The 57671-nt window shown below is 51.6% G+C and carries 50 protein-coding genes (1 of these 50 running past the window's edge); 42 read left to right on the top strand and 8 right to left on the bottom strand.

Annotated elements, in window-relative coordinates:
* The 4 genes from coaE to pilB all read right to left on the bottom strand — a co-directional run.
* Nucleotides 1-470, bottom strand: the 5' portion of a protein-coding gene (gene coaE, locus MARLIPOL_RS01370) for a dephospho-CoA kinase (RefSeq protein WP_012136258.1). Its footprint begins 130 nt before the window's first position; the window shows 470 of its 600 coding nt (coding positions 1-470); it begins with the start codon at nucleotides 468-470; its stop codon lies beyond the left edge, outside the window.
* Nucleotides 470-1345: a prepilin peptidase gene (locus MARLIPOL_RS01365; protein WP_012136257.1), complete on the bottom strand. Its 876-nt coding sequence runs from the start codon at nucleotides 1343-1345 to the stop codon at nucleotides 470-472. The genes coaE and MARLIPOL_RS01365 overlap by 1 nt, the downstream gene beginning before the upstream one ends.
* A gap of 98 nt (nucleotides 1346-1443) precedes the next feature.
* Nucleotides 1444-2664: a type II secretion system F family protein gene (locus tag MARLIPOL_RS01360; protein WP_012136256.1), complete on the bottom strand. Its 1221-nt coding sequence runs from the start codon at nucleotides 2662-2664 to the stop codon at nucleotides 1444-1446.
* A gap of 2 nt (nucleotides 2665-2666) precedes the next feature.
* Nucleotides 2667-4382, bottom strand: a complete 1716-nt coding sequence (gene pilB / locus MARLIPOL_RS01355; RefSeq protein ID WP_012136255.1) for a type IV-A pilus assembly ATPase PilB — start codon at nucleotides 4380-4382, stop codon at nucleotides 2667-2669.
* Between the two features lie 395 nt (nucleotides 4383-4777).
* On the opposite strand from pilB, the gene MARLIPOL_RS01350 reads away from it, so the two are divergent.
* The 14 genes from MARLIPOL_RS01350 to MARLIPOL_RS01285 all read left to right on the top strand — a co-directional run bounded on the left by MARLIPOL_RS01350 (nucleotide 4778) and on the right by MARLIPOL_RS01285 (nucleotide 21660).
* Entirely contained in the window at nucleotides 4778-5236 is a 459-nt protein-coding gene (locus MARLIPOL_RS01350) for a pilin (RefSeq protein WP_012136254.1), read from the top strand.
* A gap of 54 nt (nucleotides 5237-5290) precedes the next feature.
* On the top strand, nucleotides 5291-7207 hold the full coding sequence (locus MARLIPOL_RS01345; RefSeq protein ID WP_012136253.1) for a hypothetical protein: 1917 nt from the start codon (nucleotides 5291-5293) through the stop codon (nucleotides 7205-7207).
* Nucleotides 7204-8109, top strand: coding sequence for a glycosyltransferase family 2 protein (locus MARLIPOL_RS01340; RefSeq protein WP_012136252.1), 906 nt, complete (start codon nucleotides 7204-7206; stop codon nucleotides 8107-8109). Before MARLIPOL_RS01345 ends, MARLIPOL_RS01340 begins: the two co-directional genes overlap by 4 nt.
* On the top strand, nucleotides 8106-9140 hold the full coding sequence (locus MARLIPOL_RS01335; RefSeq protein ID WP_012136251.1) for a DUF354 domain-containing protein: 1035 nt from the start codon (nucleotides 8106-8108) through the stop codon (nucleotides 9138-9140). Before MARLIPOL_RS01340 ends, MARLIPOL_RS01335 begins: the two co-directional genes overlap by 4 nt.
* A gap of 43 nt (nucleotides 9141-9183) precedes the next feature.
* Entirely contained in the window at nucleotides 9184-10095 is a 912-nt protein-coding gene (locus tag MARLIPOL_RS01330; RefSeq protein WP_186008455.1) for a glycosyltransferase, read from the top strand.
* A 45-nt stretch (nucleotides 10096-10140) separates the two neighbouring features.
* Nucleotides 10141-12105 (top strand): acyltransferase family protein, encoded by a 1965-nt coding sequence (locus MARLIPOL_RS01325; RefSeq protein ID WP_186008454.1) that lies wholly within the window; start codon nucleotides 10141-10143, stop codon nucleotides 12103-12105.
* A gap of 169 nt (nucleotides 12106-12274) precedes the next feature.
* Nucleotides 12275-13375 (top strand): DegT/DnrJ/EryC1/StrS family aminotransferase, encoded by a 1101-nt coding sequence (locus MARLIPOL_RS01320; RefSeq protein WP_012136248.1) that lies wholly within the window; start codon nucleotides 12275-12277, stop codon nucleotides 13373-13375.
* Nucleotides 13372-14061: a WbqC family protein gene (locus MARLIPOL_RS01315; RefSeq protein ID WP_012136247.1), complete on the top strand. Its 690-nt coding sequence runs from the start codon at nucleotides 13372-13374 to the stop codon at nucleotides 14059-14061. Before MARLIPOL_RS01320 ends, MARLIPOL_RS01315 begins: the two co-directional genes overlap by 4 nt.
* Nucleotides 14062-14111: 50 nt before the next feature.
* A complete protein-coding gene (locus MARLIPOL_RS01310; protein WP_012136246.1) occupies nucleotides 14112-15143 on the top strand; it encodes a sulfotransferase in 1032 nt (343 codons plus the stop codon).
* Between the two features lie 15 nt (nucleotides 15144-15158).
* A complete protein-coding gene (locus tag MARLIPOL_RS01305; RefSeq protein WP_145768725.1) occupies nucleotides 15159-16076 on the top strand; it encodes a sulfotransferase domain-containing protein in 918 nt (305 codons plus the stop codon).
* Nucleotides 16077-16101: 25 nt separating this feature from the next.
* Nucleotides 16102-17574, top strand: coding sequence for a lipopolysaccharide biosynthesis protein (locus tag MARLIPOL_RS01300; protein WP_012136244.1), 1473 nt, complete (start codon nucleotides 16102-16104; stop codon nucleotides 17572-17574).
* 21 nt (nucleotides 17575-17595) lie between these two features.
* The gene (locus tag MARLIPOL_RS01295; protein ID WP_082446009.1) at nucleotides 17596-18570 is read left to right on the top strand and encodes a glycosyltransferase; all 975 of its coding nucleotides are present in this window, start codon (nucleotides 17596-17598) and stop codon (nucleotides 18568-18570) included.
* Nucleotides 18567-19538 carry a glycosyltransferase gene (locus MARLIPOL_RS01290; protein WP_012136242.1) on the top strand — a complete coding sequence of 324 codons (972 nt, stop codon included), beginning with the start codon at nucleotides 18567-18569 and terminating at the stop codon, nucleotides 19536-19538. Before MARLIPOL_RS01295 ends, MARLIPOL_RS01290 begins: the two co-directional genes overlap by 4 nt.
* 154 nt (nucleotides 19539-19692) lie before the next feature.
* Complete coding sequence (locus tag MARLIPOL_RS01285) at nucleotides 19693-21660, top strand: AarF/UbiB family protein (protein ID WP_012136241.1); 1968 nt, start codon at nucleotides 19693-19695, stop codon at nucleotides 21658-21660.
* A gap of 9 nt (nucleotides 21661-21669) precedes the next feature.
* On the opposite strand, the gene MARLIPOL_RS01280 is transcribed toward MARLIPOL_RS01285, so the two are convergent.
* On the bottom strand, nucleotides 21670-23031 hold the full coding sequence (locus tag MARLIPOL_RS01280) for an MBL fold metallo-hydrolase RNA specificity domain-containing protein (RefSeq protein WP_012136240.1): 1362 nt from the start codon (nucleotides 23029-23031) through the stop codon (nucleotides 21670-21672).
* Nucleotides 23032-23172: 141 nt separating this feature from the next.
* Here MARLIPOL_RS01280 and MARLIPOL_RS01275 point away from each other — a divergent pair, with 141 nt between their 5' ends.
* From MARLIPOL_RS01275 to MARLIPOL_RS01185, 19 genes are all read left to right on the top strand, one after another.
* Nucleotides 23173-23412, top strand: coding sequence for a type II toxin-antitoxin system ParD family antitoxin (locus MARLIPOL_RS01275; RefSeq protein ID WP_036190259.1), 240 nt, complete (start codon nucleotides 23173-23175; stop codon nucleotides 23410-23412).
* Nucleotides 23413-23420: 8 nt separating this feature from the next.
* The gene (locus MARLIPOL_RS01270) at nucleotides 23421-23708 is read left to right on the top strand and encodes a type II toxin-antitoxin system RelE/ParE family toxin (protein WP_012136238.1); all 288 of its coding nucleotides are present in this window, start codon (nucleotides 23421-23423) and stop codon (nucleotides 23706-23708) included.
* A gap of 189 nt (nucleotides 23709-23897) precedes the next feature.
* Nucleotides 23898-24656, top strand: a complete 759-nt coding sequence (gene cysQ, locus MARLIPOL_RS01265; RefSeq protein ID WP_012136237.1) for a 3'(2'),5'-bisphosphate nucleotidase CysQ — start codon at nucleotides 23898-23900, stop codon at nucleotides 24654-24656.
* Nucleotides 24657-24735: 79 nt separating this feature from the next.
* Nucleotides 24736-25698 carry a DHH family phosphoesterase gene (locus MARLIPOL_RS01260; RefSeq protein ID WP_012136236.1) on the top strand — a complete coding sequence of 321 codons (963 nt, stop codon included), beginning with the start codon at nucleotides 24736-24738 and terminating at the stop codon, nucleotides 25696-25698.
* Nucleotides 25699-25707: 9 nt separating this feature from the next.
* Entirely contained in the window at nucleotides 25708-26622 is a 915-nt protein-coding gene (gene cysD, locus MARLIPOL_RS01255; RefSeq protein WP_012136235.1) for a sulfate adenylyltransferase subunit CysD, read from the top strand.
* On the top strand, nucleotides 26622-28034 hold the full coding sequence (gene cysN / locus MARLIPOL_RS01250) for a sulfate adenylyltransferase subunit CysN (RefSeq protein ID WP_012136234.1): 1413 nt from the start codon (nucleotides 26622-26624) through the stop codon (nucleotides 28032-28034). Before cysD ends, cysN begins: the two co-directional genes overlap by 1 nt.
* A gap of 1 nt (nucleotide 28035) precedes the next feature.
* Nucleotides 28036-29085 carry a dTDP-glucose 4,6-dehydratase gene (gene rfbB / locus MARLIPOL_RS01245; protein WP_012136233.1) on the top strand — a complete coding sequence of 350 codons (1050 nt, stop codon included), beginning with the start codon at nucleotides 28036-28038 and terminating at the stop codon, nucleotides 29083-29085.
* Nucleotides 29086-29958 carry a glucose-1-phosphate thymidylyltransferase RfbA gene (gene rfbA / locus MARLIPOL_RS01240; RefSeq protein ID WP_012136232.1) on the top strand — a complete coding sequence of 291 codons (873 nt, stop codon included), beginning with the start codon at nucleotides 29086-29088 and terminating at the stop codon, nucleotides 29956-29958.
* A 31-nt stretch (nucleotides 29959-29989) separates the two neighbouring features.
* Nucleotides 29990-30964 carry a UDP-glucose 4-epimerase family protein gene (locus MARLIPOL_RS01235; protein ID WP_012136230.1) on the top strand — a complete coding sequence of 325 codons (975 nt, stop codon included), beginning with the start codon at nucleotides 29990-29992 and terminating at the stop codon, nucleotides 30962-30964.
* A complete protein-coding gene (locus MARLIPOL_RS01230) occupies nucleotides 30957-32000 on the top strand; it encodes an MraY family glycosyltransferase (protein WP_012136229.1) in 1044 nt (347 codons plus the stop codon). Before MARLIPOL_RS01235 ends, MARLIPOL_RS01230 begins: the two co-directional genes overlap by 8 nt.
* A 123-nt stretch (nucleotides 32001-32123) precedes the next feature.
* Nucleotides 32124-34106, top strand: a complete 1983-nt coding sequence (locus MARLIPOL_RS01225; protein WP_012136228.1) for a polysaccharide biosynthesis protein — start codon at nucleotides 32124-32126, stop codon at nucleotides 34104-34106.
* A gap of 7 nt (nucleotides 34107-34113) precedes the next feature.
* Nucleotides 34114-34968 carry a glycosyltransferase family protein gene (locus MARLIPOL_RS01220; protein WP_012136227.1) on the top strand — a complete coding sequence of 285 codons (855 nt, stop codon included), beginning with the start codon at nucleotides 34114-34116 and terminating at the stop codon, nucleotides 34966-34968.
* Between the two features lie 144 nt (nucleotides 34969-35112).
* Nucleotides 35113-36006, top strand: coding sequence for a dTDP-4-dehydrorhamnose reductase (rfbD, locus tag MARLIPOL_RS01215; protein WP_012136226.1), 894 nt, complete (start codon nucleotides 35113-35115; stop codon nucleotides 36004-36006).
* 10 nt (nucleotides 36007-36016) lie between these two features.
* Nucleotides 36017-36577 (top strand): dTDP-4-dehydrorhamnose 3,5-epimerase, encoded by a 561-nt coding sequence (rfbC, locus tag MARLIPOL_RS01210; protein ID WP_036190254.1) that lies wholly within the window; start codon nucleotides 36017-36019, stop codon nucleotides 36575-36577.
* A 76-nt stretch (nucleotides 36578-36653) separates the two neighbouring features.
* Nucleotides 36654-37550, top strand: a complete 897-nt coding sequence (locus MARLIPOL_RS01205; protein WP_012136224.1) for a glycosyltransferase family 2 protein — start codon at nucleotides 36654-36656, stop codon at nucleotides 37548-37550.
* A gap of 56 nt (nucleotides 37551-37606) precedes the next feature.
* Entirely contained in the window at nucleotides 37607-40486 is a 2880-nt protein-coding gene (locus tag MARLIPOL_RS01200; protein ID WP_012136223.1) for a glycosyltransferase, read from the top strand.
* Between the two features lie 17 nt (nucleotides 40487-40503).
* Nucleotides 40504-41457 carry a hypothetical protein gene (locus tag MARLIPOL_RS01195; protein ID WP_012136222.1) on the top strand — a complete coding sequence of 318 codons (954 nt, stop codon included), beginning with the start codon at nucleotides 40504-40506 and terminating at the stop codon, nucleotides 41455-41457.
* Nucleotides 41458-41548: 91 nt separating this feature from the next.
* Complete coding sequence (locus MARLIPOL_RS01190) at nucleotides 41549-43255, top strand: hypothetical protein (protein WP_012136221.1); 1707 nt, start codon at nucleotides 41549-41551, stop codon at nucleotides 43253-43255.
* Nucleotides 43256-43289: 34 nt separating this feature from the next.
* On the top strand, nucleotides 43290-44609 hold the full coding sequence (locus MARLIPOL_RS01185; protein WP_222102445.1) for a hypothetical protein: 1320 nt from the start codon (nucleotides 43290-43292) through the stop codon (nucleotides 44607-44609).
* Here MARLIPOL_RS01185 and MARLIPOL_RS01180 read toward each other — a convergent pair.
* Nucleotides 44606-45346: a sulfotransferase domain-containing protein gene (locus tag MARLIPOL_RS01180; RefSeq protein WP_012136219.1), complete on the bottom strand. Its 741-nt coding sequence runs from the start codon at nucleotides 45344-45346 to the stop codon at nucleotides 44606-44608. The genes MARLIPOL_RS01185 and MARLIPOL_RS01180 overlap by 4 nt on opposite strands.
* Nucleotides 45347-45435: 89 nt before the next feature.
* On the opposite strand from MARLIPOL_RS01180, the gene cysC reads away from it, so the two are divergent.
* From cysC to sbcB, 9 genes are all read left to right on the top strand, one after another.
* Nucleotides 45436-46044, top strand: coding sequence for an adenylyl-sulfate kinase (gene cysC / locus MARLIPOL_RS01175; RefSeq protein WP_012136218.1), 609 nt, complete (start codon nucleotides 45436-45438; stop codon nucleotides 46042-46044).
* Between the two features lie 9 nt (nucleotides 46045-46053).
* Nucleotides 46054-47823: an SLC13 family permease gene (locus tag MARLIPOL_RS01170; protein WP_012136217.1), complete on the top strand. Its 1770-nt coding sequence runs from the start codon at nucleotides 46054-46056 to the stop codon at nucleotides 47821-47823.
* A 136-nt stretch (nucleotides 47824-47959) separates the two neighbouring features.
* Entirely contained in the window at nucleotides 47960-48268 is a 309-nt protein-coding gene (locus MARLIPOL_RS01165; RefSeq protein WP_012136216.1) for a nucleotidyltransferase family protein, read from the top strand.
* The gene (locus MARLIPOL_RS01160; RefSeq protein WP_012136215.1) at nucleotides 48258-48521 is read left to right on the top strand and encodes a HepT-like ribonuclease domain-containing protein; all 264 of its coding nucleotides are present in this window, start codon (nucleotides 48258-48260) and stop codon (nucleotides 48519-48521) included. Before MARLIPOL_RS01165 ends, MARLIPOL_RS01160 begins: the two co-directional genes overlap by 11 nt.
* A gap of 90 nt (nucleotides 48522-48611) precedes the next feature.
* On the top strand, nucleotides 48612-50000 hold the full coding sequence (locus MARLIPOL_RS01155) for an MBL fold metallo-hydrolase RNA specificity domain-containing protein (protein WP_012136214.1): 1389 nt from the start codon (nucleotides 48612-48614) through the stop codon (nucleotides 49998-50000).
* 40 nt (nucleotides 50001-50040) lie between these two features.
* Complete coding sequence (gene tviB, locus MARLIPOL_RS01150; RefSeq protein WP_012136213.1) at nucleotides 50041-51303, top strand: Vi polysaccharide biosynthesis UDP-N-acetylglucosamine C-6 dehydrogenase TviB; 1263 nt, start codon at nucleotides 50041-50043, stop codon at nucleotides 51301-51303.
* Nucleotides 51304-51464: 161 nt separating this feature from the next.
* Complete coding sequence (locus MARLIPOL_RS01145; protein ID WP_012136212.1) at nucleotides 51465-51833, top strand: histone-like nucleoid-structuring protein, MvaT/MvaU family; 369 nt, start codon at nucleotides 51465-51467, stop codon at nucleotides 51831-51833.
* Nucleotides 51834-52180: 347 nt separating this feature from the next.
* Nucleotides 52181-53050 carry a DUF6160 family protein gene (locus MARLIPOL_RS01140; RefSeq protein ID WP_012136211.1) on the top strand — a complete coding sequence of 290 codons (870 nt, stop codon included), beginning with the start codon at nucleotides 52181-52183 and terminating at the stop codon, nucleotides 53048-53050.
* A gap of 57 nt (nucleotides 53051-53107) precedes the next feature.
* Nucleotides 53108-54556 (top strand): exodeoxyribonuclease I, encoded by a 1449-nt coding sequence (gene sbcB, locus MARLIPOL_RS01135; protein WP_012136210.1) that lies wholly within the window; start codon nucleotides 53108-53110, stop codon nucleotides 54554-54556.
* Nucleotides 54557-54618: 62 nt separating this feature from the next.
* On the opposite strand, the gene MARLIPOL_RS01130 is transcribed toward sbcB, so the two are convergent.
* Nucleotides 54619-56619 (bottom strand): tetratricopeptide repeat protein, encoded by a 2001-nt coding sequence (locus MARLIPOL_RS01130; protein WP_012136209.1) that lies wholly within the window; start codon nucleotides 56617-56619, stop codon nucleotides 54619-54621.
* Nucleotides 56620-56660: 41 nt separating this feature from the next.
* On the bottom strand, nucleotides 56661-57671 hold a 1011-nt coding region (locus MARLIPOL_RS01125; protein WP_456085423.1), incomplete at its 5' end, for a flagellin.

Genomic DNA, 57671 nt, shown 5'->3' with positions numbered 1-57671 from the left:
ATGATACGCTCCACCTGTGCTTTATCGTTATCATCGCGGGCCATGGTGCGTGACAGCTGAACCTCCACCGGCACATCCACCACCACGACTTTTTCCACCAACTGGTGCTGGTCGGTTTCCAGCAACAGCGGTGACACCAGCAGCACATAGGGCAGGGAATAGTCGGCTGGATGAAGCTGACGAATCAACTCCTCCCGGATCACCGGATGCAGCAGTCCCTCGAGCCAGGCCCGCTCCTCCGGCTGCTCAAATACAATGGTTCGCAACCGGGCTCGGTCAAGAGAGCCGTCCGCCTGCAGGATGTCTGCCCCGAAATGCTCCGCAATCCGGGTCAGAGCTGGCGTGCCCGGTTCAACCACCTGCCGGGCCACATCGTCCGCATCCACCCAGTGCACACCCAGCGCCCCAAACATCCGCGCCACGGTAGACTTGCCGGAGCCAATCCCCCCGGTTAACCCGATAACCGCCATTACGCCCCCAGGAATCCAAACCACCAAGCCTGAATCTCGGCACCGAACCACAAGCATAACAACCCGGCTGCCGCCAGATAGGGCCCAAACGGAATCGGCACCTCACGCCCGTGCTTGCGGAACACCATCAGGGATATCCCCACAATGGCCCCAACCACCGACGACAACAGAATCACCGCCGGCAACAACTGCCAGCCCAGCCAGGCCCCCAGGGCCGCCAACAGCTTGAAATCCCCATGCCCCATACCTTCCTTGCCGGTAACCAGTTTGAACAGCCAGTACACCGACCACAGGGACAGATAGCCTGCCACTGCGCCCCAGAAAGCACTGTGAAAGTCCGTCAGCACACCAAAGTAATTCAGCACCAGTCCCAACCACATCAGCGGCAGGGTCATGCTGTCTGGCAACAACTGGGTATCAAAATCGATCATTGTCATCGCCACCAGCGACCACACCAGGAGCAGAGCCAGAAGCGATGACACCGACGGACCAAGAATGGCGATGGTCACAACCGAGAAAATTGCCGTCAATGCCTCAATGATCGGGTAACGGGGCGAGATCCGCGTCTTGCAGGACGAACATTTACCGCCCAGCACCAGATAGCTGATCACCGGAATGTTCTCCCAGGCCCGGATCCTGTGATCGCAGGAAGGGCAGGTAGAGGCTGGGGATGACAGGGTAATCGCCGCTTCAGGCTTGCGTTGTCCCTCCGGTAACTCCAGAAACTCCTCGCACTGACAGCGCCAGTCCTGGTGCATCATCTTCGGTAAGCGAAGAATCACCACGTTCAGAAAGCTGCCAATACACAGGGAGAAAAGAACGACCGACAAGTACAAAAGCCACGGCGTGGCCAGCAGGGAATCAAGAATTTGCATGGAATATCCGAACAGCTGGATCAGTAAAAACCGGAAACCGGGCGAGCATGGTAAGTGTAGGTCGGGTTAGCAAAGCGTAACCCGACACAACGGGGACTTTAACCAACAACCTGACCCATCTGGAAAATCGGCAAGTACATGCCGACGATAAGACCGCCAACCAGAACGCCCAGCACCGACATGATCATTGGCTCCATTAGTGCTGTCAGGTTATCAACCATGTCGTCAACAACATTCTCGTAATGGTCTGCGACTTTCTCCAGCATTTCATCAAGATTGCCGGATTCCTCACCGATGGCGGTCAGCTGTACAGCCATAACCGGGAAAACGTCAGTTTGCCTCATGGCCGCCTGAAGTTGTGTGCCGCTGGAAACCTCATCCTTGATTTTGCTGACGGCATCCCGATACACGGCGTTACCGGTGGCCCCGGATACCGATTCCAGCGCATCAACGAGCGGTACACCCGCAGCGAAGGTGGTTGATAGAACCCGGCCGAACTTGGCCACTGCAGATTTATCGAGAATCTCCCCAACCACGGGCAGCTTCAGCAAATATTTATCAACCAAGTCTGAAAATTTCTGCGATCGTCGCTTCGCCTCTTTGAACAGGAAGATCGAGCCAATAATTCCCAGAAGTACAATAAACCACCATTGCTGCATCCACTCAGAGAGATTGACGATGAACTGCGTAAACACCGGGAGGTCCGCACCAAAACCCTGAAAGAGGCTTTCAAATTGAGGTACCACTTTAACTAGCAGAATCGCAGTGACAACGATGGCGACAACAATTACCGCAATCGGGTACGTCATCGCCTTTTTGACTTTCTTCTTTAATGTTTCGGTTTTTTCAAGGTAGGTAGCGATGCGGTCAAGCATCTGTTCAAGAGCACCGGCTTTCTCGCCCGAGTCCACAAGGTTGCAGTAAAGGTCGTCAAAATGCTTTGGGTGCCTGCGGAGGGCGCCAGCAAAGCTTGTGCCCGAGGCAACTTCGTTTCTGATAGCTCCAATGAGTTCCTTTAGCCCCTGGTTTTCCAGTCCATCCGTTACAATATCAAAGCTTTGAACGAGCGGAACACCGGCTTTCATCATGGTTGCCATCTGGCGGGTAAACATGGCGATATCGAACGGCGTAATTTTCTTACTGCCACCAAAAAGAGGCTTGGGCTTCTTCTTGACCTTGTCCGGGTTTATACCTTGTTTCCGCAACTGGGCTTTCACCAGCGCCAGATTGGTGCCGGAGACCTCGCCCTTGGTTTTATTGCCTTTACGGTCTTTGCCTTCCCAGACAAATGCCTGAAGCTTTTGTGCTTTTTCTGCCATGGTTAATCCTTCGTCACGCGGTTGGCTTCCTCAAGGCTGGTCACACCCTGAATCACTTTCTTCAGGGCGGACTGGCGAAGATTGGGGAAGCCTTCGGCCTGAGCCTGCTTTGCAATTTTAATGGAGCTGGCTTCTTCCATAATCATGTTTGCCAGCTCATCGGTAATCTTGACCACCTCGTAAATACCGACGCGGCCTTTATATCCTCCATTGCATTTATCACAGCCCTTGGGGCGGTACAACGTGAAGCCTGTATCAATTTGTTCCTGTGTGAACCCTTCGGCTATAAGCACATCGTGGGGAACGTTAGCGGGTTGTCTACAACTACTGCACAATCTTCGGCCCAATCGCTGGGCAATGATCAGGCTTACCGAGGTGGCGATGTTGAACGCGGGTACCCCCATGTTCATCATCCGCGTCAGCGTTTCCGCCGCACTGTTGGTGTGCAGGGTCGATAGCACAAGGTGACCGGTTTGGGCGGCCTTGATAGCAATGTTTGCGGTTTCCAGATCCCGGATCTCGCCCACCATGATCACGTCGGGGTCCTGCCGCAGAAACGCCCGAAGGGCTTCAGCAAAGCCCAGGCCGACTTTGGTGTTCACGTTAACCTGGTTGATGCCTTCCAGGTTGATCTCTGCCGGGTCCTCCGCAGTTGAAATGTTCAGTTCCGGCGTATTCAGAATGTTCAGTCCAGTGTAGAGAGAAACAGTTTTACCTGAGCCGGTGGGACCGGTCACCAGAATCATGCCCTGCGGTTGCTGGAGGGCATCCATATACAGCTTTTTCTGCTCTTCTTCATACCCCAATACGTCAATGCCCAGTTTGGCCTGGCTGGGGTCCAGGATTCGCAGAACGATTTTCTCGCCCCAGAGGGTCGGCAGTGTGTTCACCCGGAAGTCGATGGCTTTGGTCTTGGACAGCTTCATCTTGATCCGGCCATCCTGGGGAACCCGACGCTCTGAAATATCCAGTTGTGCCATGATTTTTACCCGGGCCGAGATCTTGGGGGCAAGTTTGATCGAAGGGCGGGACATTTCTTTCAGAATGCCATCTGTCCGATAGCGGACGCGGTAGACTTTTTCATATGGCTCAAAATGGACGTCCGATGCCCCCCCGCGAATCGCATCAAGGAGCATCTTATTTACATACTTTACGATTGGCGCGTCATCAACTTCGCTGGCACTGACTGCGCTATCGTTGTCTTGCTCTCCACCCTCAGTCTCGACATCTTCAAGATCGGCATCCTCAAGATCCCCCATAGTGGAGTCCTGGGATTCAAGGTACTTTTCGATGGCCTCATGTAGCTTGGCGTCATCTACCAGTACGGCGTCTGTGCTGAGCCCGGTGTTGAATTTGATCTCATCCAGAGCCTGGATGTTGGTGGGGTCAGAAACCGCAATAAAAAGGCGATTGCCGCGCTTGTATAGAGGCAGCGCGTTGTGTTTCCGGATCAGCTTCTCATCAACGACCTTCTCCGGGAGCATTTCAGGAAGGAAGGCGCTGAGGTCCAGAACGGACACGCCAAACTCCATGGCGGCAGAAAAGGCCAGCCCGCTGCTATCTGCCAGTTTGTTCTGAACAAGATAGGTGATCAGAGGAATGCGGTTCTGGGAAGCCTGAATAAAGGCATCCTTCGCGGTTGCCTCATCAAGCAACCCATCCTCCACAAAACGACGTGCAAGGCCGGTAAGCGTTACGTTGGATTTGTTAGTAGCCATAAAGGGTATAAAGAGTGCTGCCTAAGTTGCTGAAACTCTGCCAAGAGCGAATGTACAAGAGTTTAGATGGCTGGACATGCTTTGGAAAGTCACGAACTGTAAAGCATGATCCAACTCAAGGATAGGCCGGGTGTGTGTTTGGGTAGTGGCGCCCGGTGGGTGACGAAATTTGTCACACACTGACGCTGGTTGACATTGTTTTACATTTTAGTTGTGTGTGACGCGGTTCACGTAGAGTGTGCATGTTACTGATATAATGCCATTTAATTGATGGTCTATAAGGTTGGCACGTCCCCTGCTTGGATTCATTTAGGCTCAAACCGGTTGCGGGGCAAAGCTCCACCGGCCCCGGAGCCATCTCGAAATCAAAAACCGACTAACACAGAGGTTTAATAATGAAAAACATTCAGATGAACCAAGCGCAAAAGGGTTTCACACTGATCGAACTGATGATCGTTGTGGCGATCATCGGTATTCTGGCAGCTGTCGCTATTCCTGCCTATCAAGACTACATTGCACGCTCTCAGGTGACTGAGGCTGTTAACCTGACTGGCGGTCTGAAGTCTCCTTCTGCTGAATATTTCCAGAACAAGGCGACTGTTCCGACTTTGGCTGATCTCGGAGCTACTACTGCTGGTAAGTATGTTGCGAGCATGGCTATCACTGACGATGGCACTAATGCGTGGACGATTTCAGCTACCATGAAGGCAGCTGATGTTAATAACAACATCGCTGGCGAGACATTCGCAATTGCCACTGCTGACGGTGGCTCCACTTGGGAGTGCGGTAATCTTGGTGCTGCGGCAGCAACCAATACCATTGCCGATAACTACCTGCCGACTGCTTGTAAGTAATTTCTGAATGGAGTCAGGGCCCATCGCGGTTAAAATCGCGATGGGCTTTTTTATATGGAAAGTTTAAAAGCTCGGATCATCGTTTATGCTACCTCGATAATTCTGGCCGGGGCGTTGCTATTTCTGAACTTGCCGGGAGCAAGTGGGGCCTGGATTCTGGACGACACAGGCAACCTCTCCGGATTGGCAAGCCTATCGGAAGGCTCTTTGGAGAGATACTACGCATTCCTCGCAGGGGGCGTTGGTAGCTTGGGTCGCCCGGCGTCTTTAGTAACCTTTGCCTTCCAGCATAACAGTTGGCCAGAGCCATACTATTTCAAAGTTGTGAATTACCTGATTCACGCTGCCAACTTCCTGCTTGTTTTTGTTCTGTTATGCAATCTCATGCGCGCGATCGCGTCCCCAAAGGCTGGCACGAATCTAGGATTGGTTCTGTTTTTTGCTTTAGTGATTGCATTTGCCTGGGCTGCATCGCCAATCCATCAAACAACGGTGCAATATGTGATCCAGCGGATGGCAATGCTGGCCGCATTTTGGATGTTGGTAGGTATCAATCTATGGGTCTATCTACTCTATTTTTCCAGGTTCAGGAGCGCTGATTGTCGGTTTTTGCTTGCAATCGTGGCAGTGTTGCTGTGCACGGTGATGGCAGTGTTGTCGAAAGAGAATGGAATTCTGCTCCCTCTGCTATGCATGGTCGTGTTTTGGGCGAAGCCTCCCGAGCTGCAAGTCAGTAAGCCGTTACGATTTGTTGGAATCAACGCCGTTTTGAGCCCGATCTACCTATTATTGACTGTTTTCATTTTCGATTTTCAGAAATACTTCATTGATGCATATACGTATCGGGATTTTTCGTTTTTCGAGCGGGTGTATAGCCAGTTTCGAATAATTCCGATGTACGCAGCAAAAACTTTGTACCCGGTGGGGCAGGATTTTGTGGTGCTCTGGGATAATTTCCCTGTCTCACGAGGTCTGTTGGCTCCGATCAGCACAGTCTTTGGGCTTGCGCTGCTAATTGCGATGTTAGTGCTTTCGTTTGTGGTCAGAAAGAAATATCCGCTGATAACAATCGGAATATTGGTATTCTTGATAGGTCACTCGCTTGAGTCTTCAGTTCTTGCTCTTGAGTTGTACTTTGAGCATCGTAACTATCTCCCGTCTGTCGGGTTGTTCATTGTTTTGGCTGGCGTTGTTGTCGGGCTCCCCCGGAAGGTTCTGTCAGTGGCCACGGTTGGGGTAATACTTTTCTCGTTGATGTTTTCACTCATTTCCTATCAGGAAGCCAGAATCTGGGGTAATCCTCTAAAGCAGGCTGTTCGTTGGTATGAATCAAACCCCGCTTCAACAAGAACACAAAGCCATATGGCGTCCATGTTGGTTTCCTACGGGCTTTATGGCAAGGCTAATGATTTTTACGCGCAGACGATTGATGAGTTCCCCGATAGTGTAACGAAACCTTTGATGTGGCTGGAAATAAGCTGCCTTGGACGTGACGTGGAAAGCTCAGTCCCCGAAATCCTGCTTTATCAGAGCGCTCAAGCAGCAGCGTATGACAAAAATGCCATTAACACCCTGTCGTCAATAATGGAAAAGTTGGAGAGTGGGAGCTGCGTTGAAGGCACTGCAAAGAAGGTGTTACGTGCGTCACTCATTCTTCTGGGAAACAAAAACTTCGCGAAGGCTTCGGTCGATCTCAACGTTGCTGTTGCCAAGATATATTACTATGCTGGCGAGTTCGATAGGGCCAGTCTATATCTGGCTGATGCGCTCACAGGAACGAAAAGACTGGATGTTCTCTTTGCAGCAGTTCAGGTGGCCCTCGCTCAGGATGACCGGTCATATGCGGTAGAGCTATATAACATTATGGAGTCTCGGTGTCGCAATTCTCTGGATACCCAGTGTTTTGAATTGAATGAAGAAATAGAACAGTTGAGGCAACAATTAAACCTGGCGCGAGCGACCGACGGATGACAGATTCCCTCAGTATTATAATTCCAGCAAAGAATGAACAATTATCACTGCCTGATGTACTAGACGGAATTAGTTCTTCTTGTTCTCCACTTGAGATAATCGTTGTTGATGACGGGTCAACTGATGAGACAGCCAAAGTAGCTGCCCGTGATGGAGTCAAGGTGATCAGTCACCCCTACTCCAAGGGGAATGGCGCGGCGATTAAGGCAGGGGTAAGAGCGGCGAAAGGTGACATACTACTGTTCATGGATGCTGACGGCCAGCATGATCCGCAGGATATTCCCCGTTTGTTGGCGAAATTAAATGAAGGGTTTGACCTGGTTGTCGGTTCTCGCCAGAAGGGTTCCCAAGCCAATGTCGGGAGAGGTGTCGCGAATAAAGTGTATAACTGGCTGGCCAGCTATATGACTGGGCATAAAGTCGCGGACTTGACCTCGGGATTCAGGGTGGCGAGAGCAAAGAAGTTCCGCGAATTCCTGTCGCTTCTGCCTAATGGGTTTTCCTACCCGACAACGAGTACTATGGCTTTTTTCAGGGCAGGCTACTCCGTGGCTTATGAGGCGATCCACGCTGGCCGGCGTGACGGTAAGAGCCATATTCGTCCTTTGAAAGATGGTATTCGTTTTCTGTTAATCATTTTCAAAATTGGAACCTTGTATTCCCCACTAAAACTTTTCTTCCCGCTAAGTCTTCTCCCTCTGCTCATGGGCATTGGTTATTATATTTTTACATATATAAGTGTGGGCAGATTTACAAATATGAGTGCACTGCTCTTTACTACAGCAATATTGATCTTTTTGATGGGCCTCGTATCAGAACAAATCACTCAGCTGATGTATCAAGAGTCCGATTCAGGGGATGATAGAGTTGAGGAAGCTCAGGGAGACCAGTCGAGCAAATGAGTAGAATACTGATCGATATATGTCACCCTGCTCATGTTCATTTTTTCAAGAATACCATCTCTGTTTTGAAAGAGCGGGGGCATGAGATTCTCGTTACCAGTCGGGAGAAAGAAGTTACGGTAAAACTACTGGAAGATATGGATGTCCCGCATTATGTACTATCCACCGCAAGCAAAGGGGGGGTAGTTGGGATGCTTAAAGAGCTGATAACCCGAAATTTCGCGCTATATAAAGTTAATCGTAGGTTTAAGCCCGACGTTATGTCTGCTATAGGTGGAATTTTTGTGGCCCAAGTGGGGCGTATTACTAATACTTCTTCTGTGGTTTTTTATGATACCGAAAATGCTACCCTACAAAATGCTTTAACTTACCCCTTCGCTTCAATCGTCAGCGTGCCTAGATCTTATGAAGGTTGGCTGCCAAAAAGGAGTGAAAGATATAACGGTTATCATGAGTTGTCGTACCTGCACCCCGACTACTTCAAGCCAAAGTATGCCGAGGCAGTGGTAAACGGTTTATCTCAGTCAGAAGAAACTTTTCTCGTTCGTGTTGTTTCCTGGAACGCGAACCATGATCTGAATGAAAAAGGTTGGTCTATAGAGTTGTTGCGAAGTGTAGTGAGTTTTCTTGGTATGAAGGGAAAAGTTATCGTATCGTCTGAAGCTCCTTTGCCTGATGATTTACTCCCATACAGTTACAAGGGCAGTCCGTCCTCACTGCATCACGTTATGGCCTTCTGTCGACTATACGTTGGAGAAAGCGCAACAATGGCTTCGGAGTCGGTGGTATTGGGTGTACCAGCGATTTATGCGGCACATACTGGGCGGGGCTACTGTAATGAACAGGAGTCCCTTTATGGACTGCTCCAGAATGTCAAAGACTTATCAGAAAAGGCATTGATAGATAGTATTATGGCCTGGTTGTTGGTTTCGCCTGAAGAAATTTTGTCGCGTCACAAGGCTCTAATGGACGATACGATTAATGTTGTTGAGTATTCGGCCAATTTAATCGAAAGAATGGCGGTAAAGTGAAGTTCTATTTAATGAGCTGCATAATAATTTTAGGTGTGAAACGTTGACAGCATTTCCTTTCCTAAGTGTTATTGTTCCTTACTACAATGCCGGAAGACAAATTCGGCATTTGTTGCAGGCATTGTCACGACAGTCCTATCCACATGACAGATTCGAAGTGATCCTGGTGAATAATGGCTCAAATGACGATTCTATGGATGTAATAAAGTCATTTTTAACCTCCGGAAACGATGTGATCTACCATCTTTCAGAGGAAAATGAAAAGATTGGCTCTTATGCTGCAAGAAATAAAGGAATCTCTCAGGCTCGAGGCCAGATATTTGCATTCACTGATGCGGACTGCATCCCGGAAGCATGTTGGATAGAAAATGGTGTTAATTCGATTTATCGCGACAGGGCATCGATAATTGGTGGAGAGGTCGAGCTACGGCCATTTGATCAGAAAAGGCCAACCCCTGCGGAATTATTCGACTTGACCTATGGGTTTCAACAAAGAACTAATATTGAGCGGAAAGGATTCACGGTTACGGCTAACTTATTTGCCAAGAGGGAAGTGTTTGAGGCTGTTGGCACATTTGACGAAAATCTTAAGTCCAAGGGAGATTATGAGTGGTGCACGAGGGCTGCTTCCCATGGGTTCTCGATTGTTTATCAGCCTTCTTGTAGGGTAACTCATCCCGCGCGTAGGAATTTGTCAGAATTGGTTGCCAAAACCCGCCGTATTGCAGGGGGGCAGCACGATATTAGCGCGCCAGAGTTTCAGCCGGTTGAAGGCGCGCATGTGGAACCTCTACTGGTGAGACTTATTCAGCAGGTTGGGTTTGTTCTACGAAATAGAGAGATTTCTGGCATAAAAAGAAAAGCCTGTGTCATAGGTATCGGTTTACTTCTGATAATCGTGAAGTACGTTGAGAAAGCCCGGCTGAAATTAGGTAGAGAGAGTCGGCGATCTTGAATCTGATAGAGACAGGGGATTCCTTGTGGCAAAGGGCGCGAAGTCTTGAAGCATAGTTGTTCAACGAAAATTCCTGAAATCGAAGGCCTCCGTGCAATCGCTGTGTTAGCGGTTGTTCTTTACCACGCAGGACTGAGCAGTCTCTCCGGTGGTTATACTGGTGTGGACGTATTCTTTGTAATTTCCGGATACGTGATAACAAGAAAGTTGTTGTCAGAACTAGAAGAAACAGGTTCACTTGACGTTTTTTCGTTTTACGCAGGTAGAGTGAAGCGCTTATTTCCTGCTCTTCTGTTTATGGTTGTTGTGGTATGTTCCTTGGCATTCGTGTTTCTTTCTCCCATGGAGCAGCAATTACAACAAAATTCCGCTATTGCCTCTTTAGCCTGGGTTCATAACCTTTATCTCAGTTTTGTCGATAGAGGATATTTTGATCCGGGTCATGAATATAATCTTTTTTTGCACACTTGGTCGCTAGGGGTAGAGGAGCAATTCTACTTTTTCTGGCCATTTTTTCTGCTCTTTGCTACTGGTGTATTTCTTAATAAAAGCCAGTGTAAAAGTAACGTAAGACTATTTTATATCCTTTTGCTAACCACTACTTTAGGATTTTTCTTTTCATTATTTCTCACTCTAGTTAAGCCGGTCTGGGGATTTTTTCTGCCAATCTCACGGGTTTGGCAGTTTGCTTTGGGGGCATTAATCGTCCTGGCTGGTCGCGTGCCTTCTCAGAAGGCGCCTCAACGAAACTTTATGCTCTTTATTCAGTTTCTGGGGACCATCTTTCTCTGTATTTCTTTTTTTGCTCTGCGGGAGGGGTTGTCGTATCCCGGGTTTTTCGCGTTACTACCATCCGTCGGATGTGCGCTGGTCCTATTCTCGCTTAACGCTGATATTGACACACCACTAAACCTTATTCTGAGAAGTAGGGGGGGCGTGGTTGTGGGTGGTTTATCCTATTCATGGTATTTGTGGCACTGGCCAGTGTTGCTTTTGGGTTGGTTGTTGGTCGATGACTCTCCGGGTGTTACTGTTGTTCTTGTTGCATTAAGCTTTTTGATGGCTTGGTTAAGTTTTAGGTATATAGAATTACCCGTCCGAATTTCAAACTTAAGGGGTGAGAGTCCTGGTCGAGTGCTCCTGCTTTCCATGTCTATATTCGCATTCGTGATAGTCCTGGGAGGAGTATGGAAAGAGCGGACGATCGATTTAATGGCATCGTCTGATCAGGAGCCTGTAAATTGGGAATCAATCAACCTTCCTGTAATATATGAAATGGGGTGTGACCAGTGGTTTCACTCTTCTGAAGTTGAATATTGTGTCTTTGGTCCGGATGATGCTGAGAAAACTGCAGTTCTGCTTGGGGATAGCATTGCTGCACAGTGGTTTCCGGCGATATATCAACTGTTTTCCATAAATGGATGGCGTTTAATTATTGCAACAAAATCATCGTGTCCAATGATAGATTTGCCATTCTTTTATGATCGTATAAATCGAGTTTTTACAGAATGTGAAGAATGGAAAGAGAAAATTATTAATACCTTGGGTAGGTATGAGCCAACGGTCATTTTTACCGGCTCAAGCTCCGGATATCCGTATACCAAGGAGCAATGGGAGGAGTCTGGAGTTTCGTTGATTCGCTCTCTGGCTGGTATTGCTGAGAAGCATGTTATGGTAATCACCCCTACGCCAAAGCTGGGATTCTCTGGGCCTCAATGTCTATCAAGAAACCGATGGGCTCCAGGCTTTGCAAGCCGAAAGTGCAGTATTCAGCTAAACGATTCGTTGCCACCGCTAAGTCAGGCACTCGATTTCTACCAGAAAAAAGTCGAAAAAGTAACGGTTCTCAATTTTAATGAGCTGATTTGCCCAGACCGTGTTTGCAGTGCTAAACGAGGAGAGAAGGTGGTTTTCCGGGATTCCAGCCACCTTACCGCTTCCTTTGCTGAATCGATTGCTCCCCAAGTAAAGCGGTTAATAATTGATGCTGGGATGGTAGATCTCTTTTAAGCATTTGCTATTTTTTATGTGGCATGTGACAAATGTAATCGGCAGAGTATTGGGTAGACACGCAAAGAAAAGTGCGGCTATCGACGTCCTCCTTAGTTAGTTGTCAGAAAAGACTCTGTCGAATAGAGCCTTACAGGGGGCCGGGCGTAAACTTAAAGAGTACTATTAAATGATACCTGTAACCAAACCTTACCTTCCCAGTCGAGAAAAACTCGATAAATACATTGATGGTATCTACGAACGCCACTGGTTTACTAACAACGGGCAGCTGGTACGTGAGCTTACCCGCCGTCTGGAAGAATATCTGGGCGTAGAAAACTTGTTGCTGGTGGCGAATGGTACTTTGGCTCTGCAAATTGCCTATCGTGCGTTGGGAGTTAGTGATACCCAGCCAGACGAGAACCCGGAGGCCATCACCACGCCGTTCACCTTTATTGCTACAGCGAGCTCCTTGAAGTGGGATGGGGTCGAGCCGGTATTCGCTGATATAGACCCGGATACCTGGTGCCTGGACCCGGCAAAGATCGAAGCGGCTATAACCCCAAACACCCGTGCTGTTGTGCCAGTACACGTATTCGGTAATGCTTGCAACGTCGAAGAAATTGGGTCTATTGCACGGAAGAATAACCTGAAAGTCATTTACGATGCGTCCCACGCCTTTGGCGTGCAGTACAAAGGCGAAAGCATACTCAAATATGGCGACGCAGCCACTCTTAGCTTTCACGCAACCAAACTGTTCCACACCGGTGAAGGCGGCGCTATAGTTTTTAAGCATAAGGAAGACTTGGCGCGGGCCAGAAAGATGATCAATTTTGGTATCACTGGGCCAGAATGTATTGAGGAGCTAGGTATTAATGCCAAGATGAGCGAGTTGCAAGCTGCGATGGGGCTGTGTGTACTGGATGAGATTGAAATGAACCTTAACGCGCGGGCAGTAGTTTGGCAACGTTATGAGCAGGCACTTGGGCACACAGTTAAGCGCCAGATTCAATCCCCCGGTCTCGGTTATAACTTCGCCTATGTTCCGGTCGTATTTGACAGCGAAGAACAGACCATTCGAATAGCAGCCTCACTCAAGGATCAGGGCATACTGACCAGAAGATATTTCTACCCGTCTCTGGAGTCTGTTGTTTGTCTGGGAGACTCTCACAGTCATGAAGTGTCGAGTGACATTGCCAGCCGGATTCTGTGCCTGCCAATATACAGTGATCTCAGTGAAAGAGCCCAAGAACTTGTTATTAATGTGATTAAGGCGGAGCTTGCAGCATGAATCTGGCCGTCATGCAGCCGTACCTTTTTCCATACATCGGCTATTTTCAGCTCATATACGCATCTGATCTATTCCTCGTGTACGACGATGTTTCTTACATAAAACAGGGTTACATTAACAGGAACAGTATTCTGTCACCCAATGGCGTCTGTCGGTTTACGGTGCCTGTTCCGGGAGCTTCATCGAATAAGTTGATCTCGGATCTTGAGTTCTCGAAAGACGTTACCAGAGTTCTTAGGACAATTGTCCAGAGCTACTCAAAGGCGCCATTTTTCGAAAAAATATTCCCTCTGATTGAGCGGATCCTGACCAAAGAGGATCGTTCGATTGCTTCCATTTGCATCGAAAGCTACGGAGCCATTTTTTCATACTTAGGTGTAACAAGACACTTTATGAAAACAAGTGACTTGGAGTATGAAAGGAGTGCAAGTGCCAGAGAGCGATTGCTTGCATTGTGTCATCAATTCGAAGCCGATTGCTACATCAATGCCCCGGGAGGGCGGGCGCTTTACTCAGATATCGAGTTTGCAGAGAAAGGCGTTGTACTCAAGTTTATTGAGTCGCAACCTGTTCAGTACAATCAGGGCGCATCCGAGTTCGTTCCCAATCTCTCGATTATCGATGCTCTGATGAATTGCTCGCCAGACCAAGTGGTCTCGTTATTTAGGCAATATGAGCTGAATTAAGAAGTACCGCTAGGTGTGTTTTCATTTATTTTCTTATAATGGACATTTTTATGGCTGACGAAGAAATACGAGTCGAACAGTTCAGTCGGGTGTCTGATCTGGAAGTATTACTGAAAGAACTAAACACCAACCTGGCGTGTGCAAACGAGAAATATCTCGGAGATGCTTCGGAAAAATACTCAAAAATATTCGTAATGGGACCGCTTCGCTCTGGTACCACGCTTTTTACTCAGTGGTTGGCAAACAGCGGCCTGTCAGCATACCCAACCAACCTCTTGTCCCGCTTCTTCGGCGCACCACTGGTTGGTGCGAAAATCCAACAGCTACTGACTGACCCGCGCTACAATTTCCGCAACGAGATTCTGGACTTTAACTCCGCTATCAACTTCAGATCGGATAACGGCAAAACCAGCGGTGCGTTGGCCCCCAATGAATTCTGGTACTTCTGGCGCCGCTTCCTCCCTTTCGATGAGCTGGACTACATGCGGCCAGAGGAACTCCGGGAAAAAGCCAACCTCGCCGGCTTCCGGGATGAGCTCAATGCCTTGGCGAACATTTTCGAACAACCGTTCGCCATGAAGGCTATGATCATGAACCAGAATATCACCGAGTTGGCCGATCAGTTCGATAAGGCGCTGTTCATCTGGGTTCGCCGTGACCCTATTTTTAACATCCAGTCCGCGCTGGAAGCCCGAAAGCGCCAGTACGGCGATGCCAGCACTTGGTATTCGTTCAAGATAAAAGAATACCCGCACCTTAAAGACCTGGACCCGCTGGAATCCGTAGCTGGACAGATCGCTGCCATCAACTGTTCGGTAGAGCAGGGTATTGCTGCGTTGCCGAGCCATAGGAAGCTGGAGGTTCAGTACGAAGACTTCTGCCGGCGACCTGGATATTACTACAACGAAATCACCCGCCGGCTGATTGAGCAGGGTGGGGTAAGTGCGGACAAGGTTCCGGTATACTCCGGGGAGACGAGTTTCTCTAATGCCAATCGTTGGAGGTTGGAGGGATATTCGAAGAGAGATGCGGAACGGGTTTATGAAATTTTCGAAAAGCAGGATATTGCGAAGATGTTTTAATCTAGGTCCAAAGCATTGTCTGAACGTATTTGGTCTCTAATTAAACGTAATGCAGAGCATAAAATGCTAGTTCAACGAGTTATTTCAAAGGCCAAAAGAAAGGTGGATGCCGCATTATTTAGCGGACATAAACCCGACTTTCTGATTGTCGGTGCCCAGAAAAGTGGTACTACTTCCTTATTTAGCTATCTTGAAGAGCGCAATGGATTCATAGGTTCAAAACCTAAGGAAGTACACTTTTTTGACCGAGAGGATAATTTTGCAAAAGGGGATGATTGGTATCATTCACACTTCATTAAACGGCCGGGTCAAAAAGGTTTGATTTTTGAGGCCTCTCCGGAGTACCTGAGTCGAGCTAAAGTTGCCCCACGACTAAAAGCATACAACCCCAAGCTGAAAATTATAATCATACTCCGCGAGCCAATCTCCAGAGCCTATTCAGCCTGGAACATGTACCGCCAGTGGAGTGTTGAAGGCGTTTTACCTTGGGCCATTGCAAACGACCAGCATGGAAGGGACGAAAGCCCTATATTCCGAACGTTTTTCAAGAACGGTTGCCCCTCCTTTACGGAGTACGTACAGATTGAAATGGGCTTAATAGAAAAGAGTGATGGTGAGGAAGAACCGAGTCTTCTTCGCAGGGGGCTGTATAAACAACAAATTGCACGCTATGTTGGTCTGTTTGGCTGGGATAACGTGCAAGTTCTTGGCTTTAACGAGCTCAAGAACGATAGCGAGTCTGTGATCCGAAAATGCCATGAATTTTTAGGCGTTCCCTACCAAGAGCCTAAAACAGTGCGCGGAAAGGGAATTATGAACAAACGGGCTTACCCGTCAAAGATCAACTCCGGTGATCTGGAGACCTTGCAGAAGTTCTTCGAACAACCCAACAAGGAGTTGTTCGAATACCTCGGTTTTCAGCCAGATTGGTAAACACTGCCCGATGGGACAATAAAACTTGGTAAGCCTCAATCGAAAAATTGGTATTGGCACTCTTTGGAATTTTCTGGAGCTGTTTATCTCGAAAAGTGCCGCGACCATCTTCACCATTTTTCTTGCGACCTTACTCGCCCCGAAAGATTTTGGTTTGATTGCCATCGTTGCGGTGGTGTTCGAGTTATCGCATGTCTTGGTGAATGCAGGGCTTACTCAGGCGTTAATTCGCTCAAAGGAAATAACTGACAGAGAGTTGAGCACTGCATTCTGGGGGAATCTTGGAATAGCCGTCTCCGTCTACTTAGTCGTTTTCCTTCTCGCTGGTCCAATTGCCATATTCTTTGGTGAGCCTGTTCTGGAGCTCTTGGTTTTGGTTCTGGGCATAGGGATTCTTGTTAATGCGTTCCGCATTGTACAAACGGCCATTCTTAGCCGAAGGATGGACTTCAGATCGCAGATGGTAGCGACGACAGCTGGCACAATCCTCTCTGGGATAGTTGCCATTGCTTTGGCGTACCGCGGGTATGGCGTCTGGAGCCTCGTCGCCCAGATGTTAACGTCACAAATCGTTGCGACGGTGATTCTCTGGTTCTCTACCCGGTGGTTACCAAAACGCATTTTCGATGGAACAGCGTTCAGGCGGCTTTTCGGTTTTGGTAAGTATCTGGTGATTGCCAATGTCCTGAATGTGGCGTTCCAAAACTCCTATGCTTTGGTTATTGCCAAACTATTCAGCCCCGAACTCACCGGGCTTTATTACTTTGCAACGAAACTTACCAACTTGGCATCACAGCAACTCACCAGCGCACTACAAAAATCTTCCTTTCCCGCGTTGGCGACCTTGCAGGAGGACAACGAACAACTCCGGCACAAATACAGGCAAATTATCCAGCTGAGTATGTTCGTGGTGGCACCTGCAATGCTCATGCTGATGGCTCTTGCCGACCCCGTATTTAAGTTGCTTTTCGACGAGCGCTGGAATGACGCTGTACTCTATACTCAGCTAATGTGTGTGGTTGGCCTTTTATTTCCAGTCCACTCATTAAATATCAACATACTCATGGTTAAAGGCAGGTCTGACCTGAACCTGAAACTGAACCTTATAAAGAAAGGTATCCAGATCACCCTTCTTGTTGCTTCGGTGCCTTTTGGTGTTTTGGGAATCATAATTGGACAGGTTATCGGTTCTGCCCTCGCTCTTATGCCTAACAGTTACTACACCGCCAAGCTCATCAATTACAGCTTCAAAGAACAAATGACTGACGTGATAAAACCTGTGGCATCGGCAGCGATTGCTGGATTGGCTGCATGGTTGGCCGTCCAATGTGGGTTCCCGCAGTTGATCTTGTCATTTTTCTTCGCCGGGCTTGTCGGGCTAGTCGTTTATCTCGTAGCTAGTACTCTGCTGCAGGCGGAAGGTGCTCGGATGATTTGGTTCAAGGCCAAGGGGGTTGTAGCTAAGAAATTCAAAAGGAAGGTGTATGATGGCCAATGAACTTGGGACTAGTGTTAAGTTATGAGTGATAGTGAATCAATAAAATTTAGCCTGCAACCTGGCGACCGCGTTCCCACACCCCCGAAACCACGCTCTGAGGACGATATCATGAGAGAGTGGGAAGGCGACCTGGAAATGCCATTAGTTTCGATCGTGTGCCATACCTATAACCATAAAGAATTTGTAGAGAACGCCCTTAATGGCTTTTTGATGCAGGAAACGACCTTTCCTTTTGAAATCATAATACACGATGATGCGTCTATTGATGGTACACAAGAGATTATAAAGCAATATCAGGAGCGATATCCGAGCATCATCAAACCAATTTTCCAGGAAGCGAACATCTTCAGAATTGGCCATCGGCCGACTATGTATAGTTTCCCCGCCGCGAATGGAAAGTATATTGCTTTTTGTGAAGGGGATGATTACTGGATTGACCGCTACAAAGTTCAAAAACAGACTGCATTCCTTGAGGATAATTTAGATACCGTTATTTGCTATACTGATTCAACCCCCTTTGCAGATGGGGCTGTTGTCGACATGGATTTTGGCGGTGCACGGCGTGATCTGTCTGCTACCGAGCTCCAAAAGGGGCCTGCAATTTATACACTTACAGTATGCTTCCGGAATGTACTCGATAACCCGCCAGAGCTTGCTTTGGTGAGGTATGGTGATAAATTTATGTGGTCGAGGCTCGGCAAGTATGGCAAAGGTAAATTTTTGGCGGAGATTCAGCCGTCACTCTACCGTGTGCATTCCGGAGGCGTTCATTCTAGCTCTTCCGCTGTGGAAAAGAACATGATGTATTTTCAGACATACACAGCAATGGCGGCCTACTATAAACGACTTGGTGAGGATGAGCTATACCAGTATTTTGTTGGAAAACTGAAGAATAAGGTATATAGCTCAGATGGTATCAGCCAGAAATTGATCAAGTTTCTTGTGCCTATATCGGAATTATTAAGAAAGCTGAAGAGATTTCTGCTTAACCAATGAAAATCTCCATCGCCATGGCCACTTTCAACGGTGCCCAATACCTCCCAGCCCAGCTCCAAAGTTTCGTGGATCAAACCCGCCAGCCAGATGAGCTAGTCATCACAGACGACTGCTCAGCCGACCAGACTGAAGCTATCATCCGTAAGTTTGCTGCAACTGCCCCTTTTAAAGTGGTGTTCTCCCGCAATGAACGCAATCTCGGCTACTGTGGCAACTTCAACGCAGCCCTGATGAAAACCACCGGTGATCTTGTCTTCCTGAGCGACCAAGACGATGTCTGGTTCCCGGAGAAAATCGAGCACATGATGGATGTTGCTGAGAGCCACCCGGAAGCATTGATAGTAATGAATGATGCTGCTTTGACCGATGGTGACCTAAATGAAGTGGGGTTGACCAAGGTAGGACAGATCCGGTCGGCGGGCTATACATTGGAGCACTTTATGATGGGGTGTTGTTGCGGAATCCGCCGGGAGCTTCTGGATCTTTGCATGCCTATTCCGTCAGGTTTCAATTCGCACGATGGTTGGCTTGTATGGTTTGCCGATGGGCTTGATGCCAAAGTGATTGAGAGTAGGGTTCTGCAATATTATCGTCGTCACGAATTGAATGAATCACAGTTTATAGCTAATCGTACAGTAAGGGTTTCCCGGGCTGCGGCATTCCTTCATTCCGTTAAGAAACTGTTCGAGAAAAATGGTCATCGAAGAGCACAGATACAGGTTGAACAAATAACCCTATTTGCCCAAGGTATTCGAGATGCCATAAAAGTTGCGCCGGAACAGTATCAAGAGAAGATGGGCCAACTTCTTAGTATGACTGAATCCAGAATCGCAACACTAAAACAGCGCATCGAGATTCGAGAGAAGTGGTTTATACCGCGTTTCTTCGCCGCAATGCGTCTGTTCGTAAAAGGTGGCTACAGAAATACTAACGGCTTTAAATCCGTGATTCGGGATCTGGTGGGCTAGTAATCGGATAAGGTTGGTTAGGCACGACATTACTTGGTCTAATCCCTGAAAGTCTCTTCTCCCACAAAAATTCGGCCCAAAAACACCCAAACCTCCCCGCAATAATCTGGCATAGTACCACCCCATCCAGCACTGTGCCGGGTTACGAGGTTACATGGGCGAGCAAGACCAGCAGAAAATCATTCAGATCAACATTCCTGTCCTGAGAGAACGCACCGGTTCGGCGATCCGGGGTGTGGGTAATTTCACGTCGATGACGCTGAAGGTGCCCAGGGCATTCTGGCCGGTGGCCCGTTTGGTGGGTAACCTTGAGCCGATTGACCAGGCGCAGCTCAGTTCGGCGCTAGACGAGTTGTTTAACACGCTGTATGAGCACCCGCTGAATGTGCAGTCCCGCTCGCTCACCAAGGTGTTGCGCAAGTATCGACTGATTCCCAATGAGGAAACCACCGAGGGATTGATCCGCTTTGTGGTGGGGCAGGTGGTTACCCGCAGTCCAATCGAGGTGCCCGAGAGCATCGTTGATGAGTTCTGGAGTTTCTTCCACGAGTTGCTGGACGCGCCAGAGCTGAAGGGGCTGATTGAGCTCAATCTCGACATCGTCCGCCTGGTGCTTCGTTCCTACGAGCCGCTGATTGTTGAACTGGTAAACCGCCTCAAGGATATTCGCAAGGCCAACCAGGAAGGGCTGGCGGATGTGGGCCGTAAGGTCAGTGTCCTGCGTCGGGATCTGGTGATTCTGCGTCGTCAGATTAAGGCCATTCGCCACATCAAGCCGTTCCTGCAGACCGACCCGAAGGATTTCGCCACCCAGGCTCAGATTGTCGCCCGCATGGTCCGGGAATTCGGTCCGCTGTTTATCAAGATGGCCCAGGTGGCTGCGGCCAACGCCGACTTCCTGCCCGAGGAAATTGCCACAGAACTGGCGGTGTTCCAGGAAGACGTCGACCCGATGACGCCGGACGAAGTCAACGATGCGTTCATGGACTGCTTCGGCAAGCTGCCGGGGGAGATGTACGTTCAGTTCGATGTGAATAAGCCGCTGAAATCCGGCTCGATCGGCTCGGTGTACCTCACCAAGAAAGTGATCCAGGATGACGGTGGGCTGGAGCGCCTCCAGCCGGTAATCGTCAAGGTGGCTCGCCATAATCTGGAGCGGGAGTTCCAGATGGGTAACCTGGCCATTGAGCTGATGTTGGTGAGCAGCCAGTTCTGGGCGCCTCATTCCAAGCTGTTGCCGTTCCTCCATGCGCTGTCCGATCAGGTCAAAGAGTTCACCCGGGGCTTTGAGCAGGAGCTGAATTTTGAGGATGAAGCGGCCATTCAGCGTCGTTTCGCGGCACGGGCACGGGTGACCAGATCCTGGCATGTGCCGGACGTGTTTGTAGCCACCAACCGCATCCTGGAAATGGAATATGTAGATGATGCCGTGTCCATCAAAAAAGCCATCGGCAGCCTGCAGGGATCGGAGCGCAAGCGTTTCCAGCGCACCCTGGGGGAGAACTTCCTGTTCACCCTGTTCGAACACATCTTTGTGTACAACGAGCTCCACGGCGACCTGCACCCGGGCAATATCATGGTCTCACCGGATGCGGAGCCGTACCTGATCGACTGGGGCAACGCGGTCCATATGGCCGGCAAGTGGAGTTTTGTGCGGGATTACATCATCAGTGTACTGCTTGCAGATACCGAGCGCCTGGGCGATATGCTGATTGAAATGAGTACGCACCCGGACAAGAACCGCCTTCGCCGGGACGAAATCATCGAGCGCCTGAGTGACACCCTCGAACGCCGGGACGTCTCGCCGTTAACCGAGGATACTTTACGTACCTTGTGGCGGGAGGGTGCTGCGGGCCTGCATCGCCGTATGCAGACCGCATTGCAGTTGCTGTCCAATACCTATCAGCTGGGCATTGTAATCCACAGCGATTACCTGCACCTGTCCCGTTCCCTGGTGGCCATGGCGGGGGCCTATATCAACATCTACGAAGGCCTGCCCCGCAGCCTGGTGGTGCGGGACACGGTGAAAAGCCTGGTGTTGTTTCCGCTCAACCTGGGGATGGCTCGGCTCAGCAACCGGGTGACTCGTCTGCAGGGTGGGTTGTTGCCGGGAGTGGTCTAAGGTGGAGAATTAAATCTCCACCTCATCAAACAACTCCGGCACCTCGGCATCCCACCCGAACTTCTCGCAAATGCGCTTACGCATTACATCGCTGGCCACCGTTTCCCCGTGGGTGACATACACCTTCTCCGGCTTCAGTTGCCCCTGTTCCAGCCAGCTCAAGATTTCCTGGTAGTCACCGTGGGCGGAGAGTGAATCCATATTATGAATCTCGGCTTTCACCGGCCAGTACTCGCCGTGGATTTTGACCGATTCCGCACCATTCACCAGCGCATCCCCCCGAGTACCGGGCGCTTGGAATCCAGCAAACACCACGCTGTTGCGCGGGTTGGGTAACAGGGTCTTCAAATGGTGCAGCACACGCCCACCGCTGGCCATGCCGCTGGCGGAGATGATCACGCAGGGGTAGCGTGCGGAATCCAGTTCGATGGACTCTTCAACAGTGCGCACGAATTCTGTCTGGTCATCGATCATTTCGCATTGAGCCGCGCTGAGCCGGTGTTCCTTATTGTGCTTGCAGAAAATCTCCGTGGCTTTTATCGCCATGGGGCTGTTCAAATACACAGGCAGTTTGGGAATGCGTTTCTGCCCCATGATCTTGTGAATCACATACAGCAGCATCTGGGCCCGGCCCACGGCAAACGCCGGCATCAGTACAATGCCGCCCCGGCCGGCGGTTTTAGTGATGATCTGGGCAAGTTCCTCCTCCGGATCGGTGTCCGCGTGTAGGCGATCCCCATAGGTGGATTCACACACCAGAACATCGGCTTTCTGAAGGGGCTCCGGTGGGCGCATGATCACATCTTCCTGGCGGCCCACATCCCCGCTGAAGACCACCGTGCGCTGACTGCTCTTATGATGCACGTGCACACAGGATGATCCAAGGATGTGGCCGGCGGGTGTGAAGGTGACCTCCATGCCTCGGACCGGCTCGAAGGATTCGTGGTAGTGCAGGGATTCAAAATGCTTCAGGGATTCCCAGGCGTCCTTTTCGGTGAACAGCGGTTCCGGCTTCGCGTGTTTGGAGAACTTTTTACGAAAGGCGTATTTGGCATCTTCCTCCTGCAGGAAACCAGCATCAGGCAGCAGAACCTTGCACAATGCGTGAGTGGCTTTGGTGCAGTAGACCTTGCCCTTGAAACCGTTTTTCACCAACGCAGGCAGGTATCCGCTGTGATCGATGTGCGCGTGGGTCAGAACCACGGCCTCAATGGTGGAAGGATCGACAGGGAAGGGGGCCCAGTTCCGTTTGCGCAGTGTTTTCACACCCTGGTACATGCCGCAATCAACCAGCAGGCGGTGCTTGTCATCCGACAGCAGGTAGCGGGAGCCAGTGACGGTACCCGCACCGCCGAGGAAGCGAAGTTTCATGGAGTGACTCCTTTCAGTGAATGCTGACTGTCAGCTTAGCGCAGAGTTGGTGGTGCGGAGTTGATTTGTGTCGGTTTCCTGACTTTCATTGTTGGCAAAAATTGGCAATAATTGCCATATCAAGAATGGCGTGAGGTGCTTATGGCTACAATGAATGTTTCGTTGCCAGAACCGATGAAAGAGTGGGTGGAGAGTCAGGCCAAGTCTGGCAGATACTCTAACACCAGTGATTACGTTCGTGATCTGATTCGAAAAGACCAGGATCGCGCAGATAAGATCGCAAAAATGCAGAAGCTAATCAGTGAAGGCATTGAAAGTGGCGAAGGGAGTTCGTCAATGAGTGAGCTACGAGACAAGGCTGTAAGGTTGGCAAAAGGATAACTAGCGCAATGGATTATGTGCTCAGCCGTAAGGCTGAAGAGGATGTTGTTGGCATCTTTTTGGAAGGGATTCAGAATTTTGGTGTTATACAGGCTGAAGAATATCACTCAAAGCTGAATGCGTGCTTCGAGTTTCTCGCAGAAAACCCGATGGCAGCAGCGGAGCGTAAGGAGTTTTCGCCGGCGGTTCGGATCCATCCGGTAGGTGTTCATTTGGTCATTTATCGAGTAGAGCTGCCAGAAAGGATTTTCATTATACGTGTCAGGCATAGTCGGGAAGATTGGCTTGACTCCTGATTTCTGATTCCGGGTTTGGGTGTCGGATTTCGCTGCGCTAATCCGACAAAAGCGGCTTAAAGCTCCTGCATTATGCCCTGTAGGGGATAAGTGCAGCTTTATCCCCTTTGGCGGGTATTTTACGTCCCCTCTAACACCAACCCCCACTCTCCGTTAAACTGTCACCAAATCCACCAGCAGGACGCCGCCATGCACTACAGCTCCATCCTCCCGGATGTTGTAAAAATTGCCGATCAAGCCAGTGAGCGGGTGCTCCACATTTACCAGTCTGACTTCAAGGTGGACTACAAAGCCGATCAATCCCCCATAACCGCAGCGGACCTGGCCAGCCATGAGGTGATCGTGCAGGGGTTGCGCAGTCTCACTCCGGACACGCCCATCCTGTCGGAAGAGGGTGCCAGCATCCCCTGGGAAGAGCGTAAACACTGGCACCGATTCTGGTTGATTGACCCGATTGATGGCACCCGGGACTTTACCCAGAGAACCGGGGAATTCACCGTCAACATCGCCCTCATTGAGGATGGTGAACCGGTGTTGGGCGTGGTAACCGCGCCAGCATTGAAAGAGGCGTTCTGGGGAGCGAAAGGAGAGGGAGCCCATCGGCGGGACCGGACTGGCAAAGTGTTGCCGATACGCGTGGCCGAGGCAAAGGCCAAAAAACGAGTCGTTGCCAGTAAAAATCACCTGAATGCGGAAACCAGAGCTTTCATTGAAAAGATAGGTGACCACAAACTGGTACAGGCTGGCAGTTCCCTCAAGTTCTGTCGGATAGCCGAAGGGCGCGCAGACCTGTACCCGCGCCTGGGGCCAACCTGCGAGTGGGATACCGCCGCGGCGCATGCGGTCCTGGCGGCTGCCGGTGGTACGGTGGAAATGTTAGAGGGTGAGCCGTTACGATACGGTAAGGAAGATCTGCTGAACCCCTTCTTTATTGCCTCCGGCAAGTAGGGTAGATATATCCCGAGGGTCGGTCTTAGCGCTCATGACGTGTATACTGCGCGCATTTGTAGAGACCATGGAATGATTTATGCGTAAGTATGACGTCTTCAACGGCGATGCAGATGGCGTTTGCGCGCTGATTCAACTGCGCCTGGCCAATCCCGTTGATAGCACCCTGATTACCGGCGTAAAGCGGGATATCGAGCTGGCGAAGCAGGTGCCTGTTACTGAGCCGGCTCAGGTGAATATTCTGGATGTCAGCCTGGACAAAAACCGGGATGCCGTGGACGCGTTGTTGTCAGCCGGCAGCAGTGTGTTCTATGTGGATCATCACTTCCCCGGGGACTCGTTGCCGGAGCATGATCGTTTTACGGCACTGATTGATACCCAGCCGACCACCTGCACCAGTTTGCTGGTCGATCAGCATCTCGGTGGCCAGTTTCATAACTGGGCCATCGCCGCTGCCTTCGGGGATAACCTGAACGCCGTGGCTGAAGATCTTGCCGGTAAGGCGGGGTTGTCCGCAGATCAGGCGGATTCCCTGAAAGCCCTGGGTGTCTGCATTAACTACAACGGTTATGGCGCTACGGTTGAGGACCTGCACTTCCACCCGGCGGATCTGTACCGTGAGTTCGTGAAGTTTGAGGACCCGCTGGAGTTGATCGCTTCCCAGCCGCTGGCGTGGCAGAAGCTCCGGGACGGCTATGAGGCGGATATGGCCAGTGGTCTGGCGGCGCCGGTGCTGGCGCAGAATGCGTCATCTCTGGTTGTACAGCTCCCGGATGAGCCCTGGGCTCGTCGTGTCAGCGGCGTGTTGGGCAATGAATTGGCCAACCGCAATCCGGATAATGCCTGTGCCATTGTCACGGCAAAAGCCGATGGCACATATTTGGTGAGCATTCGGGCGCCATTGAATAATCGCACCGGTGCGGATGAGCTGGCCCGGCAGTTCCCGACTGGTGGTGGCCGTAAGGCGGCAGCTGGCATTAACGCGCTGCCGGCGGAACAGCTGGAAGAATTCCTAAATGTAATTGCCAAGTTCTGGAGCTAACGGAATACCATGACATTAACCCCTCCAAAGAAAACCCACCTCAAACAACTTGAGGCGGAGTCTATCCAAATCATCCGCGAAGTAGCGGCCGAGTTTGATAACCCGGTCATGCTCTATTCCATCGGCAAGGATTCCGCCGTCATGTTGCATCTGGCCATGAAGGCTTTTGCGCCGGGCACGCCGCCGTTTCCATTGATGCATGTGGACACTACCTGGAAGTTCCGGGAAATGATCGAGTTCCGTGACAAGATGGCGGAAAAGCTTGGCCTGAAGCTGATTGTGCACACCAATCAGGAAGGGGTGGAGCAGGGCGTTGGACCGTTCACCCATGGTAGCGCCAAGCACACCGATGTGATGAAAACCCAGGCACTGAAGCAGGCCCTGGACAAGTACGGTTTTGACGCTGCCTTTGGCGGTGCCCGCCGGGATGAGGAAAAGTCCCGTGCCAAGGAGCGGGTATATTCGTTCCGGGACAAGTTCCACCGCTGGGATCCGAAGAACCAGCGCCCTGAGTTGTGGAATCTGTACAACGGCAAGGTGAACAAGGGCGAAAGCATCCGCGTTTTCCCGCTGTCCAACTGGACCGAGCTGGATATCTGGCAGTACATCTATCTGGAAAATATCGACATTGTACCGCTGTACTACGCCGCTGAACGCCCGGTGGTAGAGCGGGACGGCACCCTGATTATGGTGGATGACGACCGCATGCCGCTGGAGCCGGGTGAAAAGCCGATGATGAAGAGCGTACGTTTCCGTACCCTTGGCTGTTATCCACTGACCGGTGCCGTTGAATCCGAAGCGGCGACCCTGCCTGAAATCATTCAGGAGATGCTGCTTACCACCACCTCCGAGCGCCAGGGCCGGGTTATCGACCACGATTCAGCAGCTTCCATGGAACAGAAAAAACGCGAAGGGTATTTCTAATGTCACACGCCTCAGAATTAATTGAATCCGATATCCTGGCGTACCTGGATCAACACGAAAACAAGGACCTGCTGCGCTTCCTGACCTGCGGCAGTGTCGATGACGGCAAATCCACGCTGATTGGCCGCTTGCTGTTTGATTCCAAGCTGATCTTCGAAGATCACCTGGCGGCCCTGCACAAAGACAGCGAACGCCAGGGCAATGCCGGCGAAGCGCTGGATCTGGCCTTGCTGGTGGATGGCCTGGCTTCCGAGCGGGAGCAGGGCATCACCATTGATGTGGCTTACCGCTATTTCTCCACGGACAAGCGCAAGTTCATCATTGCCGACTGCCCGGGCCACGAGCAGTACACCCGCAACATGGCCACCGGTGCCTCCACCTGTGACCTGGCCGTGGTGATGATCGATGCCCGTAAAGGTGTGCTGACCCAGTCCCGCCGGCACAGCTTTATTGTCAGCCTGCTGGGGTTGAAGCACGTGGTGGTGGCCATCAACAAGATGGACCTGGTGGATTTCTCTGAGGATGTGTTCAACAACATCCGCGAAGAGTATGAAAAGCTGGCCAGCCAGCTGGGCCTGAAAGATGTGTATTACGTGCCCATCTCCGCATTAAACGGCGATAACGTGGTGAACCGCAGCGAACAGACGCCCTGGTACCACGGTGAAACCCTAATGAACATCCTGGAGCAGGTGGAAGTTCTGGAAGACCAGAACGTGACCGATCTGCGCTTCCCGGTACAGTATGTGAATCGCCCGAACCTGGACTTCCGCGGCTACTGCGGCACGCTCGCCAGTGGAGTGGTGCATAAGGGTGATGAAGTAGCGGTACTGCCATCCGGCAAGTCGTCCCGTGTGAAGGGCATTCATACCTACGACGGTGAGATCGATCGGGCCTGGCCCGGGGACGCTGTCACCCTGACCCTGGAAGACGAGGTGGATATCTCCCGTGGGGACCTGCTGGTGCACGCCAACAGTCGTCCGAAGATGGGGAACCGCTTTGCCGCACACATGGTGTGGATGAACGAAAAGGCCCTGCAGCCGGGGCGTGAGTACGGCATCAAGATCGGCACCAAGGTCACCAGTTGCTTTGTGAACCGGGTGATGGAAGAGGTGGATGTCAACACGTTGGCCCGCAATACGGAAGTAACCGGCGGCCTGGAACTCAACGCCATCGGTCTTTGTGACGTGGAGCTGTCCGAGCAGGTCGTGGTAGAGGACTACCAGCGCCATCCGGGCACCGGGAGTTTTATCCTGATTGACCGGATGACCAACGTGACGGTTGCAGCGGGTATGGTAGAGCGCCAGCTGAACGATGCCGGCGGCGCAGTGGCCCGCGATTACACCGAAGCCGAGCGCAACCTGAACAAGTTTATCCGCGAGAATTATCCGGAATGGGACTGTAAGGCGGTTTGATATGAAATTACTCGTAACCGGTGGCGCCGGCTTCATCGGCTCAGCCGTTGTGCGCCACATCATCGGCAACACCGGTGACAGTGTGGTTAACCTGGACAAGCTGACTTACGCAGGCAACCTCGAAAGTCTGGCAAAGGAAAGTGGCAGCGATCGCTATGCCTTTGAACAGGTGGATATCTGCAACCGCGCAGAACTGGAGCGGGTGTTTGAAGAGCATCAGCCGGATGCGGTGATGCACCTGGCTGCGGAAAGCCATGTGGACCGATCCATCGATGGCCCTGCCGCGTTTATCGAAACCAACATTGTTGGTACTTACACCCTGCTGGAAGTGGCCCGGCAGTATTGGAATGGGTTGGCTGGTGAGCGTAAGGAAGCCTTCCGTTTTCACCACATCTCCACCGATGAAGTGTATGGGGATCTGGAAGGACCGGAAGATCTGTTTACTGAGCAGACCTCATATGCGCCCAGCTCGCCATACTCTGCCAGCAAGGCCAGCTCAGATCATCTGGTGCGGGCCTGGTACCGCACCTACGGGCTGCCGGTGCTGGTAACGAACTGTTCCAACAATTACGGGCCCTATCACTTCCCGGAAAAATTGATTCCGTTGATGATCCTGAACGCCCTGGATGGCAAATCGCTGCCGGTCTATGGCAAGGGGGACCAGGTGCGGGACTGGCTGTATGTGGATGACCACGCCCGTGCGCTCTACAAAGTAGTCACCGAAGGTGTCATCGGTGAGACGTACAATATTGGTGGCCATAATGAGAAGCAGAACATCGAGGTGGTGCATACCATCTGTGACCTGCTGACAGAACTGGCCCCAGCGGACCGGAACTACCGGGAGTTGATTACCCATGTGGCGGATCGCCCGGGGCATGATCTCCGGTACGCCATCGATGCCAGCAAGATCCAGCGGGAGTTGGGCTGGGCGCCGGATGAGACGTTTGAGTCCGGTATCCGCAAGACCGTGCAGTGGTATCTGGACAATCTGGACTGGTGTCGTCGTGTGCAGGATGGCAGCTACCAACGTGAGCGACTGGGAGTAGCGTAAATGAAAGGGATTATTCTTGCCGGCGGTTCCGGCACCCGTCTGTACCCGATTACCCGGGGTATCTCCAAGCAGTTGCTGCCGGTGTATGACAAGCCGATGATCTATTATCCGCTGTCTGTGCTGATGCTGGCGGGTATCCGCGATGTGCTGATCATTACCACGCCGGAAGACCAGGAAGGATTCCAGCGCCTGCTTGAGGATGGCCGTCAGTTCGGTATCAACCTGAGTTACGCGGTCCAACCCAGCCCGGATGGTCTGGCCCAGGCGTTCATTATTGGTGAGGAATTCATTGGCCAGGACAATGTGTGCCTCGTCCTTGGCGATAACATTTATTATGGCCAGGGCTTCAGTCAGTTGTTGCAGTCGGCTGCTGCCCGCGAGACCGGGGCCACGGTGTTCGGTTATCGGGTGACGGACCCCGAGCGGTTTGGTGTCGTCGAGTTTGACGACGAGAAGCGGGCGATCTCCATTGAAGAGAAGCCGGAAAAGCCCAAATCGAATTATGCAGTGACGGGCCTGTACTTCTACGACAATGATGTAGTGGATATTGCCAAGTCCGTGAAGCCTTCGGCCCGAGGTGAGCTTGAGATTACCTCGGTCAACCAGGCCTACCTGGAGCGTGGCGACCTGAATGTCGAACTGTTGGGGCGCGGCTACGCCTGGCTGGATACGGGCACCTATGACTCCCTGCATGAAGCCGCAGGCTTCATCGAAACTCTCGAAAAACGCCAGGGCCTGAAGGTGGCCTGCCTGGAAGAAGTGGCCTACCGGATGGGGTACATCGGTCGGGAGGCTTTGTTGCAACAGGCAGAGTTGCTGAAAAAGAACAGTTATGGGGAATACCTCCGGCAACTGGCCGATCGGGGACTGTGAGTCTTAGGCTGTGAATCTGAGAGGGAACTGAGTGTCTGAGCGACGGGTTCTGGTCACCGGAAGTTCCGGTTTTGTCGGGCGGGCACTGGTGAGTGAGCTGGTGGCCGCCGGCGGCATAAAGGTGCGGGCCGCGTTCCGGAAGAGGCGCACTGGCCCTGACGCTGATGAGGTGTTCGAGTCACCGGACCTGTCCCCGGGTGCCGATTGGCGTGGTGGATTATCGGGCGTTGATGTGGTGGTCCATGCGGCGGCGCGGGTCCACGTGATGAAGGATTCCGCGGTCGATCCCCTGGCCGAGTTCCGCCGTGTGAACACCGAGGGAACGTTGGCGCTCGCGCGGCAGGCCGCCGAAATGGGTGTCCGACGTTTTATTTTTCTCAGTTCGGTGAAGGTGAACGGCGAGTCCACGCCGGCCGGGCAACCGTTCACCGCATCCGATACGCCAGCCCCTACCGATCCCTACGGCATCTCCAAGCAGGAGGCCGAAGACGGGCTGCTGCAACTGGCCCGGGATACCGGCATGGACGTGACGATCATCCGACCGGTGTTGGTTTATGGCCCCGGGGTAGGGGCAAACTTCCGCCGGTTAATGGTGTGGCTTGAGCGGGGCATTCCTTTACCCCTGGGTAGAATCAACAATCGCCGAAGTCTGGTGGCTGTCGCTAACCTCGTGGATCTGGTCCGTGTGTGTCTGGTTCACCCCGCTGCCGCTAATCGGGTGTTTATGGTCAGTGATGGCGAGGATCTGTCAACGCCGGAGTTGTTGCGTCGCCTTGGCCGGGCACTGGGTTCCCCCGCCCGCTTGCTTCCGATACCGGAGACACTACTGCGATGGGGTATGGGGCTTGTAGGACACAAAGATATGACTGACAGACTGTGTGGCTCCCTTCAGGTGGACATATCGGATACCTGTAAACACTTGGGTTGGAGGCCGCCGGTGGCAGTCGACAGCGCATTAAGGGAAACCGCTGCGGGGTTCCTGGCGGAAAATCGGTTAAATGGGTGAGCAGTTGATGGTCTGGGTGTTCTTGCTGACAGTATTCGTGCTTGCCTTTGTTGGTACTGCATGGCTACGGCGATACGCGCTGGCCCGTGAGCTGATGGATGTGCCCAATGCGCGCAGCTCCCATGTTGTGCCTACCCCGAGAGGAGGCGGACTCGCGGTCGTTATCGCTTTCGAGGCAGCTTTGCTTGCCGGCTGGGGTATGGATTTTGTTGATGGCGATTTCGTGTGGGGGCTGGGTGGTGCTGGCGCCCTCGTCGCATTACTCGGTTTTCTGGACGACCATGGCCACATACCGGCGAAGTGGCGGTTAGCCGGACATTTCCTGGCCAGTGGCTGGTTGCTGTTTTCGCTCGGGACTCTGCCGCCGGTCGGGTTCGGTGACACCATCGTCCTGTCGGGTATAATTGCCTGGGTGTTTTTCTGGCTTTACCTGGTATGGATGCTGAATTTATACAATTTCATGGACGGAATTGACGGCATTGCAGGAGTAGAAGCGGTGACCGTGTGCCTGGGCGGTGCGCTGATCAGCTGGTTGGCGGGTATGGCCGGCGGAGCGCTGCTGCCGTTACTGTTTGGCGTGGCCATGGCGGGCTTTCTGGTCTGGAACTTGCCCCCGGCCAGGATATTTATGGGCGATGTTGGCAGTGGATTTGCCGGCCTGGTCCTGGGTGGGTTGTCATTGTGCGCAATGGTTCAGGCGCCGCACTTGTTTTGGGCGTGGTTGATTCTGTTGGGTGTGTTTATTGTGGATGCCACAGTGACCTTGTTGAGGCGAATGCTGGCCGGTTATCCTCCTCACCAGGCTCATCGAAGCCACGGCTATCAGTACGCATCACGCCGGTTTCGGAGTCACCGGGTGGTCACCCTGGCGGTCGGCGTGATTAACGTGATGTGGTTGCTGCCTTTGGCCGTTTTGGTGTCGTTGGACTGGTTGCCTGGTTTGATTGGCCTTGTTATTGCGTATGTTCCGCTTGCTTGTCTGGCATGGCTGTTCCGGTCAGGCGATGTCCGCTTTCAGGACCTAAGCGGGATTTAATGGGCGTTTCATGCCATTTTTTGCTAAGTTTAAGCCGTTTTGGATGATCGTGCCCGGTCTCAGGAGTATGGGCTATGTCATGGGACGGGCACCACTTTTCACACTCACATTGTGACCAATTAAATGGACGTTACACGAAATCGCACGCTGCAAACCTTTCTGGATTTGCCCCGCTTTTACAAGCGGGTTATTTCCGTGGCAGCCGATACAGTGTTTCTCGGGCTTGCCCTTTGGGTTTCCTTTGCACTCCGGTTTGAAAATCTGCAGTGGGCACCGGATTCACGCCAGCTCTGGGTTTTTGGCGGCACCATTCTGATAACGCTTGCCGTGTTTGTGCGGATAGGGTTATACCGGGCCGTTATCCGTTATATCAGCGAACGCGCCCTGTTCATGATTATCAGTGGTGTGGCGGTTTCCGCCGTGGCACTCATGATCTTCGGGTTTCTCTTCCAGGCGATGGTTCCCCGCTCAGTACCAGTGATCTATGGCGCCCTGGCGTTCATCCTTGTGGCAGGTACCCGCTTTGGTGTCCGTGCGCTGATTCAACACCCGGGCAAGAAGCTCAAAGAGTTCGTGATTATCGTCGGGGCGGGGCCCCGTGGCATGCAATTGGCCTCTGCGCTGGGGCAGGGCATAGAGTGCCGTCCGGTCGCTTTCATTTCCACGGACGACGCCAAGCATCGGTCCCTGATTAACGGGTTGCCGGTATACAGCCTGAAGCACGTTGAAAAGGCCGTAAAGAATCACGGTGCCAGCCGCGTGTTGTTGGCACTTGAGGATTCCAGTGCCCCGCGGCGCAAGAATCTTATTGAACGACTGGAAAAGTTATCCGTGGCCGTTCAGACCGTGCCCTCCGTTTCCGAGCTTGTCACCGGTAAGGCGCGTATCAACGATATCCGTGACCTGGATATTGAGGATCTGCTTGGGCGGGCACCTGTTCCGCCACGCCGCAAGCTGGTAGAGGAGTGTCTGTCCGGTAAGGTGGTTATGGTGACCGGTGCTGGTGGTTCCATTGGCTCCGAGTTGTGCCGCCAGATTCTGAGCCATCGTCCCAAAGCGTTGGTGCTTCTGGATATGTCTGAATACGGGCTGTACTCCATTGAGCGTGAGCTGAGCTCTGTCAATGCGATCGACGATCTGGGGGTTGATATCCACGCGCTGCTGGGGTCGGTAACGGATCGCCGACGTTGTGAAGCCATTATGAAAACCCTGGGCGTCCAGATTGTTTACCATGCCGCAGCCTACAAGCACGTGCCATTGGTCGAGCACAATCTGATTGAGGGTATTCACAATAACGTGTTTGGCACGCTGCACAGTGCCCAGGCAGCCATTGCTGCTGGTGTTGAACGTTACGTTTTGGTGTCGACAGACAAGGCCGTACGCCCGACGAATGTCATGGGCGCCAGTAAGCGGCTGGCTGAGCTGGTTCTGCAAGGGTTGAGCGCTGACCAGTCCGCAACCTGCTTCAGCATGGTTCGCTTTGGCAATGTGCTGGGCTCTTCCGGCTCAGTGGTACCGCTGTTTCGAGACCAGATCCGCGATGGTGGCCCGGTGACCGTGACCCATCCGGATATCATTCGCTATTTCATGACCATTCCCGAGGCCGGCCAGCTGGTGCTGCAAGCCGGAGCAATGGGGCAGGGCGGCGAAGTATTCGTATTGGACATGGGTGAGCCGGTGAAAATTGCGGATCTTGCCAGAAAGATGATCCACCTGATGGGCCAGACAGAGTTTAAAGAAGAGGATGGTTCAGGCGATATCAGCATCCGATACACCGGCCTGAGGCCGGGTGAGAAGCTCTATGAAGAGTTGCTGATCGGTAATGACCCCCAGGGAACGGCTCACCCGCGTATTATGATGGCGCGTGAATCCTCCCTTGAATGGCCCAGACTGGAACTGATGTTGGAGCAGATGAGGCGTGCCGCAGACCAGTTTGATTGTGGGCGCCTGGTAGAGCTCATGCTGGAAGCGCCGACGGGCTACCAGCCAAACCATGAATTGGAAGACCTGATCTGGTGCCGGAGAACCTCCGAAGTTACTCACGAGAATGGCCGCGATCTCTCTGGGCAGAAGGGTGGGGCTGTCATCCACAGGCTCACCTCCTGATGCTGTGATGAAACTGATCATTTCCGTTGTTGTCTATGATTGGGAGCCGGACGTACTGCTTTCGTGCCTGCGAGCGTTGTCTTCCAGTCTGGACGTTGCGGATGCCCGGGGTGAGCTGGCTTCCGCTGAGTTATGGCTATCCCATAATGGCCCCGTTGACCTGAACGAAGGTGAATGCAAGCCCCTGATTCAAGGCGCATTTTCCTGGCCATACAGACTTCTGCCACAACAGCCAAACCTCGGGTACGGTGGCACCAATAATCTTGTTCTGAGAAACCACGTTTTTGCGGATAAGAACCTGGTTCCGGCGGATACCGCCATTCTGGTTCTCAATCCGGATGTGTGGCCTGAGCCAGAAGCGATTGCGATCGCTCTGGCGCACATTCGGAGTAATCCTCGATCGGGGCTGGTCTGCTCACGCATTCTTGATCCCGCCGGCCAGAAAGATACGCCTGGCCATAAACGTTATCCCTCCCTTGCGGTCCTTACAGCGCGTTTATTAACGCCGTTGATGCGACTGGCTGCTTTCCGACACCTTAATGAACGTTATGAGTACCGTGATACGTCCCTTGGTAGAATCGTCAAAGGTGTTGAGATTTGTAGTGGCTGTTTTCTGTTAGCGCGCTATGACTACTGGCAAACCCTCAATGGCTTTGATGAGGGCTACTTCATGTACTTCGAGGACTTTGATGTAGCGCTGAGAGGCGTTAAGCAGGGTTGGACCCACGTCTACGATCCTTCCGTTCGCATTCTTCATGCCGGAGGAGGCACCGGTCAAAAGAGCTGGCAGCATCGTCGCTGGTTTGTTCGCTCTGCCTGGACATTCTTTTCCCGCCACGGCTGGCGAATTTGGCGGGTATAGGCACCAGAAACAGGGTGTTGCTGTCAGGCCGGCTTGTGACATTGGGCCGGTGATCTGGGATAATCCCGCCACTCAAATACTGCTATCTCTTCATTCAGTTAAACAGTCAGCAAATTCAGCTTTTGGTAAGGAGGCATCCGCTCCATGATTCTGGTTACCGGTAGTGATGGGCAAGTGGGTTATGCGTTGCTCAAAACATTGGCGCCCCTGGGGGCCGTCAAAGGTCTGACCAGAGCGGATGGTGACCTGGCCAATGCAGAGGAGGTCGCAGCGTTGCTGGATAAGTACCAGCCTCGCTGTATTGTCAACGCTGCTGCGTATACTGCGGTGGATCAGGCCGAGTCGCATCCGGATACGGCCCAGGCCCTGAACGCACAGCTGCCGGCCCAGTTGGCTACCTGGGCAAAAGAAAATGGTGCCCTGCTGGTTCACTACTCGACAGACTATGTGTATGACGGCAGCGGTGACCAGCCCTGGCAGGAAGACGCGCCCACCGGCCCCCTGTCGGTTTATGGCAAAACCAAGCTGGCGGGTGATGAGGCGGTATTGGCTGCGGGTATAGGTGCCATCATCTTCAGGACATCGTGGGTGTACGGTGCCCGGGGCCGCAACTTTATGCTGACCATGCTCAAGCTGGCCAGTGAGCGGGACCAGTTAAGCGTGGTGTCCGATCAGTGGGGCACGCCCACTCCGGCCTGGATGATCGCGGAAGTCACTGCCATTGCCCTGCGGGAAAAGCTGGGGAACGCCAAAGCCCTTGCGGGCGTGTACCACCTGACATGTCGTGGTGAAACCACCTGGTGTGATTTTTCCCGGGCGATTATCAGTGGCGCTGGAGACCTCGGCGTACCATTGAATATGTCCGCAGACCAGGTCAGCCCGATTCCCACGGCGGAATACCCGGCACCCGCACCCCGACCATTGAATTCACGCCTGAGCGTGACCCGCGTTGAGCAGGCGCTGGGGCTGGAATTGCCTGATTGGCGTTATGCCCTGCAGTTGACACTGCGGGACTGGGTTGAATTCAGAAATAACTAAAGGCTTCGCAATGAACGTAGTGACAACTCCCCTTGAAGGCGTACTAGTGATTGAACCCCCGGTCTTTGGTGATGATCGGGGCTGGTTTTCGGAAAGCTTTAATCACCGCAAGTTTGCTGATGCTGTAGGCCGTGAGGTGACTTTCGTACAGGATAACCATTCTCGCTCGGCGAAGGGGGTACTGCGTGGTATCCATTTCCAGACCGGAGAGGCAGCCCAGGGCAAGTTGGTGCGGGCGAGTGTAGGGGAAGTGTTTGATGTAGCGGTGGACCTGCGCGAGAGTTCTCCAACGTTTGGTCGGTGGACCGGTGTGGTGCTGAGTGCTGAGAACAAACGGCAGCTATGGGTGCCTGCCGGGTTCGGGCATGCCTTCCTGGTCACGAGCGATGTGGCTGAGGTGCAGTACAAGGTGGATGCCTATTGGTCACCTGACCATGAGCGGGGTCTGCGTTGGGATGACCCGGAGGTAGGGATAGAGTGGCCCGAGGCTGGTGACTTTCAGTTGTCTGGCAAAGATCAGGCCGCACCCACCCTGGCAGAACTGAAGGCTGCGGGGGATCTCTTTGAGTAGTCCGGCTCCAAGGCGATTGGAGACGGGGCCTGATCGTCAGAATTCTGAAACTGGTCTTCCTCGGGTGGCAGTACTTATGTGCACCTATTACGGAGACTCATTTCTTCCCGCCCAGCTTGATTCTATTGATCGGCAATCGTATCCGAATATTGAGCTATGGGTTTCGGATGACGGGGGGGATTCGGGCACACAAGAAATTCTCCGTGACTTCCAGGTGTATTTCCGCCCCAGGAATATGAGGGTTCTAAGGGGGCCCGGTAAGGGATTTGTGGCTAATTTTATGAGTCAGTTGATGAATCCCGCCATTGATGCGGAGTATTTTGCCTTGTCTGACCAAGACGATGTCTGGGAGAAAGACAAAGTGGCCGTCGCCATTGACGCCCTGAGCAGCGTTCCTGATGAAAAACCTGCGGTATATTGCTCGCGAACGCGCCTGATCGACGAGTCAGGTAACGATATCGGATACTCGCCCCTGTTTTCAAAGCAACCTTCTTTCAGGAATGCTTTGATTCAGAGTATTGCTGGTGGCAATACTATGGTTCTCAATCGCAGTGCACGGGATATGCTGATTGCTGCGAACCAATCTGAGGTTGTGTGTCATGACTGGTGGATTTATCTCCTGATTACGGGAGCGGGAGGTACGGTCATCTATGATTCGAATTCTAAGATCGGGTACCGTCAACACGGTCGGAATCTTATCGGTTCTGGCGGTGGCTGGGTTGACCGGGTTAAGCGGGGCCTAATGTTAATGGCTGACAGGCATCGACAATGGAATCGAGTCAATCTTAAAGCTTTGAGCCAGACCAGAGCTTTGTTGACAGAGGAAAACTGTCGCCTTTGTGATGAAATGGCAGCTTTGGGTCAAAAGGGATGGGTTGGGCGTTTAGCCTTTATCCGGAGAGCCGGTCTGTATCGACAAACTAGATTGGGTACTGTCTCACTGTATATTGCGGCCTTGTTTAACAAGCTCTGAGTTAGTGTACGTCGCGGTGACGATAGGTCCTAACAGGATTTTCAGGAATCAACAACGTGAAAGAACCAAACATTGTTCTTGTAGTTGGCATGCACCGGTCAGGTACCAGTGCCGTGTGTAGCGCTATCCATAACAGTGGTTACGAATTTGGTAGCAACTTGATTGCCGCTGCCCCAGACAATCCTAAGGGATTTTGGGAAGACCGTGAGCTGGTAGCAATGCACGACGAGTTCCTTGGTAGTGAGCACGGCTGGATGAATATAGCTCCAGTCCGGCCCGATGTCGTCGATCAATCCAAGCTCAGAGAATGGTTGGACAAGTTTCAAGGTGAGTACGGAGAGCGCATTGCTTTCAAGGACCCTAGACTTTGTCGTTTCCTGAATGTCTGGGGTGAAGTGCTGGATTCTCCTAAAGCCGTTTTTGTTGTACGCCAGCCCTTTGGGGTTGCCAAGTCACTGGAGCGCCGGAATTCAATGGCTCAATCCCAGGCTTTGGTGCTTTGGTATGTATATAACTATGAGGCATTGCGGGCGCTCGTTGACTCCGGGATCGACTTTCATGTTATCGATTATGATGATTTGTTGGATGATAGTGAAAGCGAACTTGGAAAACTTGGATTGTTTCTCGGACAGCCTCAGTTTTCTGCCGATGGGCTGGATAAAACTTTAAGACATTCTGTTCGAGGATCTATTTCAGGGGAGAAGGGCAGTGGTCGATTGGCCATGCTATGTCGCGAGCTCTACAACGCTATTCGGGGTGAAGCTTGTCGTGAATTGGAAAAATTCACGCCGGTTTATGATGAATTGGTTCGCGAGTTTAGCTTTATCGATCGTATCCGTGAAGATTTTGAGGATGAGCGGGCTGAGTTTGTGAGATTTGAAAGTCAGCTTCAGACTGATATTCAACAGTTAAAAGGCGAGGCGGTTAAAGCTACTGAAGATCTCGAGGCTGAGAAAACCAAAGTGTCGGAGTGCAAACGTCAACTTCGGAGTTATGAGAAAGAGTTGGACGATAGTAGGGAGCAAATCGTTAACTTGTACGGCTCGAAATCATGGAAGATCACGGCACCGTTCCGCAGTGGGAGGAGGTTGATCTCGCGCTTCATTGGCATTTTCCGCATGTTTGTTTTCTGGTCCAAATCTTGGATTGTCAGAAAACTAAACAGCAAGGAACTGAAACCTGCATACTCAAGACAAAACATTCATGCTTTAAACAAGCGAGTGAGTGAGCGTAGTGAAGTCCCATTGGATTCCATCAGGAGAGGGAAGCACAATCAGATTGCCGAGTGGCCGTTTCTGACAATTAGTGTCGTTACTTATAATAATGGAATCTGGTTGGATCGTTTCCTCTCCAGCCTATTGGCCCAAGATTACCCTCTGGATAAGGTGAAGTTATACTTCGTCGATAACTCTTCTACGGACAACACTTACGAACTGTTGTGTGATGCCAGGCAGCATTACGGTGATCGCTTTGCCAGCTTCACCGTGGATCGTCGCCCAAATCTTGGTTTTGGATGTGGTCACGATTGGGTCTTGCAGAAGGCGGACACGGATCATGTTCTGGTTTCGAATATTGATCTGGAATTTCACAGAGACGCACTCACGATAGTGGTGGCCCATGCTGTGGCAGAGCCAAAGGTGGATTCGTGGGAGTTGAGGCAGGTCCCTTATGAGCATCCTAAGTTTGTCGATCCGGTAACACTGCGAGTTAACTGGTCGTCTCATGCTTGCGTATTGCTCTCAGTTGAGGGGTATCGACGAGTTGGTGGTTATGATTCTCGTATTTTCATGTATGGCGAGGATGTAGAATACTCTTACCGGATTCGTCGGAGCGGTGGCATCTTGAGGTATGTGCCGTCGGCCGTTGTTTCTCATCACACGTATTCAGAGGCAGGTGAGATAAAACCCGTACAATTCATTGGAAGTGTAAGGGCAAACCTTATGCTCCGATTGAGATACGGCCGTATCGGGGACATTATCGGTGGGTTTGCTCAAGTAGGCGCTCTGGCATTCCGAGGGGCAGGTTTTGAAGGCAGTAAAGAAGCTGTCCGGTCTGCACTGCCAGGTATGATTAAAGATGCTGTTCCTTACCTGTTGAGTCGCAAGCGAGCGGTAGATAATGAGGCTTTTCCTTTCCGGGGGTTTGATTATGATCTGGTAAGGGATGGTGCTTTCCACAGAAGTCAGCCGATCTCCGCGGGCGATGAGTGTCCCCTTATATCCGTTGTGACTCGTACAGTTAAAGGACGTAAAGCGCTGTTAAAACAGTGTGTTGCATCTGTGATTAATCAGACCTACCCAAGGATTGAACACATTATTGTCGAGGACGGTGGCGATTCGGCCGCAGAATTTGTCAGTGAAATCAATGCAGAAGCAGGTGATGGCTATTTCGCACGCCATATTGCCTGTGAAAAGAAAGGGCGATCTTTCGCGGGTAATCAGGGTATGAAGGCGGCTCGCGGAGAATACGTGGTCCTCCTGGATGATGATGATTTAATTTTTCCTGATCACATAGAAATTTTGTACCAAGGTATTTCTTGTAACCTTTCAGATGGTGCGTATAGCTTAGCTTGGGATGTCCCCGTTGTGTATAAGGATAAGAATAAGGGACATTATACGGAGCACTCACATAATACGTTGCCACTTTTTTTTCAAGAGTTCGATAAGGAAATACTTGAGGAATACAATTACCTCCCTATCCAATCTGTTCTTTTTAAGAGAGCCCTTTTTGAAGAGTATGGTGGTTTCGACGAGGATATGGATCACTTGGAGGATTGGGTGTTTTGGAACAGGATTACTCAAAACGCTGGCTTTGAATATGTGCCTAAAACTACGTCTCTCTATAAGACTCCAGCACGACCTGAGGATCTGTATTCACGAATGAAAGATTTGAACTCTGCTTATGAAGACGCCAAGCGTCGTATCCAGGGTCAATAAAGTTTTGGGAGTAGTCGATGTCTAATGAAGTTTATATCCATGTGGGGATAGAGAAAACGGGATCAACGTTCCTTCAGAGCGCAATCGAGAAAAATAGACGTCTACTGAAAAAATCTGGTATGCACTGGGTTCGGTCGGGAACTGAGTCGGGGCATCACTATTGGCTTGCTAAGGCACTGGATTTTAAGTATAAGTCAGGATATATATGTGAGGCGACTGAAAAGCAAGCTTTGCTGAGCTTGAAAAAAGAAGTAGAGAATAATCAAAATAGCCGACTTCTTCTGAGTAGTGAACATTTCGATTTTAATGTAAGTGTAGAAAATACTTCTAGGCTTCGTCAATGTTTTGCTGGTCGAAGATTAATTGTTATTATTTGCTTAAGAAATCAGCTGGATTATTGCCAGTCCCTATATATTGAGCATTTGAAGTGGGGGGGGACTCAAGACTTTGAGGCTTTTATTAATTTGACGCTCAGGCAGCAAAGGTATGATTACTATCGTAGGTATCAGTGTTGGCGTGATGCCGGAGCTGAAGTTCGAGTTATTGACTACGATGATGCGAAAGGCGAATTAATTGACCGGTTTTTTAAGGCGATCGATCAAGAGGATATACTGCCCAAGGTATCTGTGCCAGTTAATAGGGAGAACGTTACGCCGTCGATTGATTTAATGGAATTTGTTCGATTGCTTAATGTTGGTATTCAACCAGAGCTGCGCAGGGAGAACTATCAAAGGATTGTGGATAGTGTTCGAAAAAAGGTGCCGGAACTCTTGGTAAAAAGAGCGTTTCCTATTCCTCCTTCTTGTATAAAAGAGTTCACTAAACAAAGTGCTTTAAATGAAGAGTTGGCAAAAATATATTCGGTTGATCCAGAGTACTTTCTTCGCGGAAATGTAAGTAATCGTGTTGAAAAAATTAGCGAAATGGCCAATCCATCAATTGAAGGTGTTATTGCAAAATACTTTGCCTAGGTGATCGTTTGACAGTGATCAGGTAGATGCCGTGATAGGCTAAAGAAAAAGCAGAGCTTGGAGATGTTATGTTCTGTAGGTGTGGTATGGCATGTTAGATAAAATTAGAAACGGTCTGGTGCTCTATATTCGCCTCGGGAGGATTTTTTTTAGAATTGCGCCGATAGCCACGCTCTATGGCATTCTAATGTCTTTTGCAGCTCAGGCACTGATGTTAGTTTCGTTTCTTCTTCCTCTTAAGATTATTCTCTTACTGTCTTCTCCAGAGTTGCCCGGCTTTCTCCCGTTGAGCATTCAGGAATTAGGGAAAGAACGATTAGTTCTGGGTTTAAGTCTGGTAACTGTCGTTTTCTATGCGTTAAAAATATTCTCTGACAAAAGAGTAGTAAACGCGTCTGTTTATGGTGCGGATAAGGTTGTTGATTATAATAATAAGCTGACATCATTTGAGGATCAAGACAGCTTTTCTAGAAGTGCTTATAAGAAATATGTAGAAGCATTGTCGAATGCTCTTTTTGTACTGCTGTCTTTTTGTCTATTCTTAATAATTTATCCAGATATATTTTTTGTGATTATTGGGTTCCTTTTTTCATGCTTTTTGATTTTTAGATACGGGTGGAAAGGTAAGCCAGGTGTCAGTGAAGGTGTTGTGACAGAGTATTCCAGCATAATATCTCTTCTCTCGACAGTTGGCTTCGTGCTTGTTTTCTTTTTTATTGTTATTGATAGCCTGTACTTTCTCTCTCCAAATTTTCTAGTGACCCTTGCCTGTTTAATTTTAACTCGACAGGTAATGGCTCAGCTTTCCTCTTTCTTAATTTTGACATTGTTTCATGAGGAGAATAGAGGAAAGGTGGAGGCTTCGTTCTTCGAGAAAAGTAGTACTTTAGACTACCCGCAGAAATCGAGAATTGGCGTCTGGGGTATGTTGGCAAAGAATGATCCTTATGCTCTAGTTAGCGACTTTGTATATGAACATGCTGGTGTAAAAGTTCAACGGAATAGCATTTCATGGAAACAATCTGGAGTTTTGAATATTTATTTGTTCAGGGCTTTCAGCGAAGGAGGGAGGTCATTTGCTCTTAAAATTTTTGGCAGGAAGCAGAAATCGCTGGCGCTTCATGAGGCGAGTTTGTTGTATTCTGTAGATACAAAAGACGGACTTCCTGCACCAAAGTTGATTGCAACACAGGTTGTCGACGGTTGCCACTGTCACTTATTTGAGGAAGGGGTTGTCGGCGAAAAACCTTATGTTAGACCAAAGGTTCTGGAAAAGCAGTTGTTGATTTCTTGCATTAAATTTCGCCCGGATAGCTTGCTTGTAGAGCAGTACAAAGCTTCACGGGGTATGATTTGGGAAAGGCTGGGGCGTAGGGAATTAGACCATATAAAGTTGCTGTCGAGGGACTCGGATCTATCTGTTATAAATGATTTTTTTGAGATCCACGGGGATATATGTGATGTGATTTCGAAGTTGCCGATGTATGTGAATCCCGGTGTTTTCAGTCAAGCGCTTATGGAATTTTATGAAGATTCTGGGCATTGTGTTTTGCATTGGGGCAAGTGGAAGTTACTGCCGGTGGGTGCGGGTTGGCCAGTTGATGACGTTGAAGAACTTGAGTGTTGCTTACCTAGTTTGACATCCATTCGTGAAGAAATTGGTAATTTTGACTTTCGCCACTATAGAGTTGCAGCGTTATATTTTGCAATTGTCAGGTCTTTTGAAATGGAGAGGTTTGACGATGCCATCCGGTTGATGTCTTCAATCGTTCTGGAGTCCAAGGATTTGTGTCATTGAATTGAATTTATCAACGTAATACATTGGTGTTTAGATGGTAGCTTCAAAAGATAAAACTTGTTATATACATATTGGTCTTCACAAGACTGCAACATCGAGTGTTCAGAGGACGTTGTTCTCTAACAGAGGTCTTTTGGCATCGAATAATTTCTATTATCCTCCTAACACTGCTTCAAACCATTCAGTGGTGATGTTCAACGCTTTCGGAGAAGATCTCGGTTCTTATCATGTTAATATAAAAAGGGGAGTGGACGCCGCGACGGCAAAGTCTAATGCTTATGCAGTAATTGACGAGATGTTAGCCGACTTCAATAGATCTGGATTAAAAAATCTAGTTCTCTCCGGGGAAGATATTTCAATCTTAAGGAAGAGAGGTGTTGAGAGTTTAGTCCGCTATATAAAAGATAAGGCTTGCCATAACGTAGTTTTAGTGGCGTATGTGAGGGATCCAGTTGATTGGTGTGTTAGCTCAATTCAACAAAGAGTGAAAGGTGGCGAGATTCTTGATGATATATATGCGAATTTGGAGAATTCTGGTAAAGGTGTGTTTAGAGAGCGACTTGGAAAGTTCTTAGAGGTTTCAGATGTTGATGAACTTCGTGTATTTAGTTTCTCTGAAGCGGTAAAGAGTGATTATGGTATTGTTGGGCACTTTCTTTCTGACATTGGCTTCCCAAAAGTAGGTTTGGGTTCGATAGACTATCTGAAAGCTAACTCGAGCGGAAGTCAGTTAGCCATTGAGATGATTTCCTTCGTGAACGAGCAGGTTCCGTTGTATTTGGAAGGGAAGCTGAATCCTAAAAGGTATGAAGAAGATTTTCGACCTTTGTTGCGACTCACTGGAAAGACTTTCGATATTGGTAACGAGAAACGAGCCGTCCTGGGGAAGCACTTTAAAGAGGAATCGGAGTGGTTATCTAAAACTTTTAATCTGAAATTGTCTAATGTTTCTGATCGCAGTGTTAAAAAGTTGAACTATAATCTGGATTCTGATGTAAAGTTTGCTGAACTGGAAGCTGCTTATATACAATCTTCGTTTTTTATAAAGGATACGTTCAAGGAGTTTTTCAATAGAGAATTTTCGAGGGGCTCGATAAAAGAATCTACCTATAAAAAGGCTATTAAATGCTTTACTCCTGATGTTATGTTCAGAAAAGCCTATGGAGAGGTAGATTCGAGCCGGCTAACAGATTTGTACAAAGAGATAGCCATACTTCTTGAAAACCAAGGTGACCTGCAGGGTGCGCAGAGTATGATGGAGCGCGCAGCCTATTTAAGACCAGAGGGCGCTTTTATACTGGGAAAGTTGGACCAGTATAAAAAGTTAAAGAACGTAATGGACAGCGATAATTAGATGCTTCTCCAGTCGGAGCAATCCCAGCTTAATAAGCGCTCGATTTCTGAAATTTCGTTATCGTAAATTTCGAGAAGAAATTTCTTGTCGACTGAATCCATCTCGCGATCATAAGGAATTTGATGCACCTCTCTCGGGTGGATAGGCTGAAGTGGATCCAGGCCAAGGAAGTCGGTTACTTTCCTTAACATTTTATTAGGTTTGGTTTTAAGCTCGTCGTGTCGAAGTATCAGGGTGTTTTCCTGTGAAAAATAGCGCCACAGTCGTTTTAATTGATAGGAATAGAATCCTCGGTCAGTGTACGAGTACAGTCGATTTTGATTCGGCAGCGTCTCTCGAAAGCGCTCCTTTTCTTTGAGGATTGCTGTTCTAAAAGGAAGAGTGTCCTTTTTCCGAGATGCTTGCATGTTCCAGTGTGAGTAGGCTCTCTCGATCGGGTTTCGCAGGCTCACGATGATTTTCATTTCAGGGTTGTATTCCCAGATACGCTGGGGAGCAGCATCCCAGTACATGTAGATAGGGGTGGATTCTCCTATCATCTTATGTTCTTTGGTTGGATTGAAGGCGGCGTGATAGCGGTTGTAATCAGGTGAGCCATTGGCGAACGCGGCTTCATTGTCAAAAAAATGTACCTCTTTCTTGTCCGCCATGCAGATTTGGGGATGCTCCCGCAAATACGCATCAAGGGCAGACGTGCCACCTTTCTGTGTGCCCGCCACGAGGAAATTAACTAACATACAAACTCTCCAGTACCCCGAGCACGTTGGGAATCTTTTCTGGTATATTACGCACCGAACTAATCTTATGCCTTACAAAGGGATTCGTTTTGAGCAATAACATCGTCTGGCACAACCACAAAGTTACTCGCGCCGAGCGCGCTGCCCCCAAGAACCAGCACCCCTGCGTGTTGTGGTTCACTGGCCTTAGCGGGTCCGGTAAGTCTACCATTGCTAACGCTTTGGACGTAGCGCTGTATCAGCGTGGCTATCATACCTTTCTGCTGGACGGAGACAATGTCCGTCATGGTCTGAACAAGGATCTCGGATTCTCGGATGAGGACCGGGTGGAGAACATTCGCCGTATCGGGGAAATGAGCAAGCTGTTTGCGGATGCCGGTTTGATTGTCCTTAGCGCGTTTATTTCGCCTTTTACCAGTGACCGCCGGATGGTGCGTAACCTGATGCCGGCCGGTGAGTTCATTGAGGTATTCATGGATACCCCGATTGAAACATGTGAGGATCGCGATCCCAAGGGGTTGTACGAGAAGGCCAGGGCGGGGCAGATCAAGGATTTTACGGGTATAGACTCCCCTTACGAGGTGCCTGAGCACCCGGAAGTGGTTCTGGACACATCTTCGCAAACCGTCGATCAGTGTGTGGAGCAACTCCTTGAGTACTTGCTTGAGCGGAAGCTGATCCTGGAACGACAAGAGTAAGGGTTCCCTATGGCATGGGATGCTGTATTTACCCTGGTCATTCTTGCAATGGTGCTCGGGACACTGGTTTTTACCCGGGTGTCGGCCGATCTGGTTCTGATGGCCGCATTGGCCATTCTGGTCATCTTTGGGGTGCTGTCGCCGGTATCGGCGTTAGCTGGCTTTGCCAATCCCGGGGTGATTACCATCGCGACGTTGTATGTGGTCGCCGCGGGGTTAAAGGAAACCGGTGCGGTCCAGTGGATAGCCCGTCGCTTGCTGGGGCACCCCAAGTCCATAAAGGGTGCCCAGATGAGGATGGTGGCGCCAACCGGCATTCTCAGTGCCTTTATGAACAACACGGCGGTGGTCGCCATGTTCATCCCCGCGATTCAGGACTGGGCCCGGCGCCTTGAGATTCCCGCTTCCAAACTGCTTCTCCCTTTGAGTTATGCCGCCATACTTGGGGGTACCTGCACGCTGATTGGTACCAGTACCAACCTGGTCATTGATGGCATGTTGCAGAGCCGCTTGGGGATTAATCTCGGGCTGTTCGAGCTGGCGTGGGTGGGTGTGCCGTTATTGATTGCCGGGGGCACGTTCCTGGTGCTGTTTGCCTCTCGTTTGCTTCCGGATCGCGGTGGGCTTTCTGAGGAGCTGGATGCGGTTCGGGAATACGGCGTTGAGGTGGAGGTGATCAGCCCGGGCCCGTTGATTGGCAAGACGATTGCCGAGGCCGGCCTCCGGGCGTTGACTTACGGGTACCTGACCGAAATCGACCGGAAGGGGCGGCTGATTACGGCGGTCGAGCCTGACCGTACCCTGCAGCCGGGTGACAAGCTGTACTTTGTGGGCGCGCCTGAGTGTGCCAGTGAACTCAGGCGCATTCATGGGCTGCGGCCAGCCGACGCGGGTGTCCATAAGCTGGATATCGCCAATCACCAACGCTGTCTTGTGGAGGTGGTACTTGGCCCGGAATTCCCCGCGTTGGGTAAAACGGTGCGGGACAGTCGCTTCCGTACACGGTTTAATGCCGTCATTCTTTCGGTATCCCGTGAGGGCCGCCGGGTGTCCGGCAAGCTGGGGGATATCGAGTTCAAGATGGGCGATACCCTGTTACTGGAAGCCAGCCACGAATTTGCGGAGCAATACCGGTTCCGCCGCGACTTTCTGTTGGTCAGTGCCCTGAATGATTCCACCCCGCCGGATTTTCACAAGGCGCCGTTGGCGTTGGGTATTCTGTTGGTCATGGTGGTGCTCAGCGCCGGCGGGCTGCTGAGTATTATGGAAGCCGCCTTCCTTGCGGCTGGTGGCATGATTGTGTCCCGCTGCATTACCGCGAGCAGGGCACGGCGCAGTGTTGATTTGCCGGTGCTGGTGGTAATTGCCGCATCGTTTGCGTTGGGCAACGCCATGTCTGAGACTGGGGCGGCTGCAACGGTGGCCGGTGCGTTGCTGGGGAATGGTGCGGGGATGTCCCCCTGGATGGGGCTGGTTCTGGTGTACGTTCTGACGGCGGTGTTCACTGAGGTCATTACCAATAACGCCGCCGCGGTACTGATGTTTCCTATTGCGTTGGCGCTATCGGAGCAGCTTGGTGTCAGTTTTCTGCCCTTCGCCGTGGCTGTGATGTTTGCAGCATCGGCAAGCTTTATAACACCGCTGGGATACCAGACAAATTTAATGGTCTACGGACCGGGTCGGTATCAGTTTACGGACTATATTCGTATAGGCTTACCTTTGAGTTTGTTGGTGGGCAGCATTTCGGTGACGTTGATTCCGATGGTCTGGACGTTTTGAGGGTAGGGTTTGGTGGAGCCTATCCGCATCGATTAGCACTCAAAGTGATTTTGAGACAATAATTCCCTGAGTGAGTGGTTTATACTTCAACCAGAAATGATCCACTCTATGTATTGAACCTTGGTGGGGGTTAACCATGATCAAACTGTTACTTGAGGCAATGCCGCACATTGAGCCGTTGTGCTCAGCCCACCATGTAAAATACCTGGCTGTATTTGGCTCAGCAGTGGGAGATAGGTTTTCCCCAGAAAGTGACGTGGACCTGCTGGTTGAATTTGAGGATGGCTTGTCTGCCAGAGAATACGCAGCAGACTTCTTTGAGCTTAAATTCCAATTAGAAAGCATCCTTGGCAGGCCGGTCGATCTGGTGACCGCAAAATCTCTTTCTAATCCGTACTTCCGCGAATCCGTAATGTCTGAACAAAAGGCGCTTTATGCAGCGTGAAGCAAAAAAGTACTTGTACGACATCAAGGTCGCTGCGGACAAAATCCGGCGGTTCACTGATGGAGAGGCTGTCGGGAAGCTTCACAAGTCCAACTCGGAAGTCGCTGAGCGCATACCTGATTACCGGAAAATGATTTCGTTCAGAAATATTTTGATTCACGGGTATGCGACTGTGGATCCGGTTATTGTCTGGGGTGTTGTGGAAGAGAACTTGGGGGGGGGTGGCCTCCTTTGTAGACCGGGAGTTGTCTGACTGATCTCCTGGCCCAGTGTCGGATTAGGCGAAGCCGTAATCCGACAAAACCGTCAAGCCGCCACCAAGTGTTTAAACAAGGATGTTTAGATGATCGATATTCAACACCACGGCGCCACCACCGGCGTCACAGGCTCCTGCCACGAACTCAACGTTGGCCCTGCCGGCGTTCTGATTGATTGCGGCCTGTTCCAGGGCGAAGAGGCCAGCAAGGGCGCAAATGCCTCCAATCTCACCATCGATTTCCCGATTGACCACATCCGTGCGTTGATCGTCACCCACGTTCATATCGACCACGTTGGTCGCATTCCCTATTTGCTTGCTGCCGGGTTTGAAGGGCCGATTATTTGTTCGGAACCTTCGGCCATCATGCTGCCGGAAATCCTGGAAGATGCTCTGAAGATTGGTTTCACCCGTGACCGGGCGTTGATCGAGCGGGTGTTGGGTTTGATTCGTTCTCGGATTGTGGCGGTACCTTATGGGCAGTGGCATACGGTGTTTGATGCGGATTCGCATGCCCTGAGGGTGAGGCTGCAGCGGGCCGGCCATATTCTGGGTTCGGCGTACGTGGAGTGCGAGGCCCGGGATGGTGATAACCAGGAGCGTATTGTATTTAGCGGTGATTTGGGGGCACCCCATGCGCCATTGTTACCGGAACCCCAGCCTCCTGAAAAAACCGACCGGTTGGTGATTGAAAGCACTTACGGTGACAAAGATCACGAAGACCGGGAAACCCGGCGGTATCGGCTGAAAACGGTGCTGGAGCATGCACTGGAAGACGGCGGCACGGTGTTGGTGCCCTCGTTCAGTATCGGGCGGACGCAGGAGTTATTGTATGAAATTGAAAGCCTGATTACCGAATTTGGGGAATCGTCAATTGAAGGTGAGCTAACCTGGAACAATCTCGAAATTGTCGTTGATTCTCCCCTGGCTGCAGAATTCACTCGCATTTACGACCAGCTCAAGCCCTTCTGGGATGAGGAGGCCAAGGACCTGGTTCAACAGGGCCGCCACCCGCTGTCATTCGACCAGTTAACGGTGATCAACGATCACAAGGACCACCTGGAGGCGGTGGAATACCTGGCCAAAACTCACCGCCCCTGTGTGGTGCTGGCGGGTTCGGGTATGTGCGCCGGGGGCAGGGTGGTGAATTACCTCAAGGCGATGCTGGGCGATAAACGCAACGATGTGCTGTTTGTCGGCTACCAGGCTGCGGGCACGCCAGGGCGGGATATTCTGACCTATGGCCCCCGCAGTGGCTGGGTGGAGCTGGACGGTGAGCGTTACACTATCCGTGCCCGGGTTCATCAGGTGGGCGGGTATTCAGCCCATGCGGGACAATCGGATCTGGTTCGATTTGTTGAAGGCATTTCGCAACCGCCGTCCGAGATTCGGATTGTTCACGGGGACAGGGCGGCCAAGTTGGCGTTGAAAAATAAGTTTCAAGGGATTGGACTAATGGGGATAATGATTCCTTGATACTTCCCGAAGACTCAGTACTGACAGGATTGGTTCTATTATGAAAAAGATCGCTGTAGTCGGCCTTGGATATGTCGGGTTGCCATTGGCAGCCGCTTTCGGAGAAAAGCGCGAGGTGGTTGGTTTTGATATCAGTGCAAAACGTATCGCCGAACTGAAAGATGGCGTGGATTATACCCGGGAAGTGTCTTCTGATGAGCTGGCTGCATCCCGCCGTTTGTCATTTACCAATTCCCTGGACGAGATCCGTGATTGTCAGGTTTATATTGTTACGGTTCCAACGCCCATTGATGAGTACAAGTCCCCTGATTTAACACCGCTGATTAAAGCCAGCGAAAGTGTGGGAAAGGTGCTCAAAGCTGGCGATATTGTCATTTACGAGTCCACGGTTTTTCCGGGAGCGACGGAAGAAGTGTGTGTGCCAGTTCTGGAAAAAGTATCTGGCCTGAAATTCAACCAGGATTTCTATGCCGGTTATAGCCCGGAGCGGATTAATCCTGGTGATAAAGAGCACCGAGTAACAACGATTATGAAGGTCACTTCTGGTTCTACGCCCGAGATTGCGGATGAAGTGGACGCCCTTTATGCCGGCATTATTACGGCCGGCACCCATAAGACCAGTTCCATCAAGGTAGCCGAGGCCGCCAAGGTGATTGAAAACACCCAGCGTGATTTGAATATTGCGCTGATGAATGAGCTGTCGATGATATTCTCCCGACTGAGGATTGATACTCATGAAGTGTTGGCTGCGGCGGGAACGAAATGGAATTTCCTGAGATTCCAGCCTGGGTTGGTCGGCGGCCATTGTATTGGGGTGGACCCGTACTATCTGACCCATAAGGCCCAGGCCATCGGGTATCACCCAGAGGTGATTCTGGCGGGCCGGCGAGTCAATGACAATATGGGCCGCTATGCTGCCGCCGAGTTGGTCAAGTCGATGATCAAAACAGGCCACATGATCGCCAAGTCCCGCATTCTGATTATGGGGTTTACGTTCAAGGAAAACTGTCCGGATGTTCGCAATACTCATGTTATCGATGTGGTTAAAGAGTTGCGTGAGTTTGGTTGTGAAGTGGACATCACGGATTGCTGGGCTGACAACGATGAAGCACAGCATGAATATGGAATTTCGCTTCTCGATAATCCGAAATCCGCTGATTATGATGCGGTATTGTTGGCGGTTCCCCATCGCGAGTATGCATCGCTTTCATCTTCAGGGCTTCGGGCTTATCTGAAAGATAATGGTGTTTTGTTTGATTTGAAAGGTGTGTTGCCTTTGGGCGAAGCAGATCTGCGACTTTAAAAGACACATTAAAAGTATGTAAATAAATTACTTTGCCCTTTGGAAATTAATCCATTAATATTTCATTGGCTTTTGGTCATTTTCGTCCTCTTTAATGTGCATTAATTAGGACAACTCTGAGTTTTATTAAAACCACCAGATGAAATAAGGGTTTTATATCCATGGCAAAGATCAACGATTACTACCAGAAAAAGCAGCTTATGGAAAAGCTCTCTGCCGAACTGGCTCAGCTGGAGCAGGATCAGGCTCTGAAGCACGAACTGGAGTTTGAAAACAAGGTTCGTGATCTGATGAAGACTTATGACAAGTCACCGAAGGACGTTCTGCAGATTCTGGGTGCCATTGATCCGTCTGTTGCTGGTGGCAAGGCCGATTCCGCTGGCGGTTCCCGTCCCAAGCGCCCGATGAAGACTTACAAGAACCCGCACACCGGTGAAGTGGTCAAGACTCGTGGCGGTAATCACAAGACTCTGAACGAGTGGCGTGAGAAGCATGGTAAGGAAGCTGTGCAGAGCTGGCAGCAGGACTGACTGAATTAGTTTTACCGCCTCTCCACACCCCCTTCTCTCCTCGCGGGAGAGGGGCCAGGGGAGGGGGGTAATTCATCTGTGACCCACATCAAACTCCCACCCTCTTTAACCTTCCGTCATCCCCCAATGTGAACACGCTCACTCTATTGGCTTTAATGCCTGGGCTATAGTGCGTTTGCGGCCAATAAGATACAAAACATTACAGACAAAAAGCATTATAAATTCGAAGCATTATAAAGAGTGCCGCCTGTCCAAACGGGTACAAATTCCAATAACACCGTGGGCAGTGAGCCGGGCGTCGGAAATGCAGTAGCAGGCTCATAGACACTAATCAGAGACACAAAACAATGAGACAGGATGCGTATGGATACGTTGTCCTCGCACTGGTTTGCCTGGGTATTGCGCCCGTTGCCCAGGCCGAACTTGAGCCCATTTCCGATCAGGAAATGAGTGAGGTGCAGGGGCAGGGCTTTATGACAATTGAGAACCTGGATGATGGAGCTCACCAGTTCACTCGTATGTCGCTGACTATGGATGCTGAAACCCGGATCAATGCGGACAATGTGACGCTGGGAAGTATTGATAGCGGCGCTGATTTCCAGGCGACGGATGTGGCATTGGGCCATATTTCCCGGGACGATGCCCGCATTCAGATTGACGGCAACCGATACGCTGTGGATGAGGTGGTGCCCTTTGTGGGACTGAAGCCCTATATCGAGCTGGCGGAAGTGGGGGACGAGCTGGCGGGTTTTCGTATGGGCTTCAAGCAGGCTCGGGGGACATTTTCTTCGGATATGACATCCTTAAGCGGCAATATCGGTCTCCAGATTGAAGACGCCGATGGCAATCCCACCGCCGCGACACTGTTTGATTCCAACACCAGCGCCACCAATTATCGGGCAAGCCATTTCGGACTTGCAGGAGCGACCACCGACTGCAGTACCGGCGTGCAGTGTGCGCCATTGAGCTACCTGCGTTCCCTGGATATTGGCGAAGCCGGGGAAGGGGACGCGACAGAGTTCACCAATGATTTCTTTCTGTCGTTCCAGCGCGAGGGTGTGAATTGGCAGAGCCCTGAGGGCGGCAATGTGATCGAGGCAGCCAAGGGGGTGTTCCTTAATTTGCCGACCAGTATGACGCTGAATCAGCAGGTGTTCGCGAACGGCGTGCCAAGGGAGCGTACGCATTACGTGGATCGTGGTAACGGGATGTTTTGATTGCCGGATTACACTACACTGCGTTCGGTCTATAAACACAACGCAGGAGTCTTCTCGGTGATCCGTTCTTTCTACTGGCACGACTATGAAACTTTCGGCGTGGACCCGGTCCATGACCGGCCCTCGCAGTTTGCCGGTGTGCGCACGGATGCGGAACTGAATGTCATCGAAGACCCGCTGGTGATCTACTGCAAGCCAACGGACGACTACCTGCCTTCACCTGAAGCCTGCCTGATTACCGGCATCACGCCCCAGAAGGCGATGGCAGAGGGCTACCCGGAGGCGGAGTTCATTGCGCAGATTAATGAAGCCTTCAGTCAGCCGGGCACCTGTGTTGTGGGTTACAACAGTCTGCGGTTTGACGATGAGGTGACCCGCAACACGCTGTACCGCAACCTGCGCGACCCCTATGCCCGGGAATGGCAAAACGGCAATTCCCGCTGGGACATCATCGATATGGTGCGGCTGACCTACGCCCTGCGCCCGGAAGGCATTAACTGGCCCCGCAAGGAAGATGGTAGCCCGAGTTTCCGTCTGGAGGAGCTAACGGTTGCTAACGGCATTGCCCACGAGGCGGCCCACGACGCCATGTCCGACGTGGAAGCGACCATTGCGGTGGCGAAGCTGATCAAGGAAAAGCAGCCCAAACTGTTCGATTTTGTGCTGAACAACAAGGACAAACACTCCGCCCGGGCGATGCTGGATACCGCGTCCATGAAGCCGGTGTTTCACGTCTCCGCCAAGTATCCTGCGTCACGGGGCTGCTGCGCCGTGGTAGCTCCGGTGGCGGATCACCCGACCAATAAGAATCTGGTGATTGTCTATGACCTGCGGGAAGATCCCGGTGAGTTGATCAACGCCACGGCCGACCAGATTCGTGAGCGGGTGTTTACGTCCCAGGCCGAGCTGAGGGAGGGCGTCAGCCGGTTTGCGCTGAAGGGCGTCCAACTGAACAAGTGCCCGGTGCTGGCCCCCGCCAACATGCTGTCCACGCTTTCGCCGGAGCGCCTGGAGGAACTGGCGCTGGACGGCGAGCAGTTACGGGCCAACCTGGCCCTGCTGCGCAAGGCGCCGGACCTGCCTGCCCGCATTGCCGAGGCCTTCAACCGGGAATTCGAAGGCAGTGAGCTGACTGATCCGGACGAGCAGCTTTATGCCGGCGGTTTTATCAGCAAAACCGATCGCGAGAAGTTGAATTGGGTGTTGGAGCAGCCGGTGGAGTCCCTCGGGGATCTGGATGTTCGCTTTGAGGACGAGCGGTTGCAGGAAATGCTGTTTCGCTATCGTGCCAGGAATTACCCCAGCGCCCTGAGTGGGGAAGACATGGAGCGCTGGGAACTGTTTCGCAGCGAACGGTTGATGCAGCCCAAGAAGGGCTGGCGGTCATTGGAAGCTTATGGACATGAGTTGCAGCGATTGGCTGCTGATCCTGAATTGACGCCGAAGAAGCAGCAGATCCTGGAGGATCTGCATTTGTATGGGGAGTCGTTGATTCCGTACGTTTGATTTAGCTTTGGTGTCGGATTAGGTGTCGGATTACGCCTGCGGCCAATCCGACACCACCCTTGTCAACGGCGTTTCACAAAGTAAACACTCAAACCCTGCCCCATCAAGCTCTGCACCTCACTCCCCAGCGCCTCGGCCTGAATCTGCTGCTGCACCGGTCCGGTCGCAAGAGTGTGCCCATCGGTATCCCGGGCTTTCACCAGCTTCCACTCCACTTCGTTGCTGACCATGCCCATGAGTTCCTTGAGCTGATGTACGTCCTGCGGTTGGAACCAGCGGTCGCGGCAGCCGCCAAGGGAATAGAAGTCGTCTTCTTTCAACAGGGATTGCCAGAGGGTGTCCTGTTTGTTGGTCAGCACCATACTGCGGAGTTGTCGCAGGGTGGTGCGGGTGGGTGCCAGTTGATGTTGGCTGATCAGGTTACGGATGTGGTGGTCGCCTTTGGTGTGTTCTTCCACAGCAGTGTGCATGTGGACCACCGCACCGTTATCGGTCGCGGAGCTAACAAGGGCGGCCAGTGACACTGTGCTCATGGCAGAAGAAGGGAGGCGGCCAACTTCTACCCAGTGAACCTTGTGACCATCCGCCACGAAGCGCTGCGCGATCGACCAGGGCCAGAACACGATGTTGTTGATGCCCATGTCGCCGGCCATACGGGTGGCCTTGGCGATGTTGGCCAGGGATTCGTCGACCGCAATGACTTCTACATCGTCCAGGTAGTGGGCCAGTTCCATGGCACGCTGGCCGGACTGGGCACCACAAACCATGATGCGTAAGGTGGCGGGCAGGTGATCTGCCGGCAGTTTCAGGTCTTCCGCCATCAGCGCCTTCAGGCTGCTTTCGGTGCGGTAGGCCAGGGTGGACCAACTGGGCCAGGCCTGGGGCACATCGGTCTTGGCCAGGCAAAGCTCTTCGGTTTTCTCATCAAAGTTCTGCTTGATGGCTTCTTCCGTGGCGCGGTCGTAGTAGCTGGCAGCCAGCACCGGCTGTAGCGCCAGCGGCCAGTCCACCAGGTTCCATTGGCCCAGATGCACGGCGAAATCCTGATGGAACAGGGCGCCGTACATGGCGCTGAGCATCAGTGACGCCATCATGGCATCCTGAGGTTCGCCCATCACCAACTGTGCGCTGATACTGGCGTTGATGGCGCTGATCAGTCTTTCCTCGTCTTCTTCCGCTGCCAGGACGTAGCCGGTGCGATCCACGTAACGGGCGATGGCCAGGGTGAGTGGCTGAAGTCCGTCCCGCAGTTGAACGGTTTGCGCCACTTCGGCGGTAATCGCGCGGCGAAGCAGGGTGACCAGTTCTTCCACGGCGGGATTCGGCATCAGGGTTTTTTCCAGGGCCAGAATCAGCAGTTCGTCTTCGCTGGCGGCATCCAGGAAAATCTGTGCCTGAGGATTATCCAGATCGTATTGTTGATGGATGATGGCTCCTACGAACCGGCCGATTTCCTGATGGGGCAGGTCATCCTTGTGCAGCAGGGCGATGGCGTCCTGTGCCAGGGCGGTGTCGGCTTTCTGCACATCCAGTTGTCCGGCGCAGGTGAGCATGCCGCTGTAGACCGAATCCCACTCGGCACCGGTTTCCAGCAGTTTGCGGTAGTGCAGGTAGGCCACATCAAACTGGCCCTGAAGCCTTTTTGCATGGGCCACACCACAGAAAGCGGCGGCGGATTGCCGTTCAAGGTCGAGGGCCTGCAGGAAATACTGCTCCGCCAGTGCCGGGCGCTCACTTTTCATGGCCCAGTAGCCCAGATTGCAATACTGTTGCGCCTGGTCTGGCTGATGGCTCAGGCTGGCGTTGAACAGTGCGTGGGCTTTTTCCAGTTGACCGTCGTCCAGCTCGACCCGCCCCAGCAGGCCCAGCGCGCTCGCATTCTCCGGCTCCAGTTCCAGCGCTTCAGCCAGGTATGCCCGGCATTCCTGTCGCGTCTTCAGCCGTTGAACAAACGACCCCGACGGGCTGTTGGACTCGCCGTAGGCAAGGTTGGCCTGTAATACCAACCGCGCCACGTGGGCCTGCCGGGAATCCGAAACCTGAATGTTATGCTGTGCGTGCATGGGACACCTCTTAAGACCTGCTATGAATACCGCCTACTCGTTTACCCCTGCAGCAACTGCAGTACCTGCTGTGGCCGCGCGTTGGCCTGGGCCAGAACTGACAGGCCGGCCTGTTGCAGCACCTGGGTACGGGCCAGCTCTGCGGATTCGGCCGCGAAGTCAGCATCCCGAATCCGGCTGTTGGAGGCGGACAGGTTCTCGGATGTGGTGCTCAGGTTGGCGATGGTGGACTCGAACCGGTTTTGCACGGCACCGAGTTCGGCACGAATGCCGTTGATGCTGTCGATGGCAAAGTCGGTCAGTATCATCGCCAGGTCAGCGCCATCCTGTGTAGAGATGTCAGTATCGTTGAGAGTGACTGTATCTGTAGCAGGTGCGGGATCGATCACTTGGTTGGTGCCGCCGTCGACTGCGAAATCAACGGCGTAATCCACACCAAACTGGGACGAGAAAATCAGTTCGTCGTTGGTGCGGTTCATGTTGACTTCGATTCCGGTAGTCGGAGTCTGGGCATTGATCTGTCCCAGCGCATCCTGCAGTGAGCGTGCTTCGCTAACATTGACGACGGTATCGACCCCATCGGCATCGGTCAGGGTGACGGTAAAGTCTGCGGTGCCGCCTGCCGCGAAGATGTCTTCAAGCGTGTCGGTGCCGTCCGTCAGCTGCAGGATACCGGTTGATTGGCCGATGACGGAGCCCAATTGGCTGCCGCGGGTGTCGAATCCACTCACGCTGATGGTGTCACCGGTGTTGGCTCCTACCTGGAAGGTTTGAGTCAGCAGGCTGCCGTCGAGCACCTTCAGGCCGTTGAACGAGGTCTGGCCGGCAATCCGATTGATCTCGGCGACGCGTTGTTGAACTTCCGCGTTCAGGGCTTCCCGGTCTGACGTGCTGTTTGAAGCGTTGGCAGACTGCACCGCCAGTTCACGGATCCGTTGCAGGTTTTCGGTAATCTCGTCCAGGGCGCCTTCGGCGGTCTGGGCCAGGGAGATGCCGTCATTGGCATTTCGCTGGGCCATATTCAGACCGGTAATCTGTGACTGGAAACGTTC

Source organism: Marinobacter lipolyticus SM19, assembly GCF_000397065.2.
In the GTDB taxonomy this organism is placed as follows: Bacteria; Pseudomonadota; Gammaproteobacteria; order Pseudomonadales; family Oleiphilaceae; genus Marinobacter; species Marinobacter lipolyticus.
The sequence above is the reverse complement of the archived record's forward strand: the minus strand, read 5'-3'. Positions and strand labels throughout refer to the sequence as shown.

Excerpts from the sequence above, each read along its gene's own strand:
- MARLIPOL_RS01365 (WP_012136257.1), bottom strand. The coding sequence starts at position 1,345 with ATGCAAATTCTTGATTCCCTGCTGGCCACGCCGTGGCTTTTGTACTTG.
- MARLIPOL_RS01360 (WP_012136256.1), bottom strand. The coding sequence starts at position 2,664 with ATGGCAGAAAAAGCACAAAAGCTTCAGGCATTTGTCTGGGAAGGCAAA.
- pilB (WP_012136255.1), bottom strand. The coding sequence starts at position 4,382 with ATGGCTACTAACAAATCCAACGTAACGCTTACCGGCCTTGCACGTCGT.
- MARLIPOL_RS01350 (WP_012136254.1), top strand. The coding sequence starts at position 4,778 with ATGAAAAACATTCAGATGAACCAAGCGCAAAAGGGTTTCACACTGATC.
- MARLIPOL_RS01345 (WP_012136253.1), top strand. The coding sequence starts at position 5,291 with ATGGAAAGTTTAAAAGCTCGGATCATCGTTTATGCTACCTCGATAATT.
- MARLIPOL_RS01340 (WP_012136252.1), top strand. The coding sequence starts at position 7,204 with ATGACAGATTCCCTCAGTATTATAATTCCAGCAAAGAATGAACAATTA.
- MARLIPOL_RS01335 (WP_012136251.1), top strand. The coding sequence starts at position 8,106 with ATGAGTAGAATACTGATCGATATATGTCACCCTGCTCATGTTCATTTT.
- MARLIPOL_RS01320 (WP_012136248.1), top strand. The coding sequence starts at position 12,275 with ATGATACCTGTAACCAAACCTTACCTTCCCAGTCGAGAAAAACTCGAT.
- MARLIPOL_RS01315 (WP_012136247.1), top strand. The coding sequence starts at position 13,372 with ATGAATCTGGCCGTCATGCAGCCGTACCTTTTTCCATACATCGGCTAT.
- MARLIPOL_RS01310 (WP_012136246.1), top strand. The coding sequence starts at position 14,112 with ATGGCTGACGAAGAAATACGAGTCGAACAGTTCAGTCGGGTGTCTGAT.
- MARLIPOL_RS01295 (WP_082446009.1), top strand. The coding sequence starts at position 17,596 with ATGAGTGATAGTGAATCAATAAAATTTAGCCTGCAACCTGGCGACCGC.
- MARLIPOL_RS01290 (WP_012136242.1), top strand. The coding sequence starts at position 18,567 with ATGAAAATCTCCATCGCCATGGCCACTTTCAACGGTGCCCAATACCTC.
- MARLIPOL_RS01285 (WP_012136241.1), top strand. The coding sequence starts at position 19,693 with ATGGGCGAGCAAGACCAGCAGAAAATCATTCAGATCAACATTCCTGTC.
- MARLIPOL_RS01280 (WP_012136240.1), bottom strand. The coding sequence starts at position 23,031 with ATGAAACTTCGCTTCCTCGGCGGTGCGGGTACCGTCACTGGCTCCCGC.
- MARLIPOL_RS01275 (WP_036190259.1), top strand. The coding sequence starts at position 23,173 with ATGGCTACAATGAATGTTTCGTTGCCAGAACCGATGAAAGAGTGGGTG.
- MARLIPOL_RS01270 (WP_012136238.1), top strand. The coding sequence starts at position 23,421 with ATGGATTATGTGCTCAGCCGTAAGGCTGAAGAGGATGTTGTTGGCATC.
- cysQ (WP_012136237.1), top strand. The coding sequence starts at position 23,898 with ATGCACTACAGCTCCATCCTCCCGGATGTTGTAAAAATTGCCGATCAA.
- MARLIPOL_RS01260 (WP_012136236.1), top strand. The coding sequence starts at position 24,736 with ATGCGTAAGTATGACGTCTTCAACGGCGATGCAGATGGCGTTTGCGCG.
- cysD (WP_012136235.1), top strand. The coding sequence starts at position 25,708 with ATGACATTAACCCCTCCAAAGAAAACCCACCTCAAACAACTTGAGGCG.
- cysN (WP_012136234.1), top strand. The coding sequence starts at position 26,622 with ATGTCACACGCCTCAGAATTAATTGAATCCGATATCCTGGCGTACCTG.
- rfbB (WP_012136233.1), top strand. The coding sequence starts at position 28,036 with ATGAAATTACTCGTAACCGGTGGCGCCGGCTTCATCGGCTCAGCCGTT.
- rfbA (WP_012136232.1), top strand. The coding sequence starts at position 29,086 with ATGAAAGGGATTATTCTTGCCGGCGGTTCCGGCACCCGTCTGTACCCG.
- MARLIPOL_RS01230 (WP_012136229.1), top strand. The coding sequence starts at position 30,957 with ATGGGTGAGCAGTTGATGGTCTGGGTGTTCTTGCTGACAGTATTCGTG.
- MARLIPOL_RS01225 (WP_012136228.1), top strand. The coding sequence starts at position 32,124 with ATGGACGTTACACGAAATCGCACGCTGCAAACCTTTCTGGATTTGCCC.
- MARLIPOL_RS01220 (WP_012136227.1), top strand. The coding sequence starts at position 34,114 with ATGAAACTGATCATTTCCGTTGTTGTCTATGATTGGGAGCCGGACGTA.
- rfbD (WP_012136226.1), top strand. The coding sequence starts at position 35,113 with ATGATTCTGGTTACCGGTAGTGATGGGCAAGTGGGTTATGCGTTGCTC.
- rfbC (WP_036190254.1), top strand. The coding sequence starts at position 36,017 with ATGAACGTAGTGACAACTCCCCTTGAAGGCGTACTAGTGATTGAACCC.
- MARLIPOL_RS01205 (WP_012136224.1), top strand. The coding sequence starts at position 36,654 with ATGTGCACCTATTACGGAGACTCATTTCTTCCCGCCCAGCTTGATTCT.
- MARLIPOL_RS01195 (WP_012136222.1), top strand. The coding sequence starts at position 40,504 with ATGTCTAATGAAGTTTATATCCATGTGGGGATAGAGAAAACGGGATCA.
- MARLIPOL_RS01190 (WP_012136221.1), top strand. The coding sequence starts at position 41,549 with ATGTTAGATAAAATTAGAAACGGTCTGGTGCTCTATATTCGCCTCGGG.
- MARLIPOL_RS01185 (WP_222102445.1), top strand. The coding sequence starts at position 43,290 with ATGGTAGCTTCAAAAGATAAAACTTGTTATATACATATTGGTCTTCAC.
- MARLIPOL_RS01180 (WP_012136219.1), bottom strand. The coding sequence starts at position 45,346 with ATGTTAGTTAATTTCCTCGTGGCGGGCACACAGAAAGGTGGCACGTCT.
- MARLIPOL_RS01170 (WP_012136217.1), top strand. The coding sequence starts at position 46,054 with ATGGCATGGGATGCTGTATTTACCCTGGTCATTCTTGCAATGGTGCTC.
- MARLIPOL_RS01165 (WP_012136216.1), top strand. The coding sequence starts at position 47,960 with ATGATCAAACTGTTACTTGAGGCAATGCCGCACATTGAGCCGTTGTGC.
- MARLIPOL_RS01160 (WP_012136215.1), top strand. The coding sequence starts at position 48,258 with ATGCAGCGTGAAGCAAAAAAGTACTTGTACGACATCAAGGTCGCTGCG.
- MARLIPOL_RS01155 (WP_012136214.1), top strand. The coding sequence starts at position 48,612 with ATGATCGATATTCAACACCACGGCGCCACCACCGGCGTCACAGGCTCC.
- tviB (WP_012136213.1), top strand. The coding sequence starts at position 50,041 with ATGAAAAAGATCGCTGTAGTCGGCCTTGGATATGTCGGGTTGCCATTG.
- MARLIPOL_RS01145 (WP_012136212.1), top strand. The coding sequence starts at position 51,465 with ATGGCAAAGATCAACGATTACTACCAGAAAAAGCAGCTTATGGAAAAG.
- MARLIPOL_RS01140 (WP_012136211.1), top strand. The coding sequence starts at position 52,181 with ATGAGACAGGATGCGTATGGATACGTTGTCCTCGCACTGGTTTGCCTG.
- MARLIPOL_RS01130 (WP_012136209.1), bottom strand. The coding sequence starts at position 56,619 with ATGCACGCACAGCATAACATTCAGGTTTCGGATTCCCGGCAGGCCCAC.